Here is a 57671-nt window from a genome sequence, read left to right on the forward strand (position 1 = left end):
CCCAGCCTCCCGTATCCCCGACCGATGCAGGCGCGCAGCAGGACGTGACGGGGCGCCGCGCGCGCACGCTGTCCGGCACGCGGCTCGGCCTGTCGAACTATCTCGGGCTCGCCGGCGCGCTGGCCGCGATGATCGCGCTGTTTTCGGCGCTGAGTTCGCATTTCCTGACCTACGACACGTTCAGCACGATCGCGAACCAGATTCCCGATCTCGTCGTGATGTCGGTCGGGATGACCTTCGTGCTGATCATCGCCGGGATCGACCTGTCGGTCGGTTCGGTGCTTGCGCTCGCCGCGTCGATGGTCAGCGTCGCCGCGCTGAAATGGCAGTGGGGGCCGCTGCCGGCCGCGCTGATCGGGATCGCGGTCGCAACCGTCACGGGCGCGCTGACGGGCGCGGTCACGGTCGGCTGGCGGATCCCGTCGTTCATCGTGTCGCTCGGCGTGCTGGAGGCCGCGCGCGGCCTCGCCTATCAGCTGACGAATTCGCGCACGGCCTATATCGGCGACGCGTTCGATTTCCTGTCGAACCCGATCGCGCTCGGCATCTCGCCGGCATTCCTGATCGCGGTCGCGGTGATGATCGCAGCCCAGTTCGTGCTCACGCGCACCGTGTTCGGACGCTATCTCGTCGGGATCGGCACGAACGAGGAAGCCGTCCGACTTGCCGGGGTTAACCCGCGGCCGTATAAAATCCTCGTATTCGCATTGATGGGTGCGCTCGCGGGGCTCGCATCGCTGTTCCAGATTTCGCGGCTCGAGGCGGCCGATCCGAACGCGGGCGTGGGCCTCGAACTGCAGGTGATCGCGGCTGTCGTGATCGGCGGCACGAGCCTGATGGGCGGGCGCGGCTCGGTGATCAGCACGTTCTTCGGCGTGTTGATCATCTCCGTGCTGGCCGCGGGGCTGGCGCAGATCGGCGCGAACGAGCCGACGAAGCGGATCATCACCGGCGCGGTGATCGTGGTGGCGGTCGTGCTCGATACGTATCGCAGCCGGCGCGCACGCGCGCGGTAGAAAGACAGACAGAACAGACCAGAGAGAAACGGGAAATGGCGACGATCAAGGATGTGGCGGCCATGGCGGGCGTGTCGTTTACGACCGTCTCGCACGTGGTGAACAATTCGCGGCCGGTGTCAGCGGATGTGCGTGCGAAGGTCGAGGGCGCAATCCGCGAGCTGAACTACGTGCCATCGGCCGTGGCGCGCTCGCTGAAGGCGCGGGCGACGGCGACCATCGGCCTCGTCGTGCCGAACAGCACGAATCCGTACTTCGCGGAGCTTGCGCGCGGCATCGAGGATCAGTGCGCGGCCAACGGCTATTGCGTGTTCTTCTGCAACTCGGACGACGATCCCGTGAAGCAGCGCAACTACCTGCGCGTGCTGCAGGAAAAGCGCATCGACGGGCTGATCGTCGCATCGGCAGGCGAGGATGCGGTGCTGGCGCAGACGCTCGCGGACACGCATGCGCCGCTCGTCGTCGTCGACCGCAACATCGAGGGGCTCGCGGCCGATCTCGTGCAGATCGACCACGAACGCGGCGCGTACCTGGCGACGCGCCACCTGCTCGAACTCGGGCACGCGAAGATCGGCTGCATCACCGGGCCGACCGACACGGCCGTCAGCGCGATGCGCGTGCACGGCTTCATCCGCGCGATGGCCGAGCGCGGGGTCGACATCGTGCCGGGCGCGATCGCGGAAAGCGACTTTTCGTGCCTCGGCGGTTATCACGCGGCGTCGCGGCTGTTCGAATCGGTGCGGCCGAGCGCGATCTTCGCGGGCAACGACCTGATGGGCGTCGGCGCGCTGCGCGCGGCCGCCGAGCGCGGAATGCGCGTGCCCGACGACTGCTCGATCATCGGTTTCGACGACATCGAATTTTCCCGCTACACATATCCTGCGCTGTCGACGGTCGGCCAGTCGGTGCGCGCGCTCGGCGAAATGGCCGCGCAGACGCTGATCGAGCGGATCGGCGGCGGCTCGACGGCCGTGCCGAGCCGCCGTCGCGTCGTGTCGCCGCGCCTCGTGCTGCGCGAATCGACGGCGATCTACCGCGAACCGGCCGCATCGGGCGGTCGCGCATGACGGCGCTCGCTGCGGGCGCCGGCCGCGTGACGGTGGTCGGCAGCCTGAACATGGATCTCGTCGTGCGTGCGCCGCGGTTGCCGCTGCCGGGCGAAACGCTCGCCGGGCACGCGTTCGCGCAGGCGGCGGGCGGCAAGGGCGGCAACCAGGCCGTTGCCGCCGCCCGGCTCGGCGCGCAGGTCGCGATGATCGGCTGCGTCGGCGCGGACGCGCACGGCGCGGCACTGCGCGCGGGCCTCGAAGCCGAGGGCATCGACTGCACGGGGCTTGCGACGAGCGCGTCGGCGTCGACCGGCGTCGCGCTGATCGTCGTCGACGATGCGAGCCAGAACGCGATCGTGATCGTCGCGGGCGGCAACGGCGAGGTCACGACCGATACGATCGCACGGCACGAAGCCGCGCTGGCGTCGGCCGACGTGCTGATCTGCCAGCTCGAGACGCCGCCCGACGCGGTGTTCGCGGCGCTGTCGGCCGGGCGGCGGCTCGGCCGCACGGTGGTGCTCAATCCGGCCCCGGCCGTCGCGCCGCTGCCGGCCGGCTGGCTGCCGCTCGTCGATTACCTGATCCCGAACGAAGTCGAGGCCGCCGCGCTGACCGCGCTGCCGGTACGCGATCCGGCCGGTGCCGAAGCCGCCGCGCGTGCGCTGCAGGCCGGCGGCGCGCGCAACGTGCTGGTCACGCTCGGTGCGCGCGGCGTGCTCGCGCTGACGGCCGACGGCATCGCGCGGCATTATCCGGCGCCGGCCGTGCAGGCCGTCGACACGACGGCGGCCGGCGATACCTTCATCGGCGGTTTTTCCGCGCGGATCGCAGCCGGCGCGGACGTCGACGCGGCCATCCGCTTCGCGCAACGCGCGGCGGCGCTGTCGGTCACGCGAGCGGGCGCGCAGCCGTCGATTCCGACACTCGCGGAACTGGCCGAATAGGGCTGGATCCCTGATGCCGCATCACGGCCGGCCGTCGCACGAGACGGCCGGCCGTGTCTGCTGCCCCGGCCGGCATCGCGCGAGCCCTCTCCCATCCTGTTTGTCGCCACCCGGATCTCGCACCAATTATTCAGAAGGATGAAATAAACAGACAAATAATTCGAAAAAATACCGTGGAAACCATCAAGTTGTGCAGCGTACGGTCGTAAATGCACCGAGTGAAGCAATGCTTCGAGCCAACGGGCCCGGCCCGTTCATGACGACGCAACACAGGAAGGATGATGGTCTTCAGGAACCTGACGATTCGTGCGCGCATCGGTTTGACGATGGCGTTTCTGGCGGTGCTGCTGGGCGTAACCGGCGTGCTCGGGCTGTACGGGATGACGCGTGCGAACGACTCGACGCGCGATATTTTCACGAACCAGATGCCGAGTGCGGTCGACGTGGCGGTCGCGGAAATGTTCGCCGCGCGCGAGCGCCTCGCGCTCGACCGCGCGGCGCTGCTGTCCGGCACGCCCGACTCGGCGGCGGCCATCGAGCGCAGCCGCGCGATGCGCACGCAGTCCGACGCGTGGTGGCAGAAATACCTCGCGCTGCCGCGCGACGCGGAGGAGGATCGCCTGGCGCAGGATGTCGCAGCGAAGCGGCTGGCGCTGCAACGCAGTTGCGACGCGTTCGCGAGCATCGTCGGGGCCGACCAGCGCGATCGCATCGGCGACGGCGCCAAACAGCTCCAGGCGCTCTACACCGACCTCTCGGTGGCGGGCGAGGCACTGCGCAACTTCCAGTTCACCGCTGCAAAGGAGGGCTTCGATCATGCGCAATCGGTGTACGACACGCTGCGCGTGCTGTCGATCGTCGCGCTCGCGGCCGGCATCGGCGCCGCGCTGTTGTCGTGGCTGACGCTGAGCCGCGCGATCGGCCGCCCGATCGCGGACGCGCTCGCGCATTTCGACGCGATTTCCGCAGGTGACCTGCGCCGGCCGATCGTCGTGCACCGGCGCGACGAGATGGGCCAGCTTCTCGACGGCCTCGCGAAGATGCAGCGCGGGCTCGTCGACACGGTTCGCACCGTGCGCGGCGGCAGCGAGTCGATCGCGACCGCGGCCCGCCAGATCGCGGCCGGCAACATCGACCTGTCGTCGCGCACCGAGGAACAGGCCGCTGCGCTGCAGGAAACCGCATCGAGCATGGAACAGCTGACCGGCACCGTGAAACAGAACGCGGACAATGCACGCCAGGCAAGCGCACTGGCCGCGAATGCGTCGGAGATTGCAAACAAGGGCAATACGGTGGTCGGCCAGGTGGTCGGCACGATGGGCGAGATCAACGACAGCTCGGCCAAGATCGCGGACATCATCGCGATCATCGAGGGAATCGCGTTCCAGACCAACATTCTTGCGCTGAATGCGGCCGTCGAAGCCGCACGCGCGGGCGAGGAAGGGCGCGGCTTTGCGGTCGTCGCGGGCGAGGTGCGCAGCCTCGCCCAGCGTTCGTCGACCGCGGCCAAGGAGATCAAGGCGCTGATCGACGCGTCGGTGGAGCGCATCCGGTCGGGTTCCACGCTGGTCGACGAAGCGGGGCGCACGATGAGCGACGTGATCAGTGCGGTGCAGCGCGTGACGGACATCATGGGTGAAATCGCCGCGGCGTCCGAGGAGCAGAGCGGCGGGATCGACCAGGTGGCGCGCGCCGTTGCGCAGATGGACGAGGTCACGCAGCAGAATGCGGCGCTCGTCGAGGAAGCCGCGGCCGCCGCGCAGTCGCTCGATGAACAGGCCGCGCGCCTGCGTGAAACGGCGTCGGTGTTCCAGCTCGACGACGAAGCGGCACGCCCGGGCGGCGTCGCGCCGGTCGCAGCGCGTCACGCATCGCGCACACCCACGGCGGCGGTTGCCGCGCCGGCACCGGCACAACAGGCTGCTGCGCGCGACGATCGCGATGCACCGCCGAAGCGCATGGCTGCGGCGATGCCGGCGCGCAAGCCCGTGGCTGCATCCGCAGCGCCCGCAGCGGCGCCGGTCGCTGCTGCCGCCGGCTCCGACGACTGGGAGACCTTCTGATTCGCGCGTGCCGCGCATCTATCCCCATTTGGTGACGAACGACGCCCGCGACATGCGGGCGTCGTCGTTTCGGCGGCGGACAAAATGTGACAGCGCGCGTGAACGGTCACGCATCGTCGCATGCATCGCGCGACCAGCACCGACGGATGCGCGCAACACGCGCAACGGTGCGCGTCGTGTTCCCGCATCCGTCGTACGGGTATCTCCGTAAGGGGCACGGCAAAAAAATTGTAACGGTGCGCGCGGCGTGTCGTCGTAAACGACGGCTCGAACGTATAGGGATGAAGGGGGGCGTGACGACGTCGGAAGTGTCCAACGCACAAGACGATCCGTTGTTCGACGAGACGCGACGGATGCAGTTTCTGCGGCTCGGGAGGTCGATTGTAAAACGACGAAATACGTTGTCCAAGCGGTGTTGTCGAGAATGACGAACTTCATACGAAGAGTTCGTGAAAAAAAATTAGAAAGGGTTTAGGATGAATTCGAACGCGCTTGCTTCTGCGCAGTCGTACGAAGGCAGGCACGTCTTCAGACTCAGGCGAGGGAGGTAGCATGGATATTTACAGCAGCTTCGCGAACCGCTTCGAAAAAATGCGAGAGGAAGAGCTCTCGCTGGAGGAGTATCTCGCGCTCTGCAAGAACGATCCATCCGCGTACGCGACGGCTGGTGAACGCATGCTGGCAGCAATCGGGGAACCTGAACACATCGATACCCGCAACGAGCCGCGCCTGTCGCGGATCTTCGCGAACAAGGTCATCAAGGTCTATCCCGCATTCCGTGAGTTCTACGGAATGGAGGAAGTGATCGAGCAGGTGGTCGCGTATTTCCGCCACGCCGCGCAAGGGCTCGAAGAGAAGAAGCAGATCCTCTATCTGCTCGGTCCGGTGGGCGGCGGCAAGTCGTCGATCGCCGAGCGTCTGAAGCAACTGATGGAGCGCGTGCCGTTCTATGCACTGAAGGGCTCGCCCGTCAACGAATCGCCGCTGGGGCTGTTCGACTACGACGAGGACGGCCCGATCCTAGAGGAACAGTACGGCATTCCGCGCCGCTACCTGAAGAGCATCCTGAGCCCGTGGGCCGTCAAGCGCCTGCACGAATACAACGGCGACATCCGCCAGTTCCGCGTCGTGCGCCGCTATCCGTCGATCCTGCGGCAGATCGGCATCGCTAAGACGGAGCCGGGGGACGAGAACAACCAGGACATCTCGTCGCTGGTCGGCAAGGTCGACATCCGCAAGCTCGAGCAGTATGCGCAGGACGACGCCGACGCATACAGCTACTCGGGCGGCCTGTGCCTCGCGAACCAGGGCCTGCTCGAGTTCGTCGAAATGTTCAAGGCGCCGATCAAGGTGCTGCACCCGCTGCTGACCGCCACGCAGGAAGGCAACTTCAAGGGCACCGAGGGCTTCGGCGCGATTCCGTTCGACGGGATCATCCTCGCGCACTCGAACGAGTCGGAGTGGAAGGCGTTCCGCAACAACCGCAACAACGAGGCGCTGCTCGACCGGATCTTCGTCGTGAAGGTGCCGTACTGCCTGCGTGTGTCGGAAGAGACCAAGATCTACGAGAAGCTGATCCGCAACTCGTCGCTCGCCGAGGCCGTATGCGCGCCGGGCACGCTGAAGATGATGTCGCAGTTCTCGGTGCTGTCGCGCCTGCACGAGCCGGAGAATTCGAGCCTGTTCTCGAAGATGCAGGTGTACGACGGCGAAAACCTGAAGGACACCGATCCGAAGGCGAAGTCGTACCAGGAATATCGCGACTACGCGGGCGTGGACGAAGGGATGACGGGCGTGTCGACACGCTTTGCGTTCAAGATCCTGTCGCGCGTGTTCAACTTCGATTCGAGCGAGGTCGCGGCCAATCCCGTGCACCTGATGTACGTGCTCGAACAGCAGATCGAACGCGAGCAGTTCCCGCCGGAAACCGAGCAGAAGTACCTGTCCTTCGTGAAGGACGTGCTCGCGTCGCGCTACGCGGATTTCATCGGCAAGGAGATCCAGACGGCCTACCTCGAGTCGTATTCGGAGTACGGCCAGAACATCTTCGACCGCTACGTCACGTATGCCGACTTCTGGATCCAGGATCAGGAATTCCGCGATCACGATACGGGCGAGAGCTTCGATCGCGCCGCGCTGAACGCGGAGCTGGAGAAGATCGAGAAGCCCGCCGGCATCAGCAATCCGAAGGATTACCGCAACGAGATCGTGAACTTCGTGTTGCGTGCGCGGGCGGCGAATGCGGGCAAGAACCCCGTGTGGACGAGCTACGAGAAGTTGCGCGTCGTGATCGAGAAGAAGATGTTCTCGAACACCGAGGAACTGTTGCCGGTGATTTCGTTCAACGCGAAGGGTTCGGCGGAAGAGCAGCGCAAGCATGAGGACTTTGTAAACCGGATGGTCGCGAAGGGCTATACGCCGAAGCAGGTGAGGCTGCTTTGCGACTGGTACCTGCGCGTGCGCAAGTCGTCATGACGCGCGCGGTACCGAGCCCGTGCGGCGAGTCCGCACGGGCGCTTTCAGGGACGCCGCCCGCATGACGGGAGACGGCATGTGCGGCGAGCGTCCCGGCATATCGACTTTCGAGCGGGAGACCGGCAGTGCTTCATCAAATCATCGACCGCAGGCTGGCCGGCAAGAACAAGAGTATCGCCAACCGCGAACGCTTTCTGCGTCGCGTCAAGAACTACATTCGTCGTGCCGTGTCCGACGCGGTGCGCGACCGTAGCATCAAGGATATCCAGAGCACGCAGAGCATCACGATCCCGCGCAAGGACATCGCGGAGCCGAATTTCCGGCACGGGCCGGGCGGGCGTCGTGAATACGTGCATCCCGGCAACGAGGACTACGTGCGCGGCGACAAGATCCCGCGTCCGCAGGGCGGTTCGGGCGGCGGCGGCAGTCAGGCGAGCAACGAGGGCGAAGGGCAGGACGATTTCGTGTTCGAGCTGTCGCGCGACGAGTTCATGCAGTACTTCTTCGACGATCTCGAACTGCCGCGCCTCGTGAAGACGCACCTGCTGACGGTGCCGAGCTGGAAGAACGTGCGCGCGGGCTGGTCGGCGGAAGGCACGCCGAACAACATCGACGTCGTGCGTTCGCTGCGCAGCGCGCTCGGCCGGCGCATCGCGCTCGGCTCGCCGCTCGTCAACGAGCTGCGCGAACTCGAGGCACAGCTCGAAGCGATGAAGAGCGATCCGGAAGACCGCCGCGCGGAAATCGCGACGCTCGAGGCCGAGATCCATCACCTGAAGGGACGCATCTGGCGGATTCCGTTCATCGATCCGTTCGACCTGCGCTACATCAACCGCGTGAAGCAGCCGCAGCCGTCGAGCCAGGCCGTGATGTTCTGCCTGATGGACGTGTCGGGCTCGATGGACGAGCAGCGCAAGGATCTCGCGAAGCGCTTCTTCATCCTGCTTTACCTGTTCCTCAAGCGCAACTACGAGCGCATCGAGGTCGTGTTCATCCGTCACCATACGCGCGCCGAGGAAGTCGACGAGGATACCTTCTTCCATTCGACCGAGAGCGGCGGCACGGTCGTATCGAGCGCGCTCGAACTGATGCGCAAGGTGCAGAACGAGCGTTACTCGCCGACCGAATGGAACATCTACGGCGCGCAGGCGTCCGACGGCGACAACTGGACCGACGATTCGCCCAAGTGTCGCAAAATCCTGGAAGAGGATATCCTCACGAAGACGCGTTACTTCGCGTATATCCAGGTCGCGCCGGAAGAGCAGAATTTGTGGCTGGAATACGCGCAACTGGCGCTGTCGCAACCGCATCTCGCGATGAAAAAAGTGGAATCGGCTGCCGACATTTACCCGGTGTTTCGCGAATTGTTCGAAAAGCAGGTGGAAACGTCATGACGACCCGCCATCTGCACAACGAGTCGCGCGGCTACGAGCCGCGCCCCTCCGGCGACGACACGGCCGGCCCTGCCGCATCGCAGCAACGCGCGCAGGCCGAACCGTCGCCGCCGGCCGCCGACTTGCCCGGTTCCGGGCAAAAGGAAGCGCGTATGAACGTTGCCGAACGCAAGCCGCTGCCGTGCCCGTCCGACTGGACGTTCGAACTGCTCGAGGAATACGACACGCACATCTCGCAGGTCGCCGAACAATACGAGCTCGACATCTATCCGATCCAGCTCGAACTGATCAGCGCCGAACAGATGATGGACGCGTATGCGTCGGTCGGGATGCCCGTCAACTACCGCCACTGGTCGTTCGGCAAGCACTTCCTTTCGACCGAGAAGAGCTACCGCCGCGGCCAGATGGGCCTCGCGTACGAAATCGTCATCAATTCGAACCCGTGCATCGCGTATCTGATGGAAGAGAACACGATGACGATGCAGGCGCTCGTGATCGCGCACGCGGCGTACGGGCACAACTCGTTTTTCAAGGGCAACTACCTGTTCCGGCTGTGGACCGACGCGCACGCGATCATCGACTATCTCGTGTATGCGAAGAACTACGTCGCGGAATGCGAGGAGCGCTACGGGCTCGATCGCGTCGAGGAACTGCTCGATTCGTGCCATGCGCTGATGAACTATGGCGTCGATCGCTACAAGCGGCCGCAGAAGCCGTCGCTGTCGAAGGAAGCGGCGTTGCGGCGCGAGCGTGAGGCGTACCTGCAGTCGCAGGTGAACGAACTGTGGCGCACGCTGCCGGGCAAGAAACCCGAGCTGATGGAGGAGCAGGAAGACCGCTATCCGCCCGAGCCGCAGGAGAACCTGTTGTATTTCGCGGAGAAGAACGCGCCGCTGCTCGAGCCGTGGGAGCGGGAAGTGATCCGCATCGTGCGCAAGATCGGCCAGTATTTCTACCCGCAGCGGCAGACGCAGGTGATGAACGAAGGCTGGGCGACGTTCTGGCACTACACGCTGCTGAACACGCTGTACAACCAGGGCAAGCTGGAAGACAGCTTCATGATGGAGTTCCTGCATTCGCACAGCAACGTGGTCTACCAGCCGCCCGTCACGAAGCCGTACTACAGCGGGATCAACCCGTACGCCCTCGGTTTCTCGATGATGAGCGACATCCGGCGGATCTGCGAAGCACCGACGGAAGAGGACTACAAGTGGTTTCCGGAGATCGCGGGCACCCCGTGGCTGCCGGCGATGCACTACGCGATGCGCAACTTCAAGGACGAGAGCTTCATCGCGCAGTACCTGTCGCCGAACCTGATCCGCGAGATGCGGCTCTTCTCGGTGCTCGACGACGACATGCGCGATTCGCTCGAGGTGTCGGCGATCCACGACGATTCCGGCTACCAGTACGTGCGGCAGGCGTTGTCGCGGCAGTACGACATCCATCACCGCGAGCCGAACATCCAGGTGTGGGCCGTGAACACGCGCGGCGACCGCAGCCTCACGCTGCGCCACTTCATGACCGACAACCGCCACCTGTCGAGCGACAGCGACGAAGTGCTCAAGCACATGGCGCGGCTGTGGCAGTTCGACGTGTACCTGGAAAGCGTCGACGAGGCCGGCACCGTGCGCAAGCGCTACGAGTGCCGCTACGTGCCGCCGGAGGTGCGTGTGTGAGCGCCGCTTTCGAATAGTTTGCATCGGACGCCAGCCCACGGGCTGGCGTTTTCATATGACGAACGCGCGGCGGGAGAAAAATTTTCTACATCCGGACGAACCCGGAAAGCCTGTTACTTTACATTTCGCTAAAATCGCGTAGCGCCGTGCCGCCGGAACCGGTGCCACGTGCGACCGCACGCGGCGGCCCCCAAGCCGTCTCGCCCAGAAAGCATTAAAAGGAACAGACCAATCCATGGACGTCCAGACCGACCAAGCTGCGCTGTCCGCGCATGACACCCGGCGGCGCGTGTTCGCCATCGTCGGCGCCTCATCGGGCAACCTCGTCGAGTGGTTCGACTTCTACATCTACTCGTTCTGCGCGCTGTACTTCGCGCCGGCGTTCTTCCCGAGCGGCAACACGACGACGCAGCTGCTGAACACGGCCGGCGTGTTCGCGGCCGGTTTCCTGATGCGCCCGATCGGCGGCTGGCTGTTCGGCCGCATCGCCGACCGTCACGGCCGCCGCGCGGCGATGATGATCTCGGTGCTGATGATGTGCGGCGGTTCGCTCGTGATCGCGGTGCTGCCGACCTATGCGCAGATCGGCGCGCTCGCGCCGGCGCTGCTGCTGGTCGCACGCCTGTTCCAGGGCCTGTCGGTGGGCGGCGAATACGGCACGAGCGCGACCTACATGAGCGAGGTCGCGCTGAAGGGCCGGCGCGGCTTCTTCGCGTCGTTCCAGTACGTGACGCTGATCGGCGGCCAGCTTTGTGCGTTGCTGGTGCTCGTGATCCTGCAGCAGACGCTGTCGACCGATGAACTGAAGGCGTGGGGCTGGCGCATTCCGTTCGTCGTCGGCGCGGCGGCCGCGCTGATCTCGCTGTACCTGCGGAAATCGCTCGACGAGACGTCGACGAGCGCATCGCGCGACAAGAAGGACGCCGGCACGATCCGCGGCGTGTGGCGGCACAAGGGCGCGTTCTTCACGGTGGTCGGCTTCACGGCCGGCGGCTCGCTGATCTTCTACACGTTCACGACGTACATGCAGAAGTACCTCGTGAACACGGCCGGCATGCACGCGAAGACGGCCAGCAACGTGATGACCGTCGCGCTGCTCGTCTACATGCTGATGCAGCCGGTGTTCGGCGCACTGTCCGACAAGATCGGCCGCCGCACGTCGATGATCCTGTTCGGCTCGTTCGCGGTGATCGGCACGGTGCCGCTGATGCATGCGCTGAAGGACGTGACGAGCCCCGTGGCAGCGTTCGTGCTGATCACGGTCGCGCTGGCGATCGTCAGCTTCTATACGTCGATCAGCGGCCTCATCAAGGCCGAGATGTTCCCGCCGGAAGTGCGCGCGATGGGCGTCGGCCTGTCGTACGCGGTCGCGAACGCGATCTTCGGCGGCTCGGCCGAGTATGTCGCGCTGTGGTTCAAGTCGATCGGCAGCGAGGAAACCTTTTACTGGTACGTGACGGTGCTGTGCGCGATCTCGCTGATCGTGTCGTGGCGGATGCGCGATCCGAGCAAGGAAGGTTATCTGCGCAACGAACCGTGATCGATTGCGCATCGCGCGCAGTCGCATCGTGACGAACGTCCTGCCAGCCGGCGGGACGTTTTTTTGCGGCGCGCGATTACGCGTGCGGCGGCGCGTGGTCGAACATGCTCGACGGCCGGCCTCGCTCGACCAGCCATGCGAACATCTGCTCGACGCTCGGCGAGCGCGACGGGCCGTATACAGCGAACCGGACGATCGCGCAGGTAGACATCCTCGGCATCGCGTCGGCGGGGCGCGTCATATCGATATCGAAATCGATTCGTTGTCCGTTACGCTCAATTTCCTTAATCTGAGCCGGTAGTTCGTGTGACACCTCCTTGACTGGGATTCGCGCCCGCTGCCTGCAGCGGGCGTCTTTTTTTGCGCTGCATGCCACGCCAGTCCCGACGGGGTTGGTGCCGCTGCGCGGCTCGCATGGCTCATCACGAAACCCGCTGAGCAAAGCACCATTTGTTGGTTCGGATTCGCCGCACGCGCTGATACGTTAGCGGCTTCGCGACACCACACTTCGTCGCGATGTTCCTCGAACCGGCCGCCGCGCGATCCGCGGCGGCCTTCATGACAAATCAGGTCGTGCTCATGAAAATCCACACTCTCGCTACGTGGCTCGTCGGGGCTGCGCTCGTTACCGCAGGCACGGTCGCGCATGCGGACCGTCTCGACGACATCAAGAAGGCCGGCGTGCTGCGCGTCGCGACGTTCGACAGCAACCCGCCGTTCGGTTATGTCGATGCGAAGAACAACCACATCGTCGGCCTCGACGTCGACTATGCGAAGGCACTCGCCGACAAGCTCGGCGTAAAGCTGCAACTCCAGCCGACCAACCCCGCGAACCGCATTCCGTTCCTGACGTCCGGCAAGGTCGATCTCGTGCTTGCGAACTTCACGATCACCGACGAGCGCGCGAAGCAGGTCGACTTCAGCATTCCGTATTTCTCGTCGGGCCAGCAGTTTCTCGCGAAGAAGGGCGTGCTGAAATCGGCCGACCAGTTGAACGGCCTGCGCGTCGGCGCGGACAAGGGCACGACGAACGAGATCACGTTGCGCGAGAAATTCCCGAAGGCGACGATCGTCGCGTACGACGACACGCCGTTCGCGTTCGCCGCGCTGCGCGCCGGCAACGTGCAGGCGATCACGCAGGACGGCCCGAAGCTGATCGGCCTGCTCGCGAACGTGCCCGACAAGCAGAACTACGAGATCCCCGCTTTCACGATCTCGAACGACTACATGGGCGTCGGCGTGCCGAAAGGCGAGACGCGCCTGCTGGGCTTCGTCAACGACACGCTGAAGGGGCTCGAGGCGAATGGCCGCGCCGTGCAAATCTACGACGCATGGTTCGGGCCGACGACGAAGACGCCGCTCACGCGCATCTTCCGCATCGGCGACAAGACCTGAGCCGCGTCGCACGCGCGCCGCGATTTGCCGGAACATCGGCATCGCGGCGCTTTCCGTTTTGTTCCGATCGCGTGCTTAGCGCACGTCCCTCAGCATGCTCGGGTTGGCTCCCAAATATCTGTCCTGGCTTTGGCAGGGTTTCCTGCTGACACTCGGCTTCGCGGCCGCGTCGGCCGTCGCCGCGACCGCCGGCGGGCTGCTGCTCGCGGTCATGCGGCATGCGCGCGGCAGGGTGCTGCGCACGGCGGCCGCCGCATACGTCGTCGCGTTCCGCAACACGCCGCTGCTCGTGCAGTTGCTGTTCTGGTATTTCGGCGTCGCGTCGTTGCTGCCCGACACGTGGATCGCGTGGCTGAACGCGCGCCATGAAGTGAGCGCGGGCCCGCTCACGCTCGCATGGCCATCGTTCGAATTCGTCGCGGGCTGGGTCGGGCTGAGCGCATACACGGCCGCGTTCGTCGCCGAGGAATGCGAAGCCGGCCTGCGCGGCGTGCGCCGCGCGCAACATGACGCGGCAGCCGCGCTCGGCCTCACGCCGATGCAGTCGCTGCGCTACGTGGTATTGCCGCAGGCCGTGCGCATCGCGCTGCCGCCGCTGTTCGGCCAATACATGAATCTCGTGAAGAACTCGTCGCTCGCGATGGCGATCGGTGTGGCCGAGCTGTCGTATGCGTCGCGGCAGGTCGAAACTGAAACGTTCAAGACCTTCGCCGCGTTCGGCGTTGCGACCTTGCTGTACGTCGCGGCGGTGGCCGCGATCGAGGCCGGTGCGTACGCGGCCACGCAATGGCGCGACCGGCTTGGCGCGAGGCGTTGACGATGGATTTTTCGCTGCTGCTCTCCAACCTGCCGTACCTGCTCGTCGGCGCGTTCCCGGAAGGCCCGCTCGGCGGCGCCGCGCTGTCGCTGGTGCTTGCGATCGCGTCGGCCGTTGCATCGGCCGTGCTCGGCATCGCGCTCGGTGTCGCGATGGCGCTCGCGCGCGGTCCCGGCCGCCTGCTGCTGCTCGCGTTCATCGGGTTCTTCCGCGCGATTCCCGTGCTGATGCTGATCTTCTGGACGTACTTCCTGATGCCCGTGCTGCTGCATATGGATGTGCCGGGGCTCGCGACGGTCGTCTGCGCGCTCGCGCTCGTCGGCGGCGCGTATCTCGCGCATGCGGTGCATGCGGGTATCGTCGCCGCGGGCGACGGCCAATGGCAGGCCGGGCTGTCGCTCGGGCTCACGCGCTGGCAGACGGTGCGCCATGTGCTGCTGCCGCAGGCGATCCGGATCATGACGCCGTCGTTCGTCAACCAGTGGGTCGCGCTCGTGAAGGACACGTCGCTCGCGTATATCGTCGGCGTGCCGGAACTTTCGTTCGTCGCGACGCAGGTGAACAACCGGCTGATGGTGTATCCGGCGCCGATCTTCCTGTTCGTCGCGGCGATCTATCTGGTGCTGTGCACGTCGCTCGACGGCGCGGCACGCTGGCTGTTGTCGCGCGGCCAGCGTGCGGAACGTGTCGAGCAGGCGAGCGCCGAGCGCGCGGAGCCAGCGCGGTGACGGTGTGCCGTGGCCGTGACGAACAGCCGGTGGGGAAGCGCTAGTGAATATCCGCAGCGGGCAGCACACCGGGCAGGTCGGGCCCGGCGTGCAGTACGGACAGGAACGGTAGATGGCCGGCCGCCTGCGCCGCCGCTTCCGGAGCGACGGCGGGCGGCACGCGCGTCACGACGCCGAGTAGTGCGTGTTGAAGACCGCGCGCAGCGTCGATTTGTCGGTCGCGAAATCGCCCCACAGCGGCCCGTCGTTCTGCGCGAACGCGAACGGCGCCGTATTGATCGACGCGAGGCGGAAGCGCCATTGCGCCGCTTCCTGGCGGAACGCGGTGAGTTGCATGTCGGACAGCGCCGTCTGCGCGTTGGCAAGCGTGACCAGCGGGTCGACCGGGTCGTTCGCGACGCGCACCTCGAAATGCAGGTGCGGGCCCGTTGCGGCACCCGTCATCCCGACCGAACCGAGCCGCTGGCCCTGCTTCACGATTTCGCCGGTCTTGAGCCCGTGCGCGAACGCGGACAGGTGCGCGTAATAGGTCGAGTAGCCATCCGCGTGATCGACGATCACGTAGCGGCCGTAGCCGCCCGGATCGGTGCCGACGAACGACACGACGCCGTCGGCCGCGGCGCCGACGGGCGTGCCGGACGGTGCGGCGAGATCGACGCCCGTGTGGAACGCCATCGCCTGCGACAGCGGATGGACGCGCTCGCCGAAGAACGAGCTGATGCGCGTCCACTTGACCGGCATCGTGAACGCGGCGGCTTCGAGCGGCGAGCCGTCGAGCGTGTAGTACGCGCCGTGCTCGGCACCCGGCGCGCGGAACCAGATCGCGCCGAACGTGCGGCCGGCGACGCGCAGTTCGAGTGCGGTGAGGCGCGGCGTGCCGTCGGTCGTATCGAACGCGACGCGGTAATAGTCGCCGCGCTGTGCACTCGCGCGCATCGCGACCTTGCCGGTGACGAGATCGCCGAGCTGGATGCGCACCTCGGGCGGCACGTCGAGCCGGTTCAGCGTATCGGACAGCGTGAGTTCGATGTCGCCCGCGCGCATCCCGTGCTGGTTTTCGGGCGGCGCAAGCTGGAACAGGCTCGCATAGCCGAGCATGTCGTTGCGGTGTGCGCTGAGCGGCGCAAACAGGCCCGGCTGCAGGCTGCGGTCGTTGCGTTCGCCGTATTCATTGCGCTCGCCGATCGTGCGGGCGAGCTCGCTCGTCACGAAATGCTGTGCGGTGGGAAACGGCGTGTCGGACAACACGCGCTGCGGCAGCACGGCCGTGCCCGAGTCGACGGCGCCCGGCAGTTGCGATACGGCCGGCAGCGCGGCGGCAAGGCCGAGGGCGGCGAGGGCGCCGAGCACGGCGGCCGGCACGAGCGCGCGCACGACGCGCTGCGCGCGGCCGGGCGCGAAAGCATCAGGAGTTGCGGCAGGCTTGACCAAGGTGTCCACATCCAGGAAAGCGGTTCAAAGGGGGTGTGGGCAGGGGCCGCCGGCGGCTCAACCGTCGAATGGCGACGGGGCGGGCGGCGGGCGTGCAACAAAACAGGCCCCGCCAGGGGCCTGTGTCGTTTCCGTTCGACCCAACGCGCGGGGCGGGCCCGCTTCGAACGGCGGCGTGTTTACCGGGTCGAACCCGGTTATCACGAAGACGCTAAAGAATGATGACAGCGTCAGTCTACCGATGTTCCGGGAAACGTTAAAAATTTTAAAGGGGGTCAGCTCATTCGTTTCACAGTGCGGTAAATCGGGTTAAATCAGAATTTGTTACGATAATTTTCATCAGTCCGGCAATTTTTGCGCGCGGCCACGCAGCGCGGCGGACGTGCGGACGGCGTCGAAGCCGGCGTCGAGCATCGCTTCGGCGTCGTTCCACAGATTGCCGCGCAGCCGGTTGGTCCAGATCATCGACGCGAACACGCCTTCGAGCAGCGACACGAGATAGACGGCGGCCAGATGCACGTCGAGATCGGCGGCGAGTTCGCCGGCCGCGATCGCGCGGCGCAGCAGCGCCTTCGTGATTCGCAGCATCTGCAGTTCGAGCAGCATGCGGCGCCGCTGCAGCGCGCCGTTTTCCTCGCTCTGCTCGCACTTCGTATAGAGGATCACGAGCACGCGCTGCATCGGGCCCGGCTCGCCGCACTCCTGCAGATAGTGCGACGCGGCACGCCGCAGCGTGGCGAGCGGCGGCAGGCCGTCGCCCGCGTCGAAGCCTTCCGACGTGCGCGCGAACGCGCGGTCGCACATCGCGAGACACACTTCCATCTTGTTGCGGTAGTGGCCGTAGACGGCGCCCCGCGACATCCCGGCGGCCTCGGCGAGGTCCGCCATCGCGGTTTGCGCGACGCCTTTCTCGAGCAGCACGAGCTCGGCGGCGTCGAGGATCCGGTGCTTGATTGCGAGCGATTCTTCCCGGGTCTTGCGGGCCATGTCGTGAGTTTCCTTACAATTCGCTGTCGTTTTATTGAGACAGTGTGGCGTTCAGGTTGAAACAGCGTTTATTTAATCAGTCGTGACTGATTATAATCGACCACCCTGAGCCGCCGCATTTTATCGGCGGCGAACGATCCGAGGTCACCATGAATAACAACAATTGCTTCCTGTCGCGCTGCCGCCGGCTGGCGCCGTTCACGCTGGCGGCCGCGCTCGTCGTGGCCGGATGCGGCAAGGGCGGGCAGGACGCGGAGAAAGAGACCGCGAAGCAGGCGACCGTCGTCACGGTACGCCCGACAGCCGTGCCGATGACCGTCGAATTGCCGGGCCGGCTCGACGCGTACCGGCAGGCGGAAGTGCGCGCGCGGGTCGCGGGCATCGTCACCGCGCGCACCTACGAGGAAGGCCAGGAAGTGAAGCAGGGCGCGGTGCTGTTCCGCATCGATCCCGCGCCGCTGAAGGCCGCGCGCGACGCCGCGCAGGGTGCGCTCGCGAAGGCGCAGGCCGCCGCGCTCGCGGCGAGCGACAAGCGCCGCCGTTACGACGATCTGGTGCGCGACCGCGCGGTCAGCGAGCGCGACCATACCGAGGCCGTTGCCGACGACACGCAGGCGAAAGCCGGGGTTGTATCCGCGAAGGCCGAGCTCGCGCGTGCGCAGTTGCAGCTCGACTATGCGACCGTCACCGCGCCGATCGCGGGCCGCGCACGGCGCGCGCTCGTGACCGAAGGCGCGCTCGTCGGCCAGGACCAGGCGACCCCGCTCACGACCGTCGAGCAGCTCGATCCGATCTACGTGAACTTCTCGCAGCCGGCCGCCGATGTCGACGCGCTGCGCCGCGCGGTGAAGAGCGGCCGCGCGACGGGCATTGCGCAGCACGACATCGCGGTGACGCTGTTGCGCGCCGACGGCACCGCGTATCCGCTGAAGGGCAAGCTGCTGTTCAGCGATCTCGCGGTCGACCCGACCACCGACACCGTCGCGATGCGCGCGCTGTTCCCGAATCCGGAGCGCGAGCTGCTGCCGGGCGCGTATGTGCGGATCGCGCTCGACACGGCGGTCGACCAGCGGGCGATCCTCGTTCCGCGCGACGCGCTGCTGCGCACGACCGATCGCACATCGGTGCGTGTCGTCGGCACGAACGGCAAGGTCAAGGACGTCGAGGTCGCGGCCGACCAGATGAGCGGCCATGACTGGCGCATCACGCGCGGCCTGACGGGCGGCGAGCGCGTGATCGTCGACAACGCCGCGCAGTTCGCGCCCGATACGGCCGTCAAGCCCGTCGAGAAGGCGCCGCCGTCGAAGGCGGCGCCGGCAGCGGCCGCTTCGCAAGCGGCCGCCCGTCAAACCTGACCGGTTCAAACCAACATGGCACGTTTCTTCATCGATCGCCCCGTCTTCGCGTGGGTGATCGCAATCTTCATCATGCTGGGCGGCGCGTTCGCGATCCGCACGCTGCCCGTTGCGCAATATCCGGACATCGCGCCGCCCGTCGTCAGCATCTATGCGACATACCCGGGTGCGTCCGCGCAGGTCGTCGAGGAATCGGTGACCGCGCTGATCGAGCGCGAGATGAACGGCGCGCCGGGGCTGATGTATACGTCCGCGACGAGCAGCGCCGGGATGGCGTCGCTGTACCTGACATTCAAGCAGGGCGTGAACGCCGATCTCGCGGCCGTCGAAGTGCAGAACCGGCTGAAGACGGTCGAGGCGCGCTTGCCCGAGCCCGTGCGCCGCGACGGCATCCAGGTCGAGAAGGCCGCCGACAACATCCAGCTCGTCGTGTCGCTGACGTCGGACGACGGCCGGATGACCGACGTGCAGCTCGGCGAATATGCATCGGCGAACGTCGTGCAGGCGCTGCGCCGCGTCGCCGGCGTCGGCAGGGTGCAGTTCTGGGGCGCCGAATATGCGATGCGGATCTGGCCCGACCCGGTGAAGATGGCCGGGCACGGCCTCACCGCGTCGGATATCGCGTCGGCGGTGCGCGCGCACAACGCGCGCGTGACGATCGGCGACATCGGCCGCAGCGCGGTGCCGGCCAGCGCGCCGATCGCGGCGACCGTGTTCGCCGACGCGCCGCTGAAGACGCCGGCCGATTTCGGCGCGATCGCGCTGCGCACGCAGGCCGACGGCTCCGCGCTATACCTGCGCGACGTCGCACGCGTCGAGTTCGGCGGCAACGACTACAACTATCCGTCGTACGTGAACGGCAAGGTCGCGACCGGGATGGGCATCAAGCTCGCGCCGGGCTCGAATGCGGTGTCGACCGAGAAGCGCGTGCGCGCGACGATGGACGAGCTGTCCGCGTATTTCCCGCCGGGCGTGAAGTACCAGATTCCGTACGAGACGTCGTCGTTCGTGCGCGTGTCGATGAACAAGGTCGTCACGACGCTGATCGAGGCCGGCGTGCTGGTGTTCCTCGTGATGTTCCTGTTCATGCAGAACCTGCGCGCGACGCTGATCCCGACGCTCGTCGTGCCGGTCGCGCTCGCGGGCACGTTCGGTGTGATGTATGCGGCGGGCTTCTCGATCAACGTGCTGACGATGTTCGGGATGGTGCTCGCGATCGGCATCCTCGTCGACGATGCGATCGTCGTGGTCGAGAACGTCGAGCGGCTGATGGTCGAGGAAGGGCTCGGCCCGTACGACGCGACCGTCAAGGCGATGAAGCAGATCAGCGGCGCGATCGTCGGGATCACCGTGGTGCTGACGTCGGTGTTCGTGCCGATGGCGTTCTTCGGCGGCGCGGTGGGCAACATCTACCGGCAGTTCGCGCTGTCGCTCGCGGTGTCGATCGGTTTCTCGGCATTCCTTGCGCTGTCGCTGACGCCCGCGCTGTGCGCGACGCTGCTCAAGCCCGTGTCCGGCGACCATCACGAGAAGCGCGGCTTCTTCGGCTGGTTCAACCGCTTCGTCGCGCGTGCGACGCAGCGCTATGCGACGCGTGTCGGCGCGATGCTGAAGAAGCCGTTGCGCTGGCTCGTCGTGTACGGCGCGCTGACCGCGGCCGCGGCGCTGATGCTCACGCAGCTGCCGACCGCGTTCCTGCCGGACGAGGACCAGGGCAACTTCATGGTGATGGTGATCCGGCCGCAGGGCACGCCGCTCGCGGAAACGATGCAGAGCGTGCGCGAGGTCGAGTCGTATATCCGCACCGACGAGCCGGCCGCGTATACGTTCGCGCTCGGCGGTTTCAACCTGTACGGCGAAGGGCCGAACGGCGGGATGATCTTCGTCACGCTGAAGAACTGGAAGGAGCGCAAGGCCGCGCGCGATCACGTGCAGTCGATCGTCGCGCGCGTCAACGAGCGCTTCGCGGGCACGCCGAACACGACGGTGTTCGCGATGAACTCGCCGGCGCTGCCCGATCTCGGCTCGTCGAGCGGCTTCGACTTCCGGTTGCAGAACCGCGGCGGGCTCGACTACGCGACGTTCAGCGCCGCGCGCGAGCAACTGCTCGCGGCGGGCGGCAAGGACCGCGCGCTCACCGACCTGATGTTCGCGGGCACGCAGGACGCGCCGCAACTGAAGCTCGACATCGATCGCGCGAAGGCGTCGGCGCTTGGCGTGTCGATGGACGAGATCAACACGACGCTCGCGGTGATGTTCGGCTCGGACTATATCGGCGACTTCATGCACGGCACGCAGGTGCGGCGCGTGGTCGTGCAGGCCGACGGGCTGCACCGGCTCGATCCGGACGACGTGAAGAAGCTGCGCGTGCGCAACGCGCGCGGCGAGATGGTGCCGCTCGCGGCGTTCACGACGCTGCACTGGACGATGGGGCCGCCGCAGCTCACGCGCTACAACGGCTATCCGTCGTTCACGATCAACGGCTCGGCGGCGGCAGGCCACAGCAGCGGCGAGGCGATGGCCGCGATCGAGCGGATCGCCGCGAAGCTGCCGGCCGGCATCGGCTACGCGTGGTCGGGGCAGTCGTTCGAGGAGCGGCTGTCGGGCGCGCAGGCGCCGATGCTGTTCGCGCTGTCGGTGCTGGTCGTGTTCCTCGCGCTCGCGGCGCTCTACGAGAGCTGGTCGATCCCGTTCGCGGTGATGCTGGTCGTCCCGCTCGGCGTGATCGGCGCGGTGCTCGGCGTCACGCTGCGGATGATGCCGAACGACATTTATTTCAAGGTGGGGCTGATCGCGACGATCGGTTTGTCGGCGAAGAACGCGATCCTGATCGTCGAAGTCGCGAAGGATCTGGTCGCGCAGCGCATGTCGCTCGTCGATGCCGCGCTCGAGGCCGCGCGGCTGCGGCTGCGGCCGATCGTGATGACGTCGCTCGCGTTCGGCGTCGGCGTGCTGCCGCTCGCGTTCGCGTCGGGCGCGGCATCCGGCGCGCAGATGGCGATCGGCACCGGCGTGCTCGGCGGCGTGATCACGGCGACCGTGCTCGCGGTGTTCCTCGTGCCGCTGTTTTTCGTGATCGTCGGCCGCCTGTTCGACGTCGGCCCGCGCCGGCGCGGCGGCACGCAGCCGGCGACGATGGAGGGATCCCGATGATGTTTGCGCTGAATGCACGCGCCGTGCTGCGGGCCCAGCTCACGCTGGCCGCCACGCTCGCGCTCGCCGGCTGCTCGCTCGCGCCGCGCTACGAGCGGCCGGCGGCGCCGGTGCCGGCCACCTATGCGCCGGCCGACGGAAGCCTGGAGCCGGCTGCGACGTCTGATGCAACGCCTGCCGACGCCGCGCGGCTCGACGACTGGCATGCGTATTTCACCGATCCGGCGCTGCAGGCGTGGATCGACGCGGCGCTTGCGAACAACCGCGACCTGCGGATCGCGGCCGGCCGGCTCGAGGAGGCGCGTGCGCTGTACGGCGTGCAGCGCGCGGACCTGATGCCGTCGGTCGATGCGAATCTCGGCTATGAACGCGTGCGCCAGTACGACCCGGTCGTGCGCGAAAGCGCGATCAGCGGGCTGTATCGCGCGGGCGTCGGCGTCAGTGCGTACGAACTCGACTTGTTCGGCCGCGTGCGCAATCTGTCCGACGCGGCGCTCGCCGAATATTTCGCGACGGCCGACGCGCAGCGCACGGTCCGTATCGGCGTGATCGCCGAAGTGGCGGGGGCGTATGTGTCGGAGCGCTCGCTGTACGAGCAGCTCGCGCTGGCGCAGCGCACGCTCGACGCACGCGGGCGGATGGCCGCGCTCACGCAGCGCCGCTACGCGGCCGGCACGAGCGACGCGATCGAGCTGCGCTCGGCCGAGATGCTGGTGGCGTCCGCGCGTGCGTCGCAGGCCGCGCTGCAGCGCGAGCATGCGCAGGCCGTGCGGGCGCTGCAGTTGCTCGCGGGCGATTTCGCGCGCAACGTGCCCGGCGACGCGACCGCGCTCGACACGTTGTCGATCGCGCCCGTGGCGCCCGGCGCACCGAGCGCGCTGCTCGAACGGCGGCCGGACATCCGGCAGGCCGAGGCGCGGCTCAAGGCCGCGAACGCGCAGATCGGCGCCGCACGCGCGGCGTTCTTCCCGCGCATCGCGCTGACGACCGACTACGGCTCGGTCAGCGACGCGTTCTCGAGCCTGTTCGCGGCTGGCACGAGCGTGTGGACGTTCGCGCCGCGCGTCACGCTGCCGATCTTCGCGGGCGGACGCAATCGCGCGAACCTCGATGTCGCGAACGCGCGCAAGCACATCGCGGTCGCCGAATACGAGAAGACCGTGCAGACCGCGTTCCGCGAAGTGGCCGACGCGTTCGCCGCGCGCGACTGGATCGATCGCCAGTTGGCTGCGCAGCAGGACGTCTACACGGCGGACGGTGCGCGGCTGAAGCTCGCGGAGCGCCGTTATGCGGGCGGCGTCGCGACGTATCTCGAACTGCTCGACGCGCAGCGCAGCACGTACGAGTCGGGGCAGGAACTGATCCGGCTCAAGCAGCTCAGGCTCGCGAATGCGATCGCGCTGTATCGCGCGCTCGGCGGCGGCTGGGCGCCCGCATCGGCGTCGGCGTCGGCGGAGGTCGCGGCTTCCGCATGATGTGCGTTGCCTGACGCCGCAGCGCGCCGGGCAACGAGACGGCGGCCGCACGATTCGACGTGCGGTCGCCGTCTCGATCGACATCGTTGCCCGTTGCATCGCCGATCGCTATCGGCGTTGGCTTCCGCTGCCGGGCAAGTCATCCAGGCCGTTTTTCATCCCGTGGCAGTGCGGAAGGGCATCTTCCGGAACGGCCCGCATCCGGCGGCTGATCGCGTCGCCACCCGGCGCAAACGTGCGCCGCGCATCTTCCTTTTTCATCTCGTCCATTCGGACCCGCACATCGCGTGCCGACGGCCGCGCAAATGCCTGATTCTCGATCGGTAATTGACGGTCGGATTAATTCGTGTATTGGAATTAATGAGGGCGGCAAAATGTCGCGGTAAAACGTTTGTATTAGTCTCGCAATCGTTTGCGCAATAAATCAGGGTTGGTGAGAGTCGGGGTTAATTTCCTGTCAGTTGAAAATGATTTGATATGGGTGTTGCCGTCCGGCAACGATGGCGGCATTGGACAATGTTTTGTCTTTTTCGGATTGAGTCCGACGTGAGCCAATGCCAGCAAGGATAAGGGCGATTATTGGGGGTATCGAGGAAAAATATCGTTAATCTTCAATCGGTTCCGTTGAGCAAAAAAGAACTTCGAGATAAATCGGATGGATTGAAGGTTTGTCGGGAGGGAGTGGAATTTGGCGAGTGTAAATCGAACATTGTCAGAGGCATTTGACAATGATTTACAAAAAACTTTCGCGATTATCTCGATAATGCCGCCTCGTGACGGACGGGAGCCAACCACACGCTGCCTTTTGTATCCGCCACGTCGTCCATTCCCTTTGCAATTCTCACGGAAAACGTCATGAAAAAATCCCTCCTGACCGCTGTCGCACTCGCGGCCCTGTCGACCTCGGCCTTCGCAGCGGGCACCGGCACGATCAACTTCACGGGCGAGATCGTCGCGGGCGCATGCGGCATCGATTCGGGCTCGGTCAACCAGACCGTGAACCTCGGCAAGGTGCCGACCAACGTGTTCAAGCAGGCTGGCGACAAGTCCACGCCGACCAACTTCGACATCAAGCTGACCGACTGCGACACGAGCATCGCGCAGAACGCGTACTTCACGTTCACGGGCACGTCGAGCGCGGGTCAGCCGAAGCTGCTCGCCACGATCGGTTCGGCAACCAACGTCGGCATCCGCCTGCAGGCCGCGTCGGGCGAATACCTCGACAACGGCGCCGAGCAGAAGGCCCCGACCGTGCTGCAAAACGGCACGAACATCGCACGCTTCGCAGCGATGTACGAAGCGACGGCAGCCGGCGTGACGCCGGGTACCGCCGACGGCGTCGCGAACTTCACGGTCCGCTACCAGTAAGCGTCCGTATCGGAGGAGGGGGGCGTGCATCCCTTCCTCCTTCTTCTTTCCTTCCTGTTTCCTTCTCCTCGGACTTCCGGTAGCGCCGCGTGCGAATCAGACATTCCTTCCTTTGCGTCTGCGTGCTGGTCGTCGGCAGCCAGAGCCATGCGACGGAATTCAATGCGTCGTTTCTCGACATCGACGGAACGAGCAATGTCGACCTGTCGCAGTTCTCGCAGGCCGACTTCACGCTGCCGGGCGAGTACATGCTCGATGTGCAGGTCAACGACCTGTTCTACGGGCTGCAGGCGATCGAGTTCGTCGCCGTCGACGCGTCCGGGGCGGGCAAGCCGTGCCTGCGGCCGGAGCTCGTCGCGCAGTTCGGGCTGAAGCCGTCGCTCGCGAAGGACCTGCCGCGCTTCCAGGGCGGACGTTGCGTCGACCTCGGCGCGATCGAGGGGGCGACCGTGCGTTACCTGAAGAGCGATGGGCGGCTCAAGATCACGATTCCGCAGGCCGCGCTCGAATTCACCGATTCGACCTACCTGCCGCCGGAGCGCTGGTCCGAAGGGATTCCCGGCGCGATGCTCGACTATCGCGTGATCGCGAACACGAACCGCAACTTCGGTGCGGGCGGCGGGCAGACGAATTCGATCCAGGCCTACGGGACGATCGGCGCGAACTGGGATGCATGGCGCTTTCGCGGCGACTACCAGGCGCAGTCGAACGTGGGCAACACGGCGTACGCGGACCGCACGTTTCGCTTCAGCCGGCTTTACGCGTTTCGCGCGCTGCCGTCGATCCAGTCGACGGTGACGTTCGGCGACGACTACCTGAGCTCCGACATTTTCGACACGTTCGCGCTGACGGGCGCGTCGATCCGCAGCGACGACCGCATGCTGCCGCCTTCGCTGCGCGGTTATGCGCCGCTGATAGCGGGCGTCGCGCGCACCAACGCGACCGTGACCGTGTCGCAGGCGGGCCGCGTGCTGTACGTGACGCGCGTGTCGCCGGGCGCGTTCGCGCTGCAGAACATCAACACGAGCGTGCAGGGCACGCTCGACGTCGCGGTCGAGGAAGAGGACGGCAGCGTGCAGCGCTTCCAGGTGACGACGGCCGCCGTGCCGTTTCTCGCGCGCACCGGGCAGTTGCGCTACAAGGCCGCCGTCGGCAAGCCGCGCCTGTTCGGCGGCGCCGGCATCACGCCGTTCTTCGGCTTCGGCGAAATCGCGTACGGCCTGCCGTTCGACGTCACGGTGTACGGCGGCTTCATCGCCGCATCGGGCTATACGTCGATCGCGCTCGGCGTCGGCCGCGATTTCGGCGCGTTCGGCGCGGTGTCGGCCGACGTCACGCATGCGCGGGCGCGCCTGTGGTGGAACGGCGCGACGCGCAACGGCAACTCGTACCGCGTCAACTATTCGAAGCACTTCGACGGGCTCGACGCCGACGTGCGCTTCTTCGGCTACCGCTTCTCCGAACGCGACTACACGAACTTCGCGCAGTTCACGGGCGACCCGACCGCGTACGGCCTCGCGAACAGCAAGCAGCGCTACTCGGCGACGATGTCGAAGCGTTTCGGCGACACGTCGACCTATTTCTCGTACGACCAGACGACCTACTGGGCGCGCTCGTCCGAGCAGCGCGTCGGCCTCACGTTGACGCGTGCGTTCTCGGTCGGCGCGCTGCGCAACCTGAACGTCAGCGTGTCGGCATTTCGCACGCAGAGCGCGGGCGCGAGCGGCAACCAGTTTTCGATCACCGCGACGCTGCCGATCGGCGGCCGCCACACCGTCACGTCGAACCTGACGACAGGCAGCGGCAGCACGAGCGTGAACGCGGGCTACATCTACGACGATCCGGAGGGCCGCACCTACCAGGTCAACGCTGGCGCGACCGACGGCCGCGCATCGGCGAACGCGAGCTTCCGCCAGCGCGCGTCGGCGTACCAGCTCACGGCGCAGGCGTCGACGCTCGCCAATGCGTATGCGGCGGCGTCGCTCGAGGTCGACGGTTCGTTCGTCGCGACGCAGTACGGCGTGTCCGCGCACGCGAACGGCAACGCGGGCGATACGCGGCTGCTGGTGTCGACCGACGGCGTGCCCGACGTGCCGCTGTCCGGCACGCTCACGCATACCGATTCGCGCGGCTATGCGGTGCTCGACGGCATCTCGCCGTACAACGTGTACGACGCGACCGTCAACGTCGAGAAGCTGCCGCTCGAAGTGCAGGTGACGAACCCGATCCAGCGGATGGTGCTGACCGACGGCGCGATCGGCTTCGTGAAGTTCTCCGCCGCGCGCGGCAGCAACCTGTACCTGACGCTGACCGACCCGGCCGGCAAGCCGCTGCCGTTCGGTGCGTCGGTGCAGGACGCGGCGAACGGCAAGGAGCTCGGCATCGTCGGCGAGGGCGGTGCGGCGTTCCTGACGCAGGTTCAGCCGAAGTCGTCGCTCGCGGTGCGCGCGGGCGAACGCACGCTCTGCACGGTCGATGCGCTGCCGAACCAGCTCCAACTCGAAGGCACGCCGATTCCGGTGACGTGCCAGACGCCCGGCGAGTCGCATGCAGCGGCCGCACGGGTCGAACGATGAATCCACGGATCCTGCGATGAAAAACTCTCTTTCCCTTTCCTTCCCGCGCCGCGCGTCGTGCGCGCTCGCGACCGCCGGCGTGCTGCTCGCGGGCGCCGCGCATGCGGCGATCGTGCCGGACCGCACGCGCGTGATCTTCAACGAAGGCGAGCAGGCCGCGATCGTCACGATCACGAACAAGAGCACGGCGTATCCGTATCTCGTGCAGTCGTGGCTCGAGGACGCGAAGGGCAACAAGATCACGTCGCCGCTGATGGTCGTGCCGCCGCTGCAGCGCGTCGAGGCGAACGAGCGCAACGTGCTGCGGATCGCGAAGCTGCCGGGCGCCGAACTGCCGGCCGATCGCGAATCGGTGTTCTACCTGAACATCCGCGAAGTGCCGCCGAAGACCGATACGCCGAACACGCTGCAGATCGCGCTGCATACGCAGATGAAGCTGTTCTACCGGCCGAAGGCCGTGCAGCCCGCGCGCGACGAGGACTGGACGCTGCCGATGACGCTGCGCGTGGACGCAGCCGCACACAAGCTGGTGTTCGACAACCCGACGCCGTATCACGTGACGGTGGTCGACGTGAGCTCGGGCGCGCAGAAGACGCCGGTGCCGATCGAGCCGGTGATGGTGAGCCCGATGAGCACGGCCGACGTGCCGTTCAAGGCCGCGACGCCGTCGACGCTGTTCGTCACGCATATCGACGATTACGGCGGCCAGGTGGCGGTCGAGTATGCGTGCGACGCGGGTGCTTGCAAGAGCGTGAAGAAATGAACGGGGGAATGCGTGATCGGGAATCGCCGGCGGCATGGTTGCGCTGGATCGTGCTCGTGCTGCTGGTCGCGGCCGTGCAGCCTGCGTGGGCACTGCGCTGCCTGACCAACAGCGGCGCGACTTCGTTGACCGAGCCGATCGGCGGTGTTGCGTCGTATCCGACCGACGCGCCGGACGGCTACGTGATCTGGGTGTCGCCGGTGCGCACGACGTCGGGGTACTGCTACAAGGACCTGGGTGACGACGGCAGCCTGAAGGTCGTCGACAACATTTATTTCTACGCGAATCCGAATCGCACGAACCCTGCCGCATGGGGGCTCGAGATCGGCATCCGCTACAAGGGCGTCGACTATTTCGACAAGACCAGCAATCGCGGCGGCGGGGTGTTTACCGGATATTCGGTGCCGCCGTGCAGCAGGTACGACTTCGACCGCGGGCGTTGCCAGCAGACGCGCATCAGCATCGACTATCAGGTCGTCGTGCGCAAGAAGGGCAACTGGGTCCAGCCGCCGAGCGATATCTATACGGTGTTCCAGTTCGACGGCGAGTTCGGGCTGAATGCATTCGGCACGAGTTTCCAGTACCGCCTGAGCGGCCTGCGCAACCTCAAGCCGACGCCGTGCTTCGTCGACGTGCTCGTGACGCCCGAACCGGGCATCGTCAATTTCGGACAGGTGCAGGCGGTCGGCAACGGCTTCCTGCCTGCGGTGCCGCGCAAGCGATTCTCGTTGTCGCTGACCAAGAAATGCAACGTCGCGGTGCGCGTCGACGGGTACTTCGAAACGAGCTATCCGGTTCGGAACGGTTTGCTGGTACCGGCGAAGGACAGCAATTTCGGCATCGGCATCGAAGACAGCCAGGGCAAGGCGATTCCGTTCAACGAACAGTTCACGCTGACGCAGTTTCCGTCGAACGTGATGAATCAGAGCGTGCTGATGGACGCGGTGCTGAAGTCGTTCGGGCCGCCGAAGATCGGGCGATTCGATGCGACGGCGACGATTCGGTTGTTTATCTATTGACGCATGCATGCGCGGCCGGCATCGCACGATCGCGTTCGCTCGAACAACGATTCCGTCAATTGTTCAGACAAATCCCGACAACCGGAAGGGGTATCCGGTAATGGGATTGAGAATGATTTGCGTTTACGTTAAATTGCGCTATCTCAGAATTTGACGGAGCAGATCGATGGCGATGGCGGAAGTGCTCGACCGACCCGCGGCGGCAACGGCGAACCCGTTCCTCGGCAGTTATCCGGACCTGCCGTCGCGCGCCGCGCCGCGTGCGCGCCGTGCCGCGGCGCCCCGCGCGCAGGGCGCGCTGCTCGACGTGCTGATTTCGCATCGCGCGATGCTCGTCAATGTCGCGCGCGGCTTCGTCGGCTGCGCGAGCCGTGCCGAGGACGTCGTGCACGACGTATTCGTGAAGCTCGTCGAATTCCCGAACCAGGACGCGGTGCGCCAGCCGGTCGCGTACGTGACGCGGATGGTGCGCAATGCGTCGATCGACGCGTGCCGCCGGCAGAGCCTCGAAAATGTCTATCACACGGAAGAGGACGACGGCTTCGACGTGCCGTCGCCGGAGCCGACGCCCGAAGCCGCGCTGATGACGCGCGATACGCTGCGGCGCGTATGGGCCGCGCTCGACGACCTGCCGGCGCGCAGCCGCGCTGCCTTCGAGATGGTGCGGCTGCGCGAGGAGACGCTGCAGACCGCGGCGCGCGCGCTGAACGTATCGCAGACGCTCGTGCATTTCATGGTGCGCGACGCGGAGCGCCACTGCGCGGAATGCCTCGACGCGTGCCATCGCGGCGTCGCGTGCCCGGTGTTCCTGGGCGGCCGTGCGCGGCGGCGGTAAAAAAACGCGCCGGCCAATCGTCTATCAGACAGGAGCGGCGCAATCCGCCGCTTCGCATCCTTCAACCGTCTCCTGCTTTTTTCCGATCATGACGCAAGCCACGACGCCTTCCGCCGACACCGACGATCTCGTCTACACGGTCGTCATCAACGACGAAGAACAGTATTCGATCTGGCCGACGTTCCGGCCCGTGCCGGCCGGCTGGCGCGAGGTCGGCGTGAGCGGCCCGAAGGCCGACTGTCTCGCGCACATCGAGACCGTCTGGACCGACATGCGCCCCGCGAGCCTGCGCCGCGCAATGGACGGCGAGCGCGCGACGCGCGCATCGTGACCCGCAGCGCCGCGACCCGGCGCGCCACCTGAAGAGGACGTTGCATGACCCTGCTTTCGTTGCCGACGCTCGACGACCTGCGTATCGAGCCGGGGCTGCCCACCGTCGTGTCGCCGCGCGGCAGCGACGGCATGTCGATCGACGAAGTCGCGCCGCTGGCGCGCGAGATCGCCGCCGACACGCTCGAACGGGCGGGCGGCGTGCTGTTCACGGGCTTTCACGTGCCGTCGATCGATGCGTTCCAGCAGTTCGCGGCATCGTTCGGCGATCCGCTGATCGGCTATGAATACGCGTCGACGCCGCGCAGCCAGGTCGAAGGCGCGGTCTACACGTCGACCGAATACCCGCCGCACCGCGCGATTCCGCTGCACAACGAGCAGTCGTATACGCGCGAATGGCCGCTGCGGATCTGGTTCCACTGCGCGCTCGCGGCGCCGAAGGGCGGTGCGACGCCGATCGCGGACAGCCGCGCCGTGTATCGCGCGCTCGATCCGGCGCTGATCGCGCGTTTCGAGCGGCGCGAGCTGCTGTACGTGCGCAATTTCGGGCAGGGGCTCGACCTGCCGTGGCAGCAGTCGTTCGGCACCGACGAGCCGGCCGAGGTCGAGCGGATGTGCGCGGCGCGCGGCATCGAATGCGCATGGCGCACCGACGACGACGGCGAACTGCTGCTGCGCACGCGCGAACGCTGCCAGGCCGTCGCGCGCCATCCGCGCACCGGCGACCGCGTGTGGTTCAACCAGGCGAACCTGTTTCATCTGTCCGCGCTCGACGACGACATGCAGGAAGCGCTCGTCGATGCGGTCGGGCTCGAGAACGTGCCGCGTAACGTGTACTACGGCGACGGCGAGCCGCTCGAGGCCGATGCGCTCGCGCAGATCCGCGGCGTGCTCGACCAGCAGCGCATCGTGTTCCCGTGGCGCACGGGCGACGTGCTGATGCTCGACAACATGTTGACCGCGCATGCGCGCGACCCGTTCGAGGGGCCGCGCAAGGTCGTCGTCGCGATGGCGCAGAGTTACACGGTCCCGCGCGCGACCGAACGGAGGACCGATGACGCGTAGTACCGCCGCGCTTGCCGCGCGCGGATTGACGGTGGGTTATCGCGACCATGTCGTGATCGACGGGCTGGACCTGTCGATCGCGGCCGGCCGCGTGACCGCGCTGTGCGGGCCGAACGGCTGCGGCAAGAGCACGCTGCTGCGCACGCTCGCGGGCCTGCAGCCCGCACGTGCCGGCCATGTCGAAGTGAACGGCAAGCCGCTCGCGTCGTTTCGCCGTCGCGCGCTCGCGCGCGAGCTGACGATGCTCGCGCAGTTCAACCAGATTCCGTCGGGCCTCACGGTGCGCGAACTCGTCGCGTACGGGCGCTATGCGTACGGCGGCTTCCTGCGCGGCCTGTCGCGCGCCGACCATGCAGCGATCGACGAGGCGCTCGAGACCAGCGGCCTTGCGGACGATGCGGGCCGCGACGTCGGCGCGCTGTCGGGCGGCGAACGCCAGCGCGCGTGGATCGCGATGGCGCTCGCGCAGCAGGCGCCGATCGTGCTGCTCGACGAGCCGACCACCTATCTCGACATCCATCACCAGCTCGACATCCTCGATGCGCTGCGCGCGCTGAACCGCGCGCGCGGGCTGACGATCGTGTGGGTGCTGCACGACCTGAACCAGGCGGCCGCGTACAGCGACGAGATCGTGCTGATGCGCGCGGGCCGCCTCGTCGCGCAGGGCTCGCCCGACGCGATGCTCGATCCGGCGCGGCTGCGCGCGGCGTTCGGCGTCGAGATGCTGAAGCTCGCGCATCCGCAGACGGGCGCGCCGATGTGCGTGCCGGCCTACGGGCCGTCGAGCGTCGGTACGCTGCAGGCGGCCGGCGTCTTCGATCGGGATCTCGCCGTATGACGACGTTCGCGATGCGCAAGCGCCTCGCGGCGACGGGGAAGGGGGCGGCCACCGGCCGGGCCGGCACGATTGCGATCGGCCTCGTCGCGCTGATCGCGATACTCGCGGCGCTGCGCGTCGCACCCGATTTACGCGTGTGGTGGGCGGCGGCGCCCGGCAGCGACGCCGCCGCGCTCGCGCACGTGTTCCTGTTCGACCTCAACCTGCCGCGTGTCGCGGCCGCGCTCGTCGCGGGCGGCTGCCTCGGCATCGCGGGTGCGCTGTTCCAGTCGCTCACGCGCAATCCGCTCGCGTCGCCCGACCTGCTCGGCGTGACGGGCGGCGCGCAGCTCGGCCTGCTCGCGGCGATGCTCGTGCCGGCACTGGCGGGCGTCGCATCGGTGCCGCTGCTGTTCGGGTGCGGGCTGGCCGCCGCTGCAGTCGCGATCGTCGCGGCCGGCGGCTGGCGCGCGACGCCGTTGCGGCTCGTGCTCGCGGGCAGCGTGTGCATGCTGCTGTTCGCGGCGCTGTCGACGCTCGTGCTCGCGTTCTTCGAGCAGAACATCGCGGGCGCCGCGCTGTGGACCAACGGCAGCCTGTACCAGCCGGGCGCGACGGGCCTCGCGCTCGCCGCGCGCTGGCTCGTCGTGCCGCTGGTCGCGCTGCCGTTCGTGATCCGGCCGCTGAACCCGCTCACGCTCGGCGACGACGCGGCGGCCGCGGCCGGCGTGCGCGTCGATGCGACGCGGCTCGCCGCGACGCTCGTCGCGGTCGCGTTCACGAGCGTGGCCGTCAGCATCGCGGGCCCGCTGTCGTATGTCGGCCTCGTCGCGCCGAACCTGCTGCGCCAGGTGCGCGGTGCGCGCGCGGCGCGGCTCGGCGTGCTGGTGCCGCTGTCGGCGCTCGCCGGCGGCGCGCTCGTGCTCGTCACCGACAGCGCGGTGCTCGCGTCGGGACTCGACGCGACACTGTCGACCGGCGTCGCGATCGCGCTGGTCGGCACGCCGCTGATGCTCGCGATGGTCCGGCGCGGCGCCGCGTGGTCGGGCGTGCTGCACGCGGACGCGGAACGTGCGGCGGGCGGCGGCTCGACTCGGCTCGTCGGCTGGCTCGAACGGCTCGGCTGGCCGCTGCGCACGGCGCTGTTCGTCGTGGTCGGCGCGCTGGTGGTGTGGGTCGGCGTGTCGGCCGGCCCCGAGTGGCTGTCGCCCGCGCGCTGGTCCGCCGCGCTGTCCGGCCAGGATGCGCTCGCGCGAATGCTGATCGGCCTGCGCATGCCGCGCCTGCTGTGCGCGCTGCTCGCGGGCGCGCTGCTGGCCGTGAGCGGCGTCGCGATGCAGAGCGTCGTGCGCAATCCGCTCGCGGGCCCCGAAGTGCTCGGCGTCACGCAGGGCGCGGGGCTCGTCACGTTGTTCGCATTGTCGACGTGGCCGTTGATGGGTCACGTGACGCTCGCGGCGGCCACGCTGATTGGCGGCGGACTGTCGCTCGCGATCACGCTCGCGCTGAATCACCGGCATCGTTATGCGCCGCTCGCGGTTGCGTTGACCGGTATCGTGATCGGCGCGCTATGGACGACGCTCGCGCAATGGCTGATCACGCAGCAAAGCGTGCAGCCCGCGCGCTTCGTCGTGTGGCTCGTCGGCGGTACCTATGGCCGCAGCTGGGGCGAGGTGTCGATGCTGCTGCCGTGGTGCGTGCTTGCGGTGCCCGTGTTCGCTTGGCTCGCGCGACCGCTCGACATGCTCGCGCTCGGCGACGACCAGGCGGCCGCGCTCGGCCTGCCGGTGGCCGCGCTGCGGCCGCTCGCGCTGACGATCGCGACGCTCGCCGCGTGCGCGGCCGTTGCGGCGGTCGGGCCGGTCGGTTTCATCGGGTTGATGGCGCCGCACGTCGCGACGATGCTCGGCGCGCGCCGGCATCGCACGCGGCTGTGGCTCGCGGCCGCGTGCGGCGCGCTGATCCTCGGCGTCGCGGATCTCGCGGCGCGCACGGTCGTCGCGCCGCGCGAAGTGCCGGCCGGCGTGCTGACCGCGCTGATCGGCGCGCCGTACCTGCTCGGGCTGCTGATCCTCGAGGGGCGCCGCGCCCGGCGCGCCGGGCGATGACGCCGTCGTTCGACGGCGCGCGGGCCACGCGCTTCTCGGCGTTCGCGCCCGAACCGTTCGCCGAACATCTCGACGTCGTCTGGCTCGGCATGCCCGACGACGCACACGCACCGGGCCGCATCGTCGTGCCCGTCAGCGCGTTGCCCTCGCATCGCGAGGCCGTGCTCGACGCGATGGTCCGTCACTACGGCGGCGATCCGGCACGGCATGCGCGCGCGCTGATCTCGCAATGGAGCAAATACTATTTCGGCCGTGCGGCGCCGGCCGGCGTCGTCGCCGCGCTGACGCTCGGCCGGCCGCTCGACATGGCGCCCGAACGCACGTTCGTCGCGCTCGACGACGGGATGCCCGCCGCGCTGTATTTCGCGGCGGACGCGCTCGGCGCGCCGTGCGACGATCCCGCGCCGCGCTATGCGGGGCTCGTCGAGCATCTCGGCGCGGTGATCGATCTGCTCGCGGCGATGGGCCGCGTCACGCCGCGCGTGCTGTGGAGCAACGCGGGCAATCTGCTCGACTATCTGCTCGACACCTGCCGTTCGCTGCCTTGCGCGGCCGATCCCGTGCGCGACGCGGGCTGGCTGTTCGGCTCGACGTGCTTCGCGTGCGAACCGAATCCGCTGCGCATGCCGGTGCGCGACGCCGTGCCGCGCTCGCCGCTGCTGCCGACGCCGTTTCGCGCGCGCCGCGTATGCTGCCTGCGCTACGAAATTCCTGGAGAAACGCAACTGTGTGGAAGCTGCCCCCTGCTATTGACGATGGACGACGCGGCGCTGGCCGGGCAGGACGCGATCCGGTGACGCATGCCGGCCGCCGGCACGCGTTGGGCGCACTCGCCGCGCTCGGTGCCGCGTGCTGCGGCGTGTTTTCCGTGTCGGCCGGTGCGGTTGCCGTTGCCGGCGGCGGACCCGGCACGCCGGGCGCCGTGTCGCTGGCCGGCAACCCGGTCGTGTCGCAGGCGAGCGCGAAGATGCCCGCGCGACCGCGGCGCGTGGTCGCGCTCGACTTCATGTTCGCGGAAAGCGTGGTCGCGCTCGACCTCGTGCCGGTCGGGATGGCCGATACCGCGTTCTATCCGGGCTGGCTCGGCTACCAGAGCGACCGGCTCGCGCACGTGACCGACATCGGCTCGCGGCAGGAGCCGGGGCTCGAGGCGATCGCGGCGGTCAAGCCCGACCTGATCATCGGCGTCGGCTTCCGGCATGCGCCGATCTTCGACGCGCTCGACCGGATCGCGCCGACGATCCTGTTCCAGTTCAGCCCGAATGTTTCCGACGGCGGCGTGCCCGTCACGCAGCTCGACTGGATGCGGCAGATCTTCCGGACGATCGGTGCGGTGACGGGGCGCGACGCGCGCGCGCAGGCGGTCGATGCGCAACTCGATGCGGGGATCGCGCGCAATGCGGCGAGGCTCGCGGCTGCGGGCCGCAAGGGCGAACGCATCGCGCTGCTGCAGGATCTCGGCTTGCCCGACCGTTACTGGGCCTATACGGGCAACAGCACGTCGGCGGGTCTCGCGCGTGCGCTCGGGCTCGATCCGTGGCCGAAGAAACCGACGCGGGAAGGCACGCTGTACGTGACGTCGGCCGACCTGCTCACGCAGCGCGACCTGGCCGTGCTGTTCGTGACCGCGTCGGGGATGGACGTGCCGCTGTCGGCGAAACTCGATTCGCCGGTGTGGCGCTTCGTGCCCGCGCTGCGCGACCGCCGGATCGCGCTCATCGAACGCAATATCTGGGGGTTCGGCGGGCCGATGTCGGCGCTGAAGCTGGCCGACGTGATGACCGATACGATGTTGAAACTGCCGGCCGCGCGTTGAGCGCGCGGCGGTTTGTCGGCGGATAACGCCGCTTTGACGGACGTGGCGCTGTCATCGGCATGAGGGTGGATAGTCTCGGCTTTCCCTTTCAGCCATGCGTCGACAATACATTCCCTTCTTGACCGAACATCGCCGACGCGGTGGCATTGCCGCGCGTCGGCGATCTATCGATGAATGGCTTACGCGCTCAGCGCGTCGACACCGTCCCGAGCACGCAAACGCGCCGGCATCGTGTCGCTGACGATGCGCCCGTTGTCGAGCTTCAGCAGCCGGTCGGCGAGGTCGAAATAGCGGTCGTCGTGCGTGATCACGATCACGGCCTTGCCGCGCGCGCGCAGCTCGGGCAGCAGCTGCTCGTAGAACACGGCCTTGAACGACGGATCCTGGTCGGCCGCCCATTCGTCGAACAGGTAGAACGGCCGGTCTTCCAGATACGCGACGACGAGCGCGAGCCGCTTGCGCTGGCCGGTCGACAGCGCGCGGGTCGAGAATGCACCGTCGACGACTTTCACCTTGTGGTCGAGCGCCAGCTTCGCGACGAGTGCGTTCGCCCGCGCATCGGCCTGCGCACGGGCCGGATCGTCGGGATCGACGATGCCGAGCAGCGCATCGAACAGGTGGAAATCGTTGAACACCGCGCTGAAGCGCTGCCGATACGCTGCCCGCTCGCGCCAGCCGATCGTGCGGCCGTCGACCTCGATCGAGCCTTCCTCGGGCTCGTAGAGCCCGGTCAGCACCTTCGCGAGCGTCGTCTTGCCGCTGCCGTTGCCACCGACGATGAACACGAGCTCGCCCGGCTTGATCGTCAGATCGATCGGCCCGATGCTGAACATCCGTTCGTCGCGCTCGTGGAAATACGCGTGCGTGACGCCGCGCAACGTGACGGCGCCGGCCGGCGGTACGTCGGGCGCGTCGGCCGCGGGCGGCACCGTGCGCAGCGCGCCGAATTCGGCCATCACGCCCTCGATCCGCGTGAGCGACACGCGTGCCGCGTTGACGGTCGGCAGGTTGTTCAGGAGCCCGTCGAGCGGCACGAGCATGAACAGGAACACGACGACGTAGCCGGCCGCCGCGCCCGGATCGGCATGCACGCCGAGTTGCGGCCAGAACGACGCCACGCCAAGGAATACGTAGAACAGGAAGATGATCCAGCCGACGCCGACCGCGTACGCGCTGAACGCGCGGCGGCGGTGGTCGCGCACTTCGCCGATCGCGGCGCCGAGCTGGCCGTCGACGAACTGGCGCGCGCGCGCATCGTGCAGCTTCAGTTCCTTTGCGCCGGAAAACAGCGAGCCGAGATAACCGAACAGGCGGTCCTGCGCCTGGCCGGCCGCCTCGAGCGACGCGATCGCGCGGCGGTCGCCGGTGTGATAACCGAGCGAGCCGGCGATGATCGCGGCCAGCGCCAGCACGCACACGGGCCACGACAGCCACGCGAGATAGCCGAGGCAGCCGAATACGATCGAGCCGTGCATGACCAGGTTCGGCAGCGCGAAGAACAGCATCGACACGTTGGTCGCGTCGTCGGTCAGCACCGACTGCACGGGCGCGGCGCCGATCCGCTCGATGTCGCGCAGCTCGGCCGCGCCGACGCGCCGCGCGAGATGCACGCGCAGCCGCGCCATCGTGTCCTGCGACAGGCGCGCGAACAGCGTGCCCGACACGATCCGCGTGACGAGCGCGATTACCGCGCACAGCGCGAAGCGCCACGCGAGCGATGCATCGGCGGCGCCCGGCTGCGCGAGCGCGCGGTTCAGCGTCGCGACGAGCAGCACGCTCGCGACGCCGTTCAGCACGCATGCAGTAAGCGCCAGCGCGAGCGACGTACGGCTTTCGCGCAGCAGCGCGAGGATCAGGCGCGCCGCGGGGCGGGCGGGCGAGGCGTCGAGGGACGGCGGGGAAGAAGGCTCGTGGGCAGCTGTCATCGGCAACGTCGGTAAAGGGAAGGCACGCGAATACGCGGAAACGGAAAGGTGACGTGAAAGCGGCGGGCGACGTGCGCCCGTTCCGGCTTTCCTCACTGATAGACGAACGGGCCGCGCAAATATTTAGCAGCGCCTGCAAAAAAAACGCCCAAGCACGCTTTGAGCGCAAAACGGTAAAAAATCGGCCGCGCCGTTCGTCACACCAGTGAAGCCGCCCCAAGCGGCCCCGAGACTTGGCCGAAGCGGCCGGACCGAAGGACTTCACGCACATGACGAGTTTCCCGACTGCGCTGCATCACCGAATCCGCGAACTGGCGCGCGTCGCGCCCGACGCACCGGCAATCGCGGTACCTTTCCAGAACGACTTGCGCCTGTCGCGCGGCGCGCTCGACGCGCATGCGTCGCGGCTGGCCCGGCAATTGCGCGCGGCCGGCGTCGGCGCGGAAGTGCGGGTCGGCGTCTGCGTCGAGCGCTCGTGCGAGCTGTTCGTCGCGCTGCTGGCCGTGCTGAAGGCGGGCGGCGTGTTCGTGCCGCTCGATCCGCGTCATCCGGCCGCGCGCCTCGACTGGATCGTCCAGGATGCGCAACTGCGGCACGGCATCGTCGACGAAGCCGGCCGCGCGGCGCTCGGCACGCCGTTCGAACACGCGTTCGAAGCGGCAGCGGAAGCGGCGGACGAGCAGAACTTCGCTGCCGATGACGAAGCGGTGCCTGTGCACCCGCGTGCGGCCGCGTACATGATCTACACGTCGGGCTCGACCGGCACGCCGAAGGCGGTCGTAGTCGAGCACGGGCCGCTCGCCGCGCACTGCGACGCGCTCGCGGCAGCGCTGCCGATCGACGCAGGCGACCGCCTGCTGCATTTCGCGTCGGTCAATTTCGACGCCGCTCATGAGTGCTGGCTCGCGCCGCTCGCGATCGGCGCCAGTATCGTCGTGGCGCCGCCGCAGCCGTTCGCGCCCGACGCCGCGCATGCGCTGATGGTGCGCGAATCGGTCAACGTCGCTGCATTTCCGCCTGCATACCTGCGCGAATTCGCGGCTGTCGCCGCGCGCGACGGCGTGCCGCCGGCATTGCGCGTACTCGCGTTCGGCGGCGAAGCGCTGCCGCAGCAGGCATTCGAATTCGTGCGCCGCACGTTCCCGTCGGTACGCCTGATCAACGGCTACGGGCCGACCGAGGCCGTGATCTCGCCGATGCTGTGGCCGGTCGAACCGGGCGAGACGCCCTTGCTGGCCGCTAACGACGCGTATGCGTCGCTGCCGATCGGCCGCGTGATCGGCCCGCGCGTCGCGCGCATTGACGGCGATGAGGCCGATGGCGTGGGCGAGCTGCTGCTCGGCGGCGTCTGCATCGCGCGCGGCTATCACGGTCGCCCGGCGCTGACGGCCGAACGCTTCATTCCCGATCCGGACGGCGAGCCGGGTGCGCGCGTCTACCGCACGGGCGATCTCGCACGCCTGCGCGACGACGGTGCATTCGACTATCTCGGCCGCCTCGACGACCAGGTCCAGGTGCGCGGCGTGCGTGTGGAGCCCGCGGAAATCGCCGCGTGCCTGCGCTCGCATCCGGCCGTGGCCGATGCGGCCGTGGTCGCAGAAACCGGCAACGGGCCGACGCGGCTGATCGCATGCGTCGCGCTGCGCGCGGCGGCCGACGATGCGGCACTGAAGGTGCACGTGGCCGCGCAATTGCCGGCGGCATGGCAACCGCACCGGTTCGTACGTTGCGATGCGCTGCCGTATACGTTGAACGGCAAGATCGACCGTGCCGCGCTGCGCGAGCGGATTGCCGCCGCACGCGACACGACGCAACGCGCCGGCGACGCGCCGCGCACGCCGACCGAGCAGCAACTCGCAGGCCTCTGGCAGACGCTGCTCGGCCTCGACGCCGCGCCGTCGCGCGACGACCGTTTCTTCGCGCTGGGCGCCGATTCGCTCGCCGCGATGCAGTTGCAGGCCGCGATTCGCGCTGCATCGCGCGTGAACCTGCGGCTCGATACGCTGTTCGCCGATCCGGCGCTCGCCGAACTGGCCGAAACGGTCGATCGCGCGGAACGCGAGACCGGCGAGCCGCTGGCCGCCATTTCCGCGCGTCGCGCGCCGGCCGACGCGGCCGCATCGGGCGCGCCGCATGTCGACCGTGCGGCGTCGCTCGCGCAGCAACGCTTCTGGGTACTCGCGCAAACGCGCGATGCGAGCGCCGCGTATCACATCGCCGCGCACTGGACGATCGACGGCACGCTCGATCGCGACGCACTGCAGCGCGCGCTCGATCACGTGATCGGGCGTCATGAGGCGTGGCGCACGACGCTCGTCGACAACGACGACGGCGTCGTGATGCAGCGGATTCATACGCATCTGGCGGTGTCGATCGCCGACATCGACCTGCGCGACCAGCCGCCGGCCGCGCGCGACGCGCAAGCCGCGCGGCTCGCCGAGCGCGACGCGGCCGAGCCGTTCGACCTCGCACACGGCCCGCTGCTGCGCGCGACGCTCGTCGCGCTCGCCGACGACCGTCACCGCCTGCTGCTGACCGCGCATCACGCGATCACCGACGGCTGGAGCTCGCGCTGCGCGTTCGACGAACTGTCGGCCGCGTACCGCGCGTATGCGGAAGGCCGTGAACCGTCGCTGCCCGATCTGCCGGTCCAGTACGCCGACTACGCGGACTGGCAGCGCGACATGCTGGCCGGCGGCGAGGGCGAACGCCAGCTCGATTACTGGCGCGGCGCATTGCGCGACGTGCCGGGCCCGATCGCGCTGCCGGTCGACCGTCAGCCGGGCGCTGCGCGCACGCTGCAGGGGGCACGCGTGTCGGTGCGCCTGCCCGACGCGGTCGCGGCCGACGTGCGTCAACTCGCGCGCGACGCGCAGGCCACCGTCTTCACGGTGCTGCTGGCCGCGCTCGACGCATGGCTGTCGCGCCTGACCGGCGAAACGGACGTCGTCGTCGCGGTGCCGGTCGCGCATCGCCAGCGCGCTGAAACGCGCGCGTTGCTCGGGCTGTTCCTGAATACTGTCGCGCTGCGCGTGCGCGTGGCGCCGACGCTGCCGTTCCGCGCGCTCGTCGACGCGGCGCGCACGGCGGCGCTCGACGCGGTCGCGCACCAGGACGTGCCGTTCGAGCGTGTCGTCGATGCGGTGAAGCCGCCGGTCAAGCGCGGCGACGAATGGCTGCGCGTGAAATTCGCGCAGCAGTTCGACGCGCGGCACGACAGCGTGCTGCCGGGTGCGACCGCTGTTGCTACGCCGGGGCCCGATCTGGCCGCGCGTTTCGACTTCGCGCTGGATTTCACCGACGACGCGAACGGGATCGAACTGGTCGCAGCCTATGCGACCGACTGCATCGACGCCGACACCGCACGCGCGTGGCTCGACAGCTATGCTGCGCTCGTCGGCGCGGCCGCGCACGATCCGCAACGCGCGACGGCCGCGCTGCCGTGCGACGCATCGGCCGCGTCGCGCCAGCCGCGCGACGGCCGTGCGCTGCGCGTCGAACATGCCGACATCGTCGCCGCGTTCGCGCGACAGGCCGCCGCGTATCCGCATCGCGTCGCGCTCGCCGATGCGTCGGCGTCGCTGACGTTCGCCGAACTCGACGACGCGTCGAACCGCATCGCGCGTGCGCTGACGCAGCGCGGTGTCGCCGCCGAAGCGTCGGTCATCGTCTGCATCGAACGTTCGGCGCGCTTCGTCGTCGGCCTGCTCGGCGCGCTGAAGGCCGGCGCGCTGGCCGTGCTGCTCGATCCCGCACAGCCGGCCGCACGACTGGCCGCGGCGGCAGCCGACTGCGGCGCGCGCTGGGCGCTCGTCGCGGATACGGCCGCATGGCCGGCCGGCATCGACGCTCAGCCGCTCGACGTCGACACGCTCGCACATGACGCGACGCTCGCGCATGCAGCCGGCGTGCGCGTCGCACCGCATCCGGAACAGGGCGCGTACCTGATCTATACGTCAGGTTCGACCGGCACGCCGAAGGGCGTCGTCGTGTCGCACGGCGCACTGGCCGACTACGTGCAGGGGATGCTCGACGAACTCGCGTTCGCGCCGGACGCATCGTTCGCGATGGTGTCGACCGTCGCCGCCGACCTTGGCCACACGACGCTGTTCGGCGCGCTGTGCGCGGGCCGCACGCTGCACCTGCTGCCGGCCGCGTGTGCGTTCGACCCCGACCTGTTCGCGGACGAGATGCGCGGCCGCGACGTCGGCGTGCTGAAGATCGTGCCGAGCCACCTGCAGGCGCTGCTCGACGCGCGCGTGCCGGCCGACGTGCTGCCGCGCCACGCGCTCGTGACGGGCGGCGAAACGCTCACGTGGGCGCTCGTTGCGCGCCTGGCCGCGCTCGCGCCGGCCTGCCGCGTGATCAACCATTACGGGCCGACCGAAGCGACGGTCGGCGCGATTGCGTGCGACACGGCGTCGATCGCCGCCGATGCGCGCGATCCCGCGAGCAGCGTGCCGCTCGGCCTGCCGCTGCCGAATGCGCGCGCGCTCGTGCTCGATGCGTTCGGCGCATGCGTGCCGGCCGGCGCGACGGGCGAGCTGTATCTGGGCGGCCCGGGCGTCGCGCGCGGCTACCTCGGGCGTCCGGCGCAGACCGCCGAACGCTTCGTGCCCGATCCGTTCACGCCCGGCGCGCGGCTGTATCGCACCGGCGACCGCGTGCGCTTGCGCGCGGACGGCCGTCTCGCGTTCCTCGGCCGTATCGACGACCAGGTGAAGATTCGCGGCTATCGCGTCGAACCGGGCGAGGTGAGCGCGGCCGTGCGCGCGGCCGGCCCGGTCGCGCAAGCCGAAACGCTCGCGATCGAGCACGACGGCCGCCTGCGGCTCGCGACCTTCGTCGTGATGCGCGACGGCGCGGCGTTCGACGAGGCCGCGATGCGCGCGGCGCTCGCCGCGACGCTGCCCGACTATATGGTGCCCGCACAGTTCGTCGTGCTCGCGCGCCTGCCGGTGACCGCGAACGGCAAGATCGATCGCGCGGCGCTGCGCGAACTGGCGGCGTCGCCGGTCGCGATCGCGTCCGGCGACGCGCCGCAGGGCGCCGTCGAAACGGTGCTCGCCGAAGTCTGGCAGGCCGTGCTGAAGGCGCCGCGGGTCGGCCGCGACGACAACTTCTTCGAACTCGGCGGCGATTCGATCCTCGTGCTGCAGGTGATTGCCCGGGCGCGCAAGCGCGGCGTGCGTTTCACGCCGAAGCAACTGTTCGACGGCCCGACGGTCGCCGAACTCGCGCGTATCGCGAAGACCGAGGACGTGACTGTTGCCGCGCAGCCTGCAGCCGCAACCGCAGCGGCGACACCGGCTGCCGCGCCGATCCTGACGCCTGCGCAGCAACGCTTCTTCGCGCTCGACGTCCCGCAGCGCGGCCACTGGAACCAGTCGGTCGCGTTCGACGTGCGCGGGCCGTTCGACGCGGACGCATTCGCGCGCGCATTCGATGCGTTGCTGACGCATCACGACGCGTTCCGCCAGCGCTTCGCGCTTGGTGCGGACGGCACGTGGCACGCCAGCGATGCCGCCAAGCCGTATGACGCGCTGCCGTTCGTCGAAGTCGCCGCACGCGACGAAGCCGACGCGCTCGCGCGTTTCGACGCATTGCAGCGCCGTCTCGATCTCGGCCGCGGGCCGCTCGTGTGCGCGTGCGCGGCACGGCTGCCGGACGGCTCGACTCAGCTCTATCTCGCGATTCACCACGCGATCGTCGACGGCGTATCGTGGCGCATCCTGCTCGACGACCTCGACTCGGCCTACCGCACCGCATGCGACCGCACGCCGGTCCGGCTGTCGCCGCCGGGCCTGCGCGCGGATGCATGGGCCGCACGACTCGCGCGCGCCGCGACGGAACCGGCATCGCCTTTTGTAGCCGAGGCCGCGTACTGGGCCAGGATGGCGCAGGGCGACGACCTCGTGCCCGATCATCCGGACGCAGCGGCGACGAATGCCGATGCAGCCGTCGTCGTGCAGACGATCGACGCGGCGCTGACCCGCGCGGCACTGACCGATGCGCATGCGGCCTATCGCACGCAGACGATCGAACTGCTGGGCGCGGCGCTCGCGCTGGCGCTATCCGGCGCACGCGGAGGCGCGGCATCGTGCCGTGTCGAACTGGAAGGGCACGGCCGCGAGGCGCTGTTCGACGATGCGGACGCGAGCCGCACGATCGGCTGGCTGACGAGCCACTACCCGGTGACGCTGCCGGTCGAGGCGACCGCGAGCGACACGCTGTGCGCGGTCAAGGACACGCTGCGCGCGGTGCCGCACAAGGGGCTCGGCTTCGGCGTGCTCGCGCATTACGGCGATGCGGCGACGCGCGCGGCGCTGGCCGCCGTGCCGCGCCCGCGCGTCACGTTCAACTATCTCGGCCAGTTCGACGCGCCGCGCGACGCGACGCTCGTGCCGCGTTTCGGCGGCACCGGCGTCGAGCGCGACCGCCAAGGGCCGCTCGGCAATACGCTCGCGATCCACGCGTACCTCGATACCGACCGCGACGGCGCACGCACGCTGAAAGTGCACTGGGTCTATGGCGCGCCGCAGTTCGAGCGGGCGACGATCGACGCGTTCGCCGAACGCTTCGCGGCCGCGCTGCGGGAACTCGTCGAAGCCTGCGCGTCGCGCGTCGCGCATCGCGGCGGCGGCGCGACGCCGGGCGATTTCCCGCTCGCGCAGGCTGCCGGCCTCACGCAGGCCGCGATCGAACGCACGCCGCTCGACTGGCGCACGATCGACGACGTGTATCCGCTGTCGCCGATGCAGCAGGGCATCCTGTTCCATGCGCTGTTCGCGCCCGGCCACGCAAGCTACGTGAACCAGCTCGTCGCGACTGCGACCGCGCTCGATGCCGAGCGTCTCGTCAATGCGTTCGACGCATCCGTCGCACGCCACGACATCCTGCGCACGAGCGTGATGCCCGACGAAGCCGCGCCGCTGCAGTGCGTGCATCGCCACGCGCGGATGCCGGTCGAGCAGCTCGACTGGCGCACGCGCGGCGACACGCTCGATGCCGATTTCGATGCGTGGCTCGCCGCCGACCGGGCACACGGTTTCGACTGGCGCGAGCCGCCGCTGATGCGGCTCACGCTGATTCGCGTGACGGACGACACATGGCGCGTCGTGTGGACACGTCACCACGTGCTGCTCGACGGCTGGAGCACCGCGCGCCTGCTCGCGGACGTGCTGCGCGACTATCGCGACCCGGACGCCGTGTCGCCGTTCGCGAGCCGCCCGGCGCTGCGCTATCGCGACTTCATCGCGTGGCTCGGCACGCGCGACCGCGATGCCGACGAACGCTTCTGGACCGAGCGCCTCGCGCGGCTCGACGCGCCGACGCTGATCGCGGAACGCGCGGCTGACCGAGCGGATGCGGACATGGTCACATGGCGCGCGACGATCGATGCGGACGCGATGACGCGCGTCGCGCAGACGGCGCGCGCACTGAAGCTGACGGTCAACACGCTGGTGCAGGGCGCGTGGGCGCTCGCGCTGCAGCGGATGACGCACCAGCCGGCCGTCGCGTTCGGCGCGACCGTCGCGGGCCGCCCCGATGCGCTGGCGGACATCGACACTGTGCTCGGTCTTTTCATCAACACGCTGCCGGTGATCACCGCACCTGCACCGCAGCAACGCGCGGCCGACTGGCTGCAAACGCTGCAGCGCGAGAATGCGGCGGCCGCCGAGCATGCCCACACGCCGCTCGCCGACATCCAGCGCTGGGCGCGCGGCGCGGGCGGCGCACTGTTCGACACGCTGGTCGTGTTCGAGAACTACCCGGTGGACGACACGGCGCGCGACGCCGATCCGCGCGCGCTTGCATTGAGCGGCGTGCGCAGCATCGAAGCGACCGATTTCGCACTGACGCTCGTGATCGAGAGCGGCACCGAATTGACGATCGACTACGGCTACGACACCGCGCGCATCGACGCTCGGCAGGTCGAGACCTGGCACCGTGCGTTCGCGTGCGCGCTCGATGCGCTGGCCCGCACGCCGGATGCGCTGCTCGGCGCGCTGTCGATCGCGGACGACGCAACCCGAGACGCACTGGCGCTTGCGCAGGACACCGCAAAGTCATGGCCGGTCTCGCAACGTCAGCCGCTGCACCTGCAATTCGCCGATGCGGCGCGCGCGACGCCCGACGCGATCGCGCTCGAATACGCGGACGTTCACGGCGGCGTGCATCGCGCGACCTATCGTGAACTCGACGTCGGCACGTCGCGCATCGCAGCCGCGCTGCGCCGGCGCGGCGTGCGGCCCGACACGCCGGTCGCGCTGTGCGTCGAGCGCTCGTTCGACATGGTGATGGCGCTCGTCGGCGTGCTGAAGGCCGGCGCCGCCTACTTGCCGGTCGATCCCGACTATCCGGCCGAGCGCATCGCTTACCTGCTGCGCGACGCGCGGCCGGCCGTCGCGATCACGCAGGCCCATCTGCGCGAGCAGGTCGAGGCCGCGCTTGGCGACGGTGCCGCGACGCAGTTGCTGACGGTTGCGGACCTGCTCGCCGATGAAGCGGAGGAAGGTGAAGAAGCGCCTGCGGGCATCGCCATCGACGACGCGCGACTCGCATACCTGATCTACACGTCGGGCTCGACCGGCAAGCCGAAGGGCGCCGGCAACACGCACGGCGCGCTCGCGAACCGGATCGCGTGGATGCAGCACGCATACCGTTTGACGCGCGACGACGTCGTGCTGCACAAGACACCGTTCGGCTTCGACGTGTCGGTCTGGGAATTCGTGTGGCCGCTGGCGATCGGCGCGAAGCTCGCGATCGCCGCGCCCGGCGACCATCGCGATCCGGCGCGTCTCGCGGCCGCGATCCATGCGCACGGCGTGACGGTGCTGCATTTCGTGCCGTCGATGCTCGCCGCGTTCGCCGCGTATCTCGACGATTTCTCGGCCGCCGCGCAATGCGACAGCGTGCGCCTGATCGTCGCGAGCGGCGAAGCACTCGCGCCCGAACTCGTCGCGAAGATGGCACGGCTGCTGCCGAACGCGACGCTCGTGAACCTGTACGGGCCGACCGAGGCCGCGATCGATGTGTCGCACTGGACTTGCGGCCCCGGCGACGCGAATGCGGCCGCGGTGCCGATCGGCCATCCGATCGCGAACCTGCAACTGCACGTGCTCGATGCCGCATGGCAGCCGGTGCCGGCCGGCGCGACCGGCGAGCTGTATCTCGCGGGCGCGGGCCTGGCGCGCGGTTATCTCGGCCGCCCGGCGCTGACCGCCGAGCGCTTCGTGCCCGATCCGTTCGTGCCGGGCGCACGCATGTACCGTACGGGCGACCTCGCACGCCGGCGCGCCGACGGTGCGCTCGACTACCTCGGCCGCGTCGACACGCAGGTGAAGCTGCGCGGCCAGCGGATCGAGCCGGGCGAGATCGAGGCGCTGCTGCGCGCGGCGCCCGGCGTGAACGACGCGGTCGTGATCGTGCGCGACGAGCAACTGGTCGGCTATGTCGCGCGCGGCGATGCGGGTCCGCTCGACCGTGCGGCGCTGCTCGACACGTTGCGCGCGCAACTGCCGGCCTACATGGTGCCGTCGCAACTGATTGAGCTCGACGCATTGCCCGTCACGCCGAACGGCAAGTGCGACCGCCATGCATTGCCCGCGCCGGTGCGCGAAGCAGCCGAAGCCGTCGAACTCGCGACCGACACCGAACGCGCGCTCGCGGATATCTGGCAACGCGTGCTGCACGTCGATGCGATCGGCCGCGACGGCGACTTCTTCCTGCTCGGCGGCCACTCGCTGCTCGCGACACAGGCCCACGCGCAGGCGAACCTGCACTGGGGGCTCGCGCTGCCGCTGCGCACGCTGTTCGACACACGCACGCTCGCGCGCTGCGCGCAAGCGATCGACGCGGCCTGCGTGGCGCGCGGCGCGACCGATGCGGCGAGCGCGATCGACGCGCTGCTCGGCGAACTGGAAACCCAATAAGGACGACGGATGACGAAGGTTCAACCCGACTGGCTCGCGCTCGCGACGCGTTTCGCGCAGCTGCCCGACGCGCAGCGCGCGGTCTTCATCGACAAGCTCGGCGCGGCCGGCATCGACTTCCGCGTGCTGCCGATCCCGCCGCGCACGCCGCGCGGCGATCGCGTGCAGGCGTCGTTCGCGCAGACGCGGCTGTGGCTGCATGCACGGCTGATCGATGCGCCCGACGCGTATCACATCACCGAGCGCCTGGCGCTGACGGGTTCGCTCGACACGCATGCGCTGCGTCTTGCCTGCGACGCGCTGATCGCGCGCCATGAAGCGCTGCGCACGACTTTCGACGAAGCGCAGGACGGTGTTGCGCAAACGATCCATGCGCCGCTGCGTTGCCCGTGGCGCGAAACCGATCTCGAAGCGTTGCCGGACGCACAGCGCACCGCGCGAGCGGAGGCCGTCGCGACGGCCGACGAAGCCGAACCGTTCGATCTCGGTGCGGCGCCGCTCGTGCGCGCGCACCTGGTCCGCTTCGACGCGACGCATCACTGGCTCGCGTTGACCGTGCACCACATCGTGTCGGACGGCTGGTCGTCGGGCGTGATGCTGGAAGAGCTCGCGGCGTTCTACCGCGCGTATGCGTCCGACCAGCCGGTGCCGCTCGCGCCGCTGCCGATCCAGTACGCCGACTATGCGCTGTGGCAGCGCCGCTGGCTCGACGCCGGCGAACGCGATCGCCAGCTCGCGTTTTGGCGCGAACGGCTCGATCCGCAGCGCGGCGTGCTGACGCTGCCGGGTGCGGCCGCACGGCCGGCCCGCCGCAGTGCGCGCGGCGCGCGTCATGTGTTTTCGCTCGACGCGCGCGTCGGCGCGCAACTGCGTGCGTTCGCGGCCGTGTCGGGCGCGACGCCGTTCGCGGTGCTGCTCGCCGCGCTCGATGTGCTGCTCGCGCGCGCGACCGGCGATGCGCGGATCTGCGTCGGCGTGCCGGCCGCGAACCGCGAACGCGCGGAAGTCGCCGGCCTGATCGGCTTCTTCGTCAACACGCTGGCAATCGACGTGGACGTGCCTGCACACGGCGATTTCTCGTCGCTGGTCGCGCGCACGCAGCGCGCGCTCGTCGACGCGCAGATGCACCAGGACGTGCCGTTCGAGCAGGTGGTCGATGCGCTCGGCGTGCCGCGCAGCGCGAGCCACCATCCGCTGTTCCAGGTGATGGCCGCGTATGGCGAGCGTCGCGCGCTGCCGGCGCTCGGCGCGGCGACGGCCGCGTTGCTGCCGTCCGGCACGCCGTCCGCGAAATTCGATCTCACGCTCGCCGTCGAGGCAACGCCCGACGGTACGTTCGACGCCGCGGTCATCTACGCGCTCGACCTGTTCGATGCCGACGCGATCGCACGGCTGGCCGCGCGCTTCGTCACGCTGCTCGCCGATGCGCTCGCGCGGCCCGACCTGCCGGTCGGCGATCTCGACTGGCTGCCCGCCGGCGAGCGCGCACAGCTCTTTGCGTGGAACGTGCCGGCGGGCGCGACCGAAGCCGAACCGTTCGTGCCCGTGCATGCGCGCATCGCCGCGCATGCGCATTCGCGGCCCGATGCACGCGGCGTTGCCGATATCGATCGTGCACTGACGCGCGGCGAAGTCGATGCACGCGCGGCGCGCCTCGCGCGTCATCTCGTGGCGGCAGGCGTGCGGCCCGAGATGCGCGTCGGCGTCGCTTTGCAGCGCTCGGTCGACCTGCTCGTGGCGCTGATCGCGGTGCTGAAGTCCGGCGCCGCGTTCGTGCCGCTCGATCCGGCCCATCCGCGCGAACGGCTCGCGCAGATCGTCGGCGACGCGAGCATCGCGCACGTGCTGACCGATGGTTCAAGCGCCGCGTCGTTGCCCGAGCTGCCGGAACTGCGCGTGTGGCGCGCCGATGAAATCGATGCGCTCGACGAAGCCGCGGACGTCGCGCTGCCCGATGTGCTGCCGGGCCATGCGGCCTACGCGATCTACACGTCGGGCTCGACCGGCAAGCCGAAGGGCGTGATCGTCGACCATGCGTCGTTCGCGCTGCACTGCGCGGCGATTGCCGAGCGCTACGGCGCGGGCGAGAACGACGTGTTCCTGCTGTTCCAGTCGGTCAACTTCGACGGCGCGCACGAAGGCTGGTTTTCGCAATACATGTCGGGCGCCGCCGTGTCGGTGACGGCCGACGTGCTGTGGCCGCCCGCGCAGACCTGCGCGATGATGGTCCGCGACGGCGTGACGATGACCTACGTGCCGCCCGGCTGCGCCGCGCAGCTCGCCGAATGGGCGCTCGCGCACGGCGCACCGCCGACGCTGCGTTCGCTGACCGTCGGCGGCGAAGCGACGTCGCGCGAGGCGTTCGCGATGCTGCGCCGCGCGCTGCCGAACGTGCGCGTGGTCAACGGCTACGGCCCGACCGAGACGGTCATCACGCCGACGCTGTGGATGTTCCGGCCCGGCGACGATCTCGCGAAGCTCGGCGACGCCGCATATCTGCCGATCGGCACGCTGGTCGGCGCGCGTACCGCACACGTGCTCGACGAGCGGCTGCATCCGCTGCCGGTCGGCGTGATCGGCGAACTGTATCTGGGCGGCGAGGGGATCGGCGTCGCACGCGGTTATCTCGACCGCCCGGCGCTGACCGCCGAGCGCTTCGTGCCCGATCCGTACGGCGCGGCGGGCGCGCGCCTGTACCGCACCGGCGACCTCGTGCGGCGCCGCGCGGACGGCGTGTTCGACTTCATCGGCCGCGTCGATCATCAGGTGAAGCTGCGCGGGCTGCGCATCGAACTCGGCGAAATCGAGGCGCAGCTTGCCGCGCACGATGCGGTGCGCGAAGCGTGCGCGGTCGTGCACGGGCAGGGCGCGCTTGCGCAGCTCGTCGCGTATGTCGAACTGACCGCCGACGCACAGGCGGCCGCGCATCCCGTCGAAGCCGCGACGCTCGACGCGCACCTGCGCCGCACGCTGCCCGACTACATGGTGCCCGCGCAACTGATCGTGCTCGACGCGTTGCCGCGCAACGCGAACAGCAAGGTCGACCGGGCGAGGCTGCCGGCGCCCGTGCGCGTCGAACGTGCGTACGAGGCGCCGCGCGACGGCGATGAAACCGCGCTCGCGGCGATCTGGTGCGACGTGCTGAATCTCGAGCGCGTCGGCCGCGGCGATCACTTCTTCGATCTCGGCGGTCATTCGCTCGCCGCCGTGCGCGTCGCGACGCGCGTGGCCGAACGGCTCGGCCGCGACGTGCCGGTGCGCGCGCTGTTCGAGGCACCCGTGCTCGCGCAGTACGCGCTGCAGGTGGCCGACGCGCCGCGCGCCGCGCATGCCGGCGCCGCGGCGCCGGGCGTCGCGGTGGCCAAACCCGATGCGAACGGCGTGTGGCCGCTATCGCCCGCGCAGCTCGGCCTGTGGTTCCTGTGGCGCGCGCAGCCGGACAGCGCCGCGTACAACATCCCGGTCGCGCTGCGCGTGCGCGGCCCGCTCGACATCGATGCGCTGCGAGCCGCGTTTTCGTATACGGCGGCCGTGCATCCGGCGCTGCGCGCGCGGCTCGTCGCTCGCGACGGCGCGCTGCCGGGCCAGCGGATCGACACGACAGCGCCGGTTGCGCTGCCGGTCGTCGACTTGTCGGCGCAACCCGATGCGCTTGCCCGCGCGGCGGCGTTGACCGACGAGGATGCCCTCACGCCATTCGACCTCATCGCCGATACGCCGCTGTGGCGTGCACGCGTGCTGCGGCTCGGCGCGGACGACCACGTGCTGTCGGTGACGATCCATCACATCGTGTCGGATGGCGAATCGATCGAACTGTGGCTCGATGCCGTTCGTGCACGCTACGTCACCCGCGTGCGCGGCGACGCCGTGCCGGTCGACGAAGCCGTCCAACTGGCCGCCCAACTGGTCGTACCGCTCGTGCTGCCCGCACCGTGCCATCCGGCCCGCGTCGCGTACTGGCGTGACGCGCTGGCCGAGCTGCCGTCGCGCGTGCTGCCGCAGCGCGCGGACGCGCCGGCCGTGCCGCAATGGCGCGCGGCACGCATCGCGTTCGAATTCGACGCGTCGCTGATTCGCGCCGCACGCGACGCCGCGTCGGCCGCGCACGCGACGCTGCCGATGCTGCTGCACGCGGCGCTCAACACCGCGCTGTTCCGCGCGACGGGCGCGGCCGACCAGCCGGTCGGCGTGCTCGCGTCGACGCGCGAGCTGACGGGCGATGCGGCACGCGCTGCGCTCGGCCTCTTCATCAATTCGGTCGTCGTGCGCACGCGGATCGACCCGGCCGTGCGCCGTGCGGACGTGCTCGCCCAGGTGCGCGACACGGCGCTGGCCGCGTATGCGCATGCCGACGTGCCGTTCGCCGACGTCGTCGCGGCGCTGCGCGCGCCGCGTGCTGCGCAGGCCAATCCGTTGTTCCAGGTGATGTTCAACTACCTGCGCCCGACGGGTGCGGCCGCGCGCGACTGGGCCGGCCTGTCGCTTGCCGAATTCGGCGACGTGCGCCATCGCGTCGTGTTCACGCTGGAGCTGGACGTCGTCGAGCATCCGGACGGCCGAGTGAGCGCCGCGTTCTCGTATGCGGACGAACTGCTCGACCGCGGTTTCGTCGATGCGCTCGTCGATCTCTATCACGACGAAGTCGCGCGTTTTGCCGGCGCGTCGGAGGCGGCGCTTGGCGCACCCGATACGCGTGCCGTCGCGCAGTCGGACTTCATTGCACGAGCAAGCGGGGAAACACCGGCCGACGCGCCGTCGCACGCGGCTGCTGTGCTCGCGGCGCTGTGGTCGGACACATTCGCGACGGCCGCACCCGAGCCTGGCGCGGACCTGTTCGAAGCCGGCGCAACGTCGTTCGACGTCGTGCGCTTCGTCGACGCGGCCGGCCGCGCCGGTCACGCGCTGACGGTTGCCGACGTGTTCGCGTCGCCGACGCTCGCCGCACTCGGCGCACGGCTCGATGCACGCGCGGAAACAGGACAGGAGGAACGCCATGCTGGCTGAAGTGCGTCCCGACGGTTTCACGATGCCCGATACGTGCCGCCTCGCATTCGCGGACGGGCTGTTCGCCGCGCGCGACGGCACGGAGATCCGCGTCGCGCAGGGCCACGGCATCGGCGCGCAGTTGCTGCGCGCGCAACTCGCCGACGACGGCACGCTGCGCCTCGTCGCGTACAACCATCGCGCGGCGCCGGCCGACCAGCGGCGCGCGCTGCTGGCCGCGTTGTCCGCGGCGTTTTCGGACGGCGCGCACCATGCGGCGATCCGGCTCGACCCGGCCGCGTGGCCGGCGGTCGCGCTCGACGCGCTGCGCGCGAGCGGCGTGCTCGCCGACGGCGGCCGCTGCATGCGCGACGGCTGGGCGCAGCAGGCCGATCTGTGGCTCGTCGGTACGCACCTGCCGTGCGCGACGCTGCCGATGCTCACCGACGGCCGGCGTCATCCGCGCCGGCCGCCGGCGCCGCGCGGCGACGTCTACGCGCGCGACCTGCCGGCGCTCGGCGTGCGCTTCACGCTGCGCGGCTGGCAGCCGGCGGAAGACACCGTGCGGCTCGCGCGCTGGTTCGACGAGCCGCGCGTGCGCGACGGCTGGCCGGGCGCGCAGCCCGGCGCGGACAGCGCGCAAGGGGCCGCACCCGACGCCGATCCGCACGTGACGCCGCTCGTCGGCTGCTTCGACGGCGAGCCGTTCGCGTACTTCGAGGCGTTCTGGCTGAAGGAAGACGCGCTCGCGCCGCACGTCGCGGCGCGCGACTACGACCGCGGGCTGCGGATGCTGGTCGGCGAATCGCGCTGGCGCGGCCCGCATTGCGTGGCGGGCTGGCTGCCGTCCGTCGTTCATTACCTGTTTCTCGACGATCCGCGTACCGAAGCGGTCGGCTGTGCCGTTCCGGCCGGCCACGCGCGGGTTGCCGACCATCTCGCGCGGCATGGCTTCGCGCGGCAGCGCCGTCTCGCGCTGGCCGACGCGCAGCCGCTGTGGATGCGCACGCTGCGCGAGACGTTCTTCTCCGGCCGTCACGTCTGACGGGCCGGATTCACCGACAAGGGAGCTGAGACATGCAGAGAGAAACCGTTTTCGACCTGATCGGCGTCGGCTTCGGGCCGTCGAATCTGGCGCTGGCCATTCGCCTCGCGGAGCGCGCCGGCGCACGCACGTTCGCCCATTGCTTCGTCGAGCGCCAGCCGGAATTCGGCTGGCATCGCGGGATGCTGCTCGACGACTGCAGGATGCAGATCTCGTTTCTGAAGGATCTCGTCACGATGCGCGATCCGAAAAGCCGCTACACGTTCATCAACTACCTGTTCGAACGCGGCCGCCTGAACGAATTCGTCAACCTGAAGAACTTCTATCCGACCCGCGTCGAATTCCACGACTACCTGAGCTGGGTCGCCGATGCATTCGACGACCGCGTCCATTACAGCGAGACCGTGCTGGCGATCGAGCCGGTGCGCGGCGACGGCGCGCGGATCGACGCGCTGCGCGTGCTGTCGCGCGATGCCGCGGGCCGCGAGCGCCAGCGCGTCACGCGCGCGCTGTCGGTCGGCGTCGGCGGCACGCCGGCGATTCCGGATGCGTTCGCCGCGCTCGGCCGCGACCGCGTGATCCATTCGTCGTCGTATCTGACCGATATCGACCGGCTCGTCGCGTCGCCGGACGGCGAGCGCCGGCGCGTCGCGGTGATCGGCGCGGGGCAGAGCGCGGCCGAGGTGTTCATCGACCTCGCGCGCCGCTTCCCGCATGTCGACGCGAGCCTCGTGATGCGCGCAGGTGCGCTGAAGCCGGCCGACGACAGCCCGTTCGTCAACGAGATCTTCAGCCCCGAGTTCACCGACGTCGTTTATGCGCAGCCGCACGACGCGCGCCGCGCGCTGCTCGAGCGCTATCGCGATACCAACTACGCGGTGGTCGACCGGCCGCTGATCGAGCAGATCTACGAAATGCTGTACCTGCAGCGCATCGAGGGCACGCCGCGTCATGCGCTGCTCGCGAACAGCGCGATCGAGGCCGCGGTGCGCACCGCCGACGGCCGCATCGAGCTGACGCTGCGCGACCGGATGAGCGGCGCGACGCGCGTCGAGCGCTTCGACGCGCTCGTGCTCGCGACCGGCTATCGCCGCGATACGCATTCCGCGCTGCTCGAAGGGCTCGCGCCGCACCTGGGCGATGCGCTCACGCGCGGCGACGTGACGCGCGACTACCTGCTCGCGACGCCTGAGCACTTCGCGCCGCGCATCTACCTGCAAGGCTGCTGCGAAGACAGCCACGGATTGTCCGACACGCTGCTGTCGGTACTGGCGCGTCGCGCGGACGAGATCTGCGCGTCGCTCGAAGACGGGATCGCGCCCGGCCATGACGATGGCGCGGCCCGGGAGTCGCACGAAAAACGACACGAAAACGGGGTGAGCGCGGGCCGGATGGCTTTCGCTCTTTGACAAAGGCGCGGTCGGAAACCGCATGAAACAAGTGGAGCAGAGAAAGATGGAGTGGGCAACAGGCACGCGTTTGCGTGCGATCGCAGCCGCGGCGAGCGTGGCGTTCGGTGCGGCTGCGGCGGGGCAGGCTTACGCCCAGACGGCACCCGCCGTAAACGCTGGCGCCGCGGCGTCGGCCAGCAGTGCGCAGAACGGCACGCCGAATAGCACGCCGAATGGCACGCTGCCGGCGATCACCGTCAACGCGGCTTCGGAAGGCGACGGCACGGTCGGGCTCGTCGCGAAGCGCAGCAGGACCGGCACGAAGACCGACACGCCGATCAACGAGATCCCGCAGACGATCAACGTCGTCACCGCGCAGCAGATCGAGATGACCGGCGCGACCGACGTGAACGCGGCGCTGCGCTACGTGCCGGGCTTCTCGTCGTACGGTTCGGACAACCGTTCGGACTGGTACGCGGCGCTGCGCGGCTTCACGCCGACCGCCTACGTGAACGGGCTGCAGGTGCCGAACACGATCAACCTCGCGAGCTGGCGCGTCGATCCGTACATGATCGACAGCATCACCGTGCTGCGCGGGCCGACCTCGGTGCTGTACGGCGCGGGCGACCCCGGCGCGATCATCGACGTGCAGACCAAGCTCGCCGACGGCGAGCGCGTGCGCGAAGCCGGTGTGCAGATCGGCAACTACGCGCGCAAGCAGTTCATGATCGACGTCGGCGACAAGCTCGATGCGGACGGCAAGTACGCGTACCGGTTCGTCGGCGTCGCGCGCGACGGCAATGCGCTGACCGGCCCGAACAACGACCAGCGCGTCGCGCTCGCGCCGTCGTTCCGCTGGCGCCCGAACGCGGATACGTCGCTGACGCTGTCCGCGACCTACCTGCAGGACTGGGGCGACATCTCGTCGAACTTCCTGCCGGCGGTGGGCACCGTGCTGCCGAACCCGAACGGGCAGATCAACAAGGACGTGTACGAAGGCGACCCGAACTTCAACTACTACCGCAAGAAGCAGTGGTCGGTCGGTTACCAGTTCGAGCAGAACCTGAGTTCGGCGTGGAAGTTCCGTCAGAACGTGCGCCTGATGCACCTGTCGCTCGACAACGGCTCGGTGTTCGGCAACGGCTTCGTCGAGGGCAGCACGACCGACGTGTCGCGCTGGGCCGGCGTGTTCCAGATGAACTACAGCCGCTTCGACATCGACAACAACGTGGAAGGCCGCTTCGCGACGGGCCCGCTCCAGCACACGCTGCTGCTCGGCTTCCAGTACAACCGCCAGACCGCGACCGACAGCGAATGGCTCGCCGCGGCGCCGCCGCTGAACATCTACAACCCGGTCTACCTGCCGGTCACGACGGCGGTGTTCACGCCCGACTCGACGATCCGCACCAACACGTACACGACGATGAACACGTTCGGGCTGTACGCGCAGGACCAGATCAAATGGAACCGCTGGACGCTGACGCTCGGCGGCCGCGAGGACTGGGTCAACATGCGGATGGACGACCGCGCGGGCGGCACGTCGACGAAGGCGGACGTGACGGCGTTCACCGGCCGCGTCGGCCTCACGTACCAGGGCGACTACGGGCTGTCGCCGTACGTCAGCTACGCGACGTCGTTCAATCCGCTGATCGGCGTGAACCTGCTCGGCGGCGGGCTGCCGCAGCCGACCCGCGGCAAGCAGATCGAGGCCGGCCTGCGCTGGCAGCCGCCCGGCAAGAACCTGATGCTGAACGCGGCGATCTACCAGATCAACCAGACCAACGGGATCACGCCGGCGCTGCCGAGTCAGGACACGACCGGTACGAAGTCGGTGCAAACCGGTGAAGTGCGTTCGCGCGGGATCGAGCTGAGCGCGACCGGCAAGGTCACGCGGAACCTGTCGCTGATCGCGTCGTACGTGTACCAGGACGTGAAGAACGTGAAGGCGAACGACGTATCGCTGAACAACTGGCCGGTCGACATTCCGCGGCCGCGCCAGATGGCGTCGATGTGGGCCGACTGGACGTGGCACACGGGGCCGCTCGCGGGCTTCGGCCTCGGCGGCGGCGTGCGCTACCAGAGCGCGTCGGCCGGTGCGGCCGACAACTCGCTGACGGTGTCGAGCGTCACGCTGTTCGACGCGGGCGTGCATTACGACACGCGTAACTGGCGCTTTGCCGTGAACGGGACGAACCTG

General features: G+C 68.6%; 35 protein-coding genes (2 of these 35 running past the window's edge). 30 read left to right on the forward strand and 5 right to left on the reverse strand.

From position 1 onward, the window contains the following. The 8 genes from BT264_RS24525 to BT264_RS24565 form a co-directional block, all read left to right on the forward strand. On the forward strand, window positions 1-1016 hold the 3' portion of the coding sequence (locus tag BT264_RS24525) for an ABC transporter permease (protein ID WP_034184119.1). 4 nt of this gene lie to the left of the window's left edge; the window shows 1016 of its 1020 coding nt (coding positions 5-1020); the start codon falls outside the window, past its left edge; the stop codon is at window positions 1014-1016. Window positions 1017-1051: 35 nt separating this feature from the next. Then, window positions 1052-2083 (forward strand): LacI family DNA-binding transcriptional regulator, encoded by a 1032-nt coding sequence (locus BT264_RS24530; protein ID WP_072441495.1) that lies wholly within the window; start codon window positions 1052-1054, stop codon window positions 2081-2083. Next, window positions 2080-3009 carry a ribokinase gene (gene rbsK, locus BT264_RS24535; protein WP_072441491.1) on the forward strand — a complete coding sequence of 310 codons (930 nt, stop codon included), beginning with the start codon at window positions 2080-2082 and terminating at the stop codon, window positions 3007-3009. Before BT264_RS24530 ends, rbsK begins: the two co-directional genes overlap by 4 nt. A gap of 281 nt (window positions 3010-3290) precedes the next feature. Further along, window positions 3291-5072 carry a methyl-accepting chemotaxis protein gene (locus BT264_RS24540; RefSeq protein WP_072441489.1) on the forward strand — a complete coding sequence of 594 codons (1782 nt, stop codon included), beginning with the start codon at window positions 3291-3293 and terminating at the stop codon, window positions 5070-5072. A gap of 552 nt (window positions 5073-5624) precedes the next feature. Continuing rightward, the gene (locus tag BT264_RS24550) at window positions 5625-7547 is read left to right on the forward strand and encodes a PrkA family serine protein kinase (RefSeq protein ID WP_034184123.1); all 1923 of its coding nucleotides are present in this window, start codon (window positions 5625-5627) and stop codon (window positions 7545-7547) included. A 125-nt stretch (window positions 7548-7672) separates the two neighbouring features. Next, window positions 7673-8941, forward strand: a complete 1269-nt coding sequence (locus tag BT264_RS24555) for a YeaH/YhbH family protein (RefSeq protein ID WP_034184124.1) — start codon at window positions 7673-7675, stop codon at window positions 8939-8941. Further along, a complete protein-coding gene (locus BT264_RS24560) occupies window positions 8938-10617 on the forward strand; it encodes a SpoVR family protein (protein WP_072441487.1) in 1680 nt (559 codons plus the stop codon). The genes BT264_RS24555 and BT264_RS24560 overlap by 4 nt, the downstream gene beginning before the upstream one ends. A gap of 235 nt (window positions 10618-10852) precedes the next feature. Beyond that, window positions 10853-12157 (forward strand): MFS family transporter, encoded by a 1305-nt coding sequence (locus BT264_RS24565; protein ID WP_072441484.1) that lies wholly within the window; start codon window positions 10853-10855, stop codon window positions 12155-12157. A gap of 76 nt (window positions 12158-12233) precedes the next feature. Here the strand turns inward: BT264_RS24565 and BT264_RS40130 are convergent, their stop codons facing one another. Beyond that, window positions 12234-12368 carry a hypothetical protein gene (locus BT264_RS40130; protein ID WP_256260704.1) on the reverse strand — a complete coding sequence of 45 codons (135 nt, stop codon included), beginning with the start codon at window positions 12366-12368 and terminating at the stop codon, window positions 12234-12236. Between the two features lie 368 nt (window positions 12369-12736). On the opposite strand from BT264_RS40130, the gene BT264_RS24570 reads away from it, so the two are divergent. From BT264_RS24570 to BT264_RS24580, 3 genes are all read left to right on the forward strand, one after another. After that, window positions 12737-13552, forward strand: coding sequence for an ABC transporter substrate-binding protein (locus tag BT264_RS24570; protein WP_041489925.1), 816 nt, complete (start codon window positions 12737-12739; stop codon window positions 13550-13552). Between the two features lie 94 nt (window positions 13553-13646). Further along, window positions 13647-14369: an amino acid ABC transporter permease gene (locus BT264_RS24575; protein WP_072441481.1), complete on the forward strand. Its 723-nt coding sequence runs from the start codon at window positions 13647-13649 to the stop codon at window positions 14367-14369. Between the two features lie 2 nt (window positions 14370-14371). Further along, on the forward strand, window positions 14372-15097 hold the full coding sequence (locus BT264_RS24580) for an amino acid ABC transporter permease (protein ID WP_072441758.1): 726 nt from the start codon (window positions 14372-14374) through the stop codon (window positions 15095-15097). Between the two features lie 165 nt (window positions 15098-15262). Here BT264_RS24580 and BT264_RS24585 read toward each other — a convergent pair whose 3' ends face one another. Then, a complete protein-coding gene (locus tag BT264_RS24585) occupies window positions 15263-16528 on the reverse strand; it encodes a M23 family metallopeptidase (protein ID WP_072441478.1) in 1266 nt (421 codons plus the stop codon). A gap of 339 nt (window positions 16529-16867) precedes the next feature. Further along, entirely contained in the window at window positions 16868-17515 is a 648-nt protein-coding gene (locus BT264_RS24590; RefSeq protein ID WP_072441475.1) for a TetR family transcriptional regulator, read from the reverse strand. A gap of 149 nt (window positions 17516-17664) precedes the next feature. Between BT264_RS24590 and BT264_RS24595 the strand changes: the two genes are divergently transcribed. Genes BT264_RS24595 through BT264_RS24605 form a run of 3 tightly spaced genes read left to right on the forward strand, consistent with a single transcriptional unit; the run spans window position 17665 to window position 23498 of the window. Next, window positions 17665-18870, forward strand: a complete 1206-nt coding sequence (locus tag BT264_RS24595) for a MexX/AxyX family multidrug efflux RND transporter periplasmic adaptor subunit (protein WP_072441472.1) — start codon at window positions 17665-17667, stop codon at window positions 18868-18870. Between the two features lie 15 nt (window positions 18871-18885). Then, the gene (locus BT264_RS24600; protein WP_072441469.1) at window positions 18886-22023 is read left to right on the forward strand and encodes a multidrug efflux RND transporter permease subunit; all 3138 of its coding nucleotides are present in this window, start codon (window positions 18886-18888) and stop codon (window positions 22021-22023) included. After that, window positions 22023-23498, forward strand: a complete 1476-nt coding sequence (locus BT264_RS24605; protein ID WP_072441756.1) for an efflux transporter outer membrane subunit — start codon at window positions 22023-22025, stop codon at window positions 23496-23498. Before BT264_RS24600 ends, BT264_RS24605 begins: the two co-directional genes overlap by 1 nt. A gap of 108 nt (window positions 23499-23606) precedes the next feature. Here BT264_RS24605 and BT264_RS39325 read toward each other — a convergent pair whose 3' ends face one another. Continuing rightward, a complete protein-coding gene (locus BT264_RS39325; RefSeq protein WP_177318401.1) occupies window positions 23607-23759 on the reverse strand; it encodes a hypothetical protein in 153 nt (50 codons plus the stop codon). 594 nt (window positions 23760-24353) lie between these two features. Here BT264_RS39325 and BT264_RS24615 point away from each other — a divergent pair. From BT264_RS24615 to BT264_RS24665, 11 genes are all read left to right on the forward strand, one after another. Continuing rightward, window positions 24354-24866, forward strand: a complete 513-nt coding sequence (locus tag BT264_RS24615) for a fimbrial protein (protein ID WP_034184132.1) — start codon at window positions 24354-24356, stop codon at window positions 24864-24866. Between the two features lie 122 nt (window positions 24867-24988). Beyond that, on the forward strand, window positions 24989-27442 hold the full coding sequence (locus tag BT264_RS24620; RefSeq protein WP_072441466.1) for a fimbria/pilus outer membrane usher protein: 2454 nt from the start codon (window positions 24989-24991) through the stop codon (window positions 27440-27442). A gap of 16 nt (window positions 27443-27458) precedes the next feature. Beyond that, the gene (locus tag BT264_RS24625; protein WP_072441753.1) at window positions 27459-28205 is read left to right on the forward strand and encodes a fimbrial biogenesis chaperone; all 747 of its coding nucleotides are present in this window, start codon (window positions 27459-27461) and stop codon (window positions 28203-28205) included. After that, window positions 28202-29224, forward strand: a complete 1023-nt coding sequence (locus BT264_RS24630) for a fimbrial protein (protein ID WP_072441463.1) — start codon at window positions 28202-28204, stop codon at window positions 29222-29224. Before BT264_RS24625 ends, BT264_RS24630 begins: the two co-directional genes overlap by 4 nt. Before the next feature lie 166 nt (window positions 29225-29390). Beyond that, complete coding sequence (locus BT264_RS24635; protein WP_072441460.1) at window positions 29391-30059, forward strand: RNA polymerase factor sigma-70; 669 nt, start codon at window positions 29391-29393, stop codon at window positions 30057-30059. 88 nt (window positions 30060-30147) lie between these two features. Then, entirely contained in the window at window positions 30148-30390 is a 243-nt protein-coding gene (locus tag BT264_RS24640; protein ID WP_047900635.1) for an MbtH family protein, read from the forward strand. A 44-nt stretch (window positions 30391-30434) separates the two neighbouring features. Further along, window positions 30435-31454: a TauD/TfdA family dioxygenase gene (locus BT264_RS24645; RefSeq protein ID WP_072441457.1), complete on the forward strand. Its 1020-nt coding sequence runs from the start codon at window positions 30435-30437 to the stop codon at window positions 31452-31454. Next, window positions 31444-32292 (forward strand): ABC transporter ATP-binding protein, encoded by an 849-nt coding sequence (locus BT264_RS24650; protein WP_072441454.1) that lies wholly within the window; start codon window positions 31444-31446, stop codon window positions 32290-32292. The genes BT264_RS24645 and BT264_RS24650 overlap by 11 nt, the downstream gene beginning before the upstream one ends. Next, window positions 32289-34379, forward strand: coding sequence for a Fe(3+)-hydroxamate ABC transporter permease FhuB (gene fhuB, locus BT264_RS24655; RefSeq protein WP_072441451.1), 2091 nt, complete (start codon window positions 32289-32291; stop codon window positions 34377-34379). Before BT264_RS24650 ends, fhuB begins: the two co-directional genes overlap by 4 nt. Then, a complete protein-coding gene (gene fhuF / locus BT264_RS24660; RefSeq protein ID WP_072441448.1) occupies window positions 34376-35176 on the forward strand; it encodes a siderophore-iron reductase FhuF in 801 nt (266 codons plus the stop codon). The genes fhuB and fhuF overlap by 4 nt, the downstream gene beginning before the upstream one ends. Continuing rightward, window positions 35173-36195, forward strand: coding sequence for an ABC transporter substrate-binding protein (locus BT264_RS24665; RefSeq protein ID WP_072441445.1), 1023 nt, complete (start codon window positions 35173-35175; stop codon window positions 36193-36195). The genes fhuF and BT264_RS24665 overlap by 4 nt, the downstream gene beginning before the upstream one ends. Window positions 36196-36374: 179 nt before the next feature. On the opposite strand, the gene BT264_RS24670 is transcribed toward BT264_RS24665, so the two are convergent. Continuing rightward, on the reverse strand, window positions 36375-38120 hold the full coding sequence (locus tag BT264_RS24670) for a cyclic peptide export ABC transporter (protein WP_072441443.1): 1746 nt from the start codon (window positions 38118-38120) through the stop codon (window positions 36375-36377). A 269-nt stretch (window positions 38121-38389) separates the two neighbouring features. Here BT264_RS24670 and BT264_RS24675 point away from each other — a divergent pair, with 269 nt between their 5' ends. The 5 genes in view from BT264_RS24675 to BT264_RS24695 are tightly spaced (at most 32 nt apart) and all read left to right on the forward strand, a layout consistent with a single transcriptional unit that may run on beyond the window. Then, complete coding sequence (locus tag BT264_RS24675; protein WP_072441751.1) at window positions 38390-48055, forward strand: non-ribosomal peptide synthetase; 9666 nt, start codon at window positions 38390-38392, stop codon at window positions 48053-48055. 9 nt (window positions 48056-48064) lie between these two features. Next, the gene (locus BT264_RS24680; protein ID WP_072441441.1) at window positions 48065-53059 is read left to right on the forward strand and encodes a non-ribosomal peptide synthetase; all 4995 of its coding nucleotides are present in this window, start codon (window positions 48065-48067) and stop codon (window positions 53057-53059) included. Further along, window positions 53049-54083: a GNAT family N-acetyltransferase gene (locus BT264_RS24685; RefSeq protein ID WP_072441439.1), complete on the forward strand. Its 1035-nt coding sequence runs from the start codon at window positions 53049-53051 to the stop codon at window positions 54081-54083. The genes BT264_RS24680 and BT264_RS24685 overlap by 11 nt, the downstream gene beginning before the upstream one ends. A 32-nt stretch (window positions 54084-54115) precedes the next feature. Then, the gene (locus tag BT264_RS24690; RefSeq protein WP_072441437.1) at window positions 54116-55492 is read left to right on the forward strand and encodes a lysine N(6)-hydroxylase/L-ornithine N(5)-oxygenase family protein; all 1377 of its coding nucleotides are present in this window, start codon (window positions 54116-54118) and stop codon (window positions 55490-55492) included. Between the two features lie 22 nt (window positions 55493-55514). Beyond that, a protein-coding gene (locus BT264_RS24695; RefSeq protein WP_072441435.1) for a TonB-dependent siderophore receptor crosses the window boundary here: on the forward strand, window positions 55515-57671 show its 5' portion. Its footprint extends 96 nt past the window's final position; only the first 2157 of its 2253 coding nucleotides appear in the window; it begins with the start codon at window positions 55515-55517; the stop codon falls past the right edge of the window.

It is taken from the genome of Burkholderia sp. NFPP32 (assembly GCF_900119325.1).
Lineage (GTDB): Bacteria > Pseudomonadota > Gammaproteobacteria > Burkholderiales > Burkholderiaceae > Burkholderia > Burkholderia pyrrocinia_C.

Bases quoted from the DNA above. Each gene is read 5' to 3' on its own strand.
- BT264_RS24530 (WP_072441495.1), top strand. From the start codon at position 1,052: ATGGCGACGATCAAGGATGTGGCGGCCATGGCGGGCGTGTCGTTTACG.
- rbsK (WP_072441491.1), top strand. From the start codon at position 2,080: ATGACGGCGCTCGCTGCGGGCGCCGGCCGCGTGACGGTGGTCGGCAGC.
- BT264_RS24540 (WP_072441489.1), top strand. From the start codon at position 3,291: ATGGTCTTCAGGAACCTGACGATTCGTGCGCGCATCGGTTTGACGATG.
- BT264_RS24550 (WP_034184123.1), top strand. From the start codon at position 5,625: ATGGATATTTACAGCAGCTTCGCGAACCGCTTCGAAAAAATGCGAGAG.
- BT264_RS24560 (WP_072441487.1), top strand. From the start codon at position 8,938: ATGACGACCCGCCATCTGCACAACGAGTCGCGCGGCTACGAGCCGCGC.
- BT264_RS24565 (WP_072441484.1), top strand. From the start codon at position 10,853: ATGGACGTCCAGACCGACCAAGCTGCGCTGTCCGCGCATGACACCCGG.
- BT264_RS40130 (WP_256260704.1), bottom strand. From the start codon at position 12,368: ATGTCTACCTGCGCGATCGTCCGGTTCGCTGTATACGGCCCGTCGCGC.
- BT264_RS24570 (WP_041489925.1), top strand. From the start codon at position 12,737: ATGAAAATCCACACTCTCGCTACGTGGCTCGTCGGGGCTGCGCTCGTT.
- BT264_RS24575 (WP_072441481.1), top strand. From the start codon at position 13,647: ATGCTCGGGTTGGCTCCCAAATATCTGTCCTGGCTTTGGCAGGGTTTC.
- BT264_RS24580 (WP_072441758.1), top strand. From the start codon at position 14,372: ATGGATTTTTCGCTGCTGCTCTCCAACCTGCCGTACCTGCTCGTCGGC.
- BT264_RS24590 (WP_072441475.1), bottom strand. From the start codon at position 17,515: ATGGCCCGCAAGACCCGGGAAGAATCGCTCGCAATCAAGCACCGGATC.
- BT264_RS24595 (WP_072441472.1), top strand. From the start codon at position 17,665: ATGAATAACAACAATTGCTTCCTGTCGCGCTGCCGCCGGCTGGCGCCG.
- BT264_RS24600 (WP_072441469.1), top strand. From the start codon at position 18,886: ATGGCACGTTTCTTCATCGATCGCCCCGTCTTCGCGTGGGTGATCGCA.
- BT264_RS24605 (WP_072441756.1), top strand. From the start codon at position 22,023: ATGTTTGCGCTGAATGCACGCGCCGTGCTGCGGGCCCAGCTCACGCTG.
- BT264_RS39325 (WP_177318401.1), bottom strand. From the start codon at position 23,759: ATGAAAAAGGAAGATGCGCGGCGCACGTTTGCGCCGGGTGGCGACGCG.
- BT264_RS24615 (WP_034184132.1), top strand. From the start codon at position 24,354: ATGAAAAAATCCCTCCTGACCGCTGTCGCACTCGCGGCCCTGTCGACC.
- BT264_RS24625 (WP_072441753.1), top strand. From the start codon at position 27,459: ATGAAAAACTCTCTTTCCCTTTCCTTCCCGCGCCGCGCGTCGTGCGCG.
- BT264_RS24630 (WP_072441463.1), top strand. From the start codon at position 28,202: ATGAACGGGGGAATGCGTGATCGGGAATCGCCGGCGGCATGGTTGCGC.
- BT264_RS24635 (WP_072441460.1), top strand. From the start codon at position 29,391: ATGGCGATGGCGGAAGTGCTCGACCGACCCGCGGCGGCAACGGCGAAC.
- BT264_RS24640 (WP_047900635.1), top strand. From the start codon at position 30,148: ATGACGCAAGCCACGACGCCTTCCGCCGACACCGACGATCTCGTCTAC.
- BT264_RS24645 (WP_072441457.1), top strand. From the start codon at position 30,435: ATGACCCTGCTTTCGTTGCCGACGCTCGACGACCTGCGTATCGAGCCG.
- BT264_RS24650 (WP_072441454.1), top strand. From the start codon at position 31,444: ATGACGCGTAGTACCGCCGCGCTTGCCGCGCGCGGATTGACGGTGGGT.
- fhuB (WP_072441451.1), top strand. From the start codon at position 32,289: ATGACGACGTTCGCGATGCGCAAGCGCCTCGCGGCGACGGGGAAGGGG.
- fhuF (WP_072441448.1), top strand. From the start codon at position 34,376: ATGACGCCGTCGTTCGACGGCGCGCGGGCCACGCGCTTCTCGGCGTTC.
- BT264_RS24670 (WP_072441443.1), bottom strand. From the start codon at position 38,120: ATGACAGCTGCCCACGAGCCTTCTTCCCCGCCGTCCCTCGACGCCTCG.
- BT264_RS24675 (WP_072441751.1), top strand. From the start codon at position 38,390: ATGACGAGTTTCCCGACTGCGCTGCATCACCGAATCCGCGAACTGGCG.
- BT264_RS24680 (WP_072441441.1), top strand. From the start codon at position 48,065: ATGACGAAGGTTCAACCCGACTGGCTCGCGCTCGCGACGCGTTTCGCG.
- BT264_RS24685 (WP_072441439.1), top strand. From the start codon at position 53,049: ATGCTGGCTGAAGTGCGTCCCGACGGTTTCACGATGCCCGATACGTGC.
- BT264_RS24690 (WP_072441437.1), top strand. From the start codon at position 54,116: ATGCAGAGAGAAACCGTTTTCGACCTGATCGGCGTCGGCTTCGGGCCG.